This window comes from Pseudomonas sp. D3 (genome assembly GCF_029320995.1).
Taxonomy (GTDB): Bacteria; Pseudomonadota; Gammaproteobacteria; order Pseudomonadales; family Pseudomonadaceae; genus Aquipseudomonas; species Aquipseudomonas paraveronii.
The window spans coordinates 1604669-1660715 of sequence record NZ_CP119772.1 but is presented as its reverse complement, the minus strand read 5'-3'; the positions used below and the strand labels follow the sequence as shown (position 1 = coordinate 1660715).

Genomic DNA, 56047 nt, shown 5'->3' with positions numbered 1-56047 from the left:
GGCTCGCCTTGCCAGTTGAGCATCACCTCGATGGAATTGCCCTTGAGCAGCGTCATCCGCGCCACGATCGGTGCCACCTCAAAATCATCGGCAGCGCGCGCCAGGCCGTCCTCGAGCAACGCGCCGATCAGCGGCTGACGTTCGATCAGGCTCATCTCGCAGCCCAGGCTGGCCAGCACGAACGCGTCCTTGCCCAGCCCGGCCGTGGCGTCCAGCACCCGTGGGCGCACGCCTTGGGCGATGCCGACGGCCTTGGCGATCATCTGCCCGCTGCCGCCGCCGTACAAACGCCGGTGCGCCGCGCCGCCTTCGACAAAATCCACGCGCACCGGCCCTGGCGCGTCAGGCCCGAGCTGTTGCAACTGCAGGCCTTGTTCCCCGACTTGCAGGGAAAATTCCGCATCCGCCAGCTGTAACGGCAAGCCAAGCAGCGCAGCCCACTGTTCGGCACGGGCCTGGTAGCCGTCGGCCAAGGCCTCGACCTGGATGCGGCTGGCCGCTGGTTGTTCGCTCATGAATCGCTACGCTCAAAAATATTAAGGATCGACCAATAACGGCCGATAGAAACAAGGATCAGGTATTTTGCCAGAGCTGAGCGTCGACCGAGAAAAATGTCAGACATTCTTCCGCTAACCATCGGTGTACTGCCGACCCACAACAACTACGGCCTGCGCAATACTCAAGCGCTGGCCGGAGTCAGTCATGTGTGGCAGGACTTCTTCGCCCGCGCGCTGGCCGAGCAGCTCGGTGAAACGCCGGACGCGCTCGCCGCCAAGGCATCAGCGCCGCTGGACCCAGCAGTGGAGCCCAGCGCTGGCGCCGACCTGCTGTCGCAAATCCTCACCCAACGTGAATGCGACGTGAAAGACACCGAGATCGCCCCGCCTGAGCCGCTGTTCCTGCCGATCGCCGAATTCGAAACCGAGTTGTTGCCACCGGCCGCCACGCCGTTCCCGCAAGAAGAAATCGTTGCCCAGCAGCGCCAGCAGAGTTTTGAAAGCGGCTGGGTGCGCCCGATCGTACTGAGCGCCGGCCAACCTCTGCCGGAACCCGGCCCAGCGCCGCAACCGCGCCCACTGCACTTGCCGATCGCCGAATTCGAACTGGACCTGCTGCCACCGGCCGCCACACCGTTCCCGCAAGAAGAACTGGCCGCCCAACAAAAGGCTCTGGACTTCGACTACCACTGGGCCCGCCCGCTGGTCGTCAACAACCTGCGCCTGGCTGCTTAAGCCTCAACACAGCGCCCCATCGCCTTAAGAACACGCACCGCTTAATCCTTGAAGAATTGACTGGCCTGACTGTAGGGCATCGAGCGTTCGGTGAAGGTGAAGGTGCCAGACTCGTACACCTCCTGCGCCGCCCGGTAGAACTCGCCATACGCCGCCAGCGCCATGGCCGAGCCCACACTGATACGCTTGACGCCCATCGCGCTCAACTGCGCCACGCTGAGCTTCAGACCGCCGGACATCAGCACATTCACCGGCTTTGGCGCCACGGCCTTGACCAGCGCCAGCACCTCCTCGGCACTGCGCAGCCCTGGCGCATAGAGCACGTCCGCACCGGCTTCGGCGTAGGCCTGCAGCCGGCGAATAGTGTCAGGCAAATCCAGGCGACCATGCAGGAGGTTTTCTGCGCGGGCCGTCAGCATGAACCGGAATGGCAGGCTGCGCGCCGCAGCGACGGCGGCTTCCACACGCTCGACGGAGCGGTCAAAGGGATAGATCGGGTCGACGGCGATACCCGTGGCATCTTCGATGGAGCCGCCGACGATACCGCAGGCAGCGGCGCGCAAAATGGTCTGGGCGCAACCGTCGGGCGTGTCGCTGAAACCGTTCTCCAGGTCGGCGGCCACCGGCAACGCCGTGGCCTTGGCGATCATTGCGGCATTGACCAAGGTGTCTTCCAGGGACAACGCCCCTTCGGCATCCGGGCGCCCCAGGCTGAACGCGTAGCCTGCGCTGGTGGTGGCCAGGGCTTCAAAGCCGAGACTGGCGAGCATGATCGCTGAGCCGGCGTCCCACGGGTTGGGCATTACGAACGCACGATCGCGCTCATGCAGGGCCTTGAAGGTTTCGGCGCGAAGGGTTTGGGCATCCATGACTGACTCCTGGCGGGAAAAGAAGCCTTAGAGTAACCCCAGTTGCTCGGCTGCGGGTTCGCGGTGCAAGGTCGGCAACGCGGGTAGGCCGGGCAAACGTGCCATCAACTTGGCATGGAAACGCAGCGCCAGTTGCGCGGCGAGGCGGTTATCCGAGGTGTGCAGGAACACATAGGGCGTGCGCCCTTCTTCGATCCAACCGGCGATCTTTTCCACCCATGGGATCAGGAACGGGTCGTTGGCCTCAAGCTCGGGATGGCCGATAAACCGCACTTGGGGAAACAGGGTCAACGCCGCCGGGCGCGGTGGCACTTTGGGCTTTTTTGCTTGGGCATGCAGCACGGCCGCCGAGGTCGACGTGCAACTGAACAGGGCGCGAGGGTCGAGGCAGATCCGCTCGACGCCACGGTCGCGCAGCAGACGGTTGAGCATCCGCTCGGCATCACCCTTGGCGAAGAACTCCGGGTGACGCACTTCCACAGCCAAGGGGCGTTCCAGCCCGTCGATAAACCCGGCCAGTTCGCCGAGGCGCTGCGGCGAAAAACTCGCCGACAGTTGCAGCCACAGCGGTGAGACGCGCTCACCCAGCGGGCTCAGCAACCCGACGAAACTGTGCGCCGCCGGCAACTGCTCACGCAGGTCGCCGCCGTGGCTGATGTCACGGGGGAATTTGGCGGTGAAGCGAAAATCCTCGGGCATGATCTCGGCCCAGCGCTGCACGGTGGCAGCCGACGGGCGCGCATAAAAAGTGGTATTGCCTTCAACCGCATTGAAGACCTGCGAGTACAACGCGAGGTAGTCGCTGGAGCGGGCATCGACGGGGTACAGGTACTCGCGCCAGGCGTTTTCACTCCAGGACGGGCAACCGATAAAATAAGGCAGGCGCATCAGATGTGGATGTCGAGACCCAGCACTTCCATATCCCATTCGACAAAGCCGGCGGTGGTCAGGTAGCTGGCCAGGGCGGTGGCGACGCTTTTGCTCATGGAGCGCGGGAAGAGCATGTCTTGCTGACGGGCGGGAAGACCGCCGATACGTGCGTTTGCGGCGCCTTGGGGGCTGGACGACGCTTCGGACTGGACCTCGATGAAGTCCGGCGAATCCTCGACGGATTCGTCTACCGTGACGTTTGCCTTACGCGGCTTACGCTTGAGGGGGTAGGACTGTGAGGAAAATCCGTCTATACGCATCGATGCGAACTCGGTATCGGTGATGGCATTTTAGTGGCGCAATCCATAACGCGCAAATGCTCTGGTGATAACTAGAACACATAAATTGAAAAAGGTTTAAACACTGGAGCAAATTCTGACGATTGGCGCGTTTTTTGGTATGGCGCCCTTGGTGTGGCGAGGGCGCTTGCTCCCATTGGGCTGCGCAGCGGTCCCAGATTTTAGGGGCCGCTTCGCGCCCCAGCGGGAGCAAGCTCCCTCGCCACAGGTCAAAGGCCGCGCTCGGCCTTGGTCTGCGCGACTTTATCGCGCAGGTACACCGGCGCTGCGAGGTCGGCAGCAATCGCCTCGCCACGCTCGAACGCAAAGCGCGCCAGGGTCAGCAAGTCTTCGGCATGCGGCAACATTGCAGCGTCCTGGCCAACCAGCGACACGCCGATGCGTTCGCCATAGCCCCAGCCCGTGCCGGCACCGAACCAGTCACCGCTGGCATCGCTCGGCAACACCGCCGCTTCGGGCGGCAGCACGGCCTCAGCGCCTGCCAGCCGCATCTCGCCGTCGGTTTCGCGGTAGCAGCCCCAATAGACTTCATCCATCCGTGCATCGATCGCCGCCGCCACTTGCCGTGTACCGTGTTCGCGCAACGCCCGCTGTGCCAGCACGGCGAGGTTGGACACCGGCAACACCGGGCGCTCCAACGCAAAGGCCAGGCCCTGGACCACGCCGATGGCGATGCGCACACCGGTAAAGGCGCCCGGGCCACGGCCGAAGGCGATGGCGTCCACGGCGGACAGGCTCGTGCCGGCGTCCTCCAGCAGTTGCTTGATCATCGGCAACAGCTTCTGCGCGTGCAGGCGCGGGATCACCTCGTAGTGGCTCGTTACCTTGCCATCGTGCAGCAAGGCAACCGAGCAAGCTTCAGTCGCAGTGTCCAGGGCCAGCAGGGTGCTCATCGGTGTCGGTGTCCAAGTCGAAAAAAGTGCGCCAGTATAAACAACAACGGCCCGCAAGCGGGCCGTTGTGCGTAAAGCCGATCATTCGATCAGCTCAGCGCTTTTAGCACCTTGCCGGTGATCGCTTCCACCGAGCCGACGCCAGGGATGTGGCTGTACTTCGGCTTGCCGTGGGCAGCCGACAGCTTCTGGTAGAAGTCCACCAGCGGTTTGGTCTGGGAATGGTAGACCGACAGGCGATGACGCACGGTTTCTTCAGTGTCGTCTTTACGCTGCACCAGGTCTTCGCCGGTGACATCGTCCTTGCCTTCCACTTTCGGCGGGTTGTAGACGGTGTGGTACACGCGACCCGAGGCCTCGTGAACGCGACGACCGGCGATACGCTGGACGATCTCTTCATCTTCAACCGCGATTTCGACCACTGCGTCCAACTCGACACCCGCCGTCACCAGGGCTTCCGCCTGGGGAATGGTGCGTGGGAAGCCGTCGAACAAGAAGCCATTGGCGCAATCAGGTTGTGCGATACGGTCCTGGACCAGTGCGATGATCAGGTCATCGGAAACCAGGCCGCCGGCATCCATGATGCTCTTGGCTTGAATACCCAGCTCGGTGCCTGCTTTTACCGCAGCGCGCAGCATGTCACCGGTGGAGATTTGTGGAATGCCAAACTTTTCAGTGATGAACTTTGCCTGAGTACCTTTACCGGCCCCGGGAGCTCCCAGCAGAATGACGCGCATCGATGTGCTCCTCAATTTTTTATAGAGATGACGCTCGGATTCGCCGCGTGGGGCCAATCTCGTAAAAATGTGGGCCCAGGCCGCACAAACGGCCAAAGGCTGATCAAGATACACAGCAGGCCCTAACCACACAAGCCGCCAAAAGTAGGAAAAACCCGCACCACACGTGCGTCATAGGTGGGGTGTGCCTGGGTGCAACCCGACCCTCTAAACGCCGACCGCCTTTTTCAGGGCGGCCGTCGTGGGTTATCCGCAAGCCGTTGAGAACATGCAAAAAACCTCAGCCGGTGTTGCGCAAGCCGGCCGCGATACCGGCCACGGACACCAGCAGCGCCTGTTCCAGAGGGCTGTCTTGCGCCGCTTCCTGGCGACGCGAGCGCGCCAGTAATTCGGCCTGCAACAAGTGCAAGGGGTCGAGGTAGGTGTTACGCAGACGGATGAACTCCAGGGTATCCGGGCTATGGGCAAGCAGTTGCGACTGGCCGGTCAGGCCAAGCACCACCTGGCAAGCCTGCGACAATAGGTCGCGTAAATGCGCACCCAACGGCAACAGCTCCGGCTGCACCAAACGCTCGTCATAGAGCCGCGCGATATCGGCATCGGCCTTGGCCAGCACCATCTCGAGCATATCGATGCGGGTGCGAAAGAACGGCCATTGCTCGCGCATCTGCCCCAGCAACTCACCCTCCCCGCGCTCCAGGGCCTTGCTCAGCGCCGCTTCCCAGCCGAGCCAGGCGGGCAGCATCAGGCGGGTCTGGGTCCAGCCGAAGATCCACGGGATCGCCCGCAGGCTTTCAATACCGCCGGCACGGCGTTTGGCCGGGCGACTGCCCAAAGGTAGGCGCCCCAATTCCTGCTCCGGGGTGGACTGGCGGAAATACTCGACGAATTGCGGATTTTCCCGCACCACGGCGCGGTAGGCGCTGACACCGTCTGCTGCCAATTCATCCATCAAATGGCGCCAGGCCGGCTCCGGTGGCGGCGGTGGCAACAGCGTCGCTTCCAACACCGCCGCCAGGTACAGATTGAGGTTCTGCTCGGCGATGTCCGGCAGGCCGAATTTGAACCGGATCATTTCGCCTTGTTCGGTGGTGCGGAAACGCCCTGCCACCGAGCCCGGCGGCTGCGACAGAATCGCCGCGTGGGCCGGGCCGCCGCCTCGCCCAACGGTGCCGCCGCGGCCATGGAACAACAGCAGTTCCACCTGTTGCTCGCGGCAGATATCCACCAGGCGTTCCTGCGCTCGGTACTGCGCCCAGGCTGCGGCGGTGGTGCCAGCGTCCTTGGCCGAGTCCGAGTAGCCGATCATCACTTCCTGCGGGCCTTGCAGCCGTGCGCGGTAACCCGGCAGCAGCAACAGTTTTTCGATCACTGGGCCGGCGTTGTCGAGGTCGGCCAGGGTTTCGAACAGCGGCACCACACGCATCGGCCGTTGCACGCCCGACTCTTTGAGCAGCAGTTGCACCGCGAGCACATCCGACGCGGCACCGGCCATCGAGATGACATACGAACCCAGGGACGCGGCCGGTGCGGCGGCGATTTCCCTACAGGTGTTCAATACTTCAGCGGTATCGGCCGACGGTTTGAAATAGCCCGGCAGCAGCGGTCGACGATTGGCCAGTTCCTTCATCAGGAAGCTGATGCGCATCTCTTCGTTCCAGTCTTCGTAACGACCCAGACCGAGATAATCGGTGATTTCGGTCATCGCCGCCGTGTGGCGGCTGGCGTCCTGGCGCACATCCAGCCGCACCAGGAACAGGCCAAAGGTGACCGCACGGCGCAGGCAATCGAGCAACGGGCCATCGGCGATCACGCCCATGCCGCACTCATGCAGCGACTGGTAGCACAGCTCCAGCGGGTCCAGCAGGTCGCGGTTGCTTTGCAACACATCCGCCGGCGCCGGGATGCCCGCGCTCAACGACGCGTGGGCCCATTGGCGAGTCGCACGCAGGCGATCACGCAGTTGCTTGAGCAGCGCGCGATATGGCTCGACGCTGTCGCCAACCTTGGCTTGCAACGCCGGGCTGGCCTGCTGCATCGACAGCTCCGAGGCCAGGTGATCGATATCGCGCAGGTACAGATCGGCCGCCATCCAGCGCGCCAGCAGCAAGACTTCGCGGGTGACCGGCGCGGTGACATTCGGGTTGCCGTCACGGTCGCCGCCCATCCACGAGGCGAAGCGAATCGGCGCCGCCTCCAAAGGCAGGTGCAGGCCGGTCGCGGCGTACAGCGCATGGTCGGCCTTGCGCAAGTAATTCGGGATCGCCTGCCATAACGAGTGCTCGATCACTGCGAAGCCCCATTTGGCTTCGTCCACAGGCGTAGGCCGGGTACGGCGGATTTCTTCGGTGTGCCAGGCTTCGGCGATCAGCCGTTGCAGGCGCTCGCGGATCTGCTCGCGCTCGGCCGTGGTGAGGTCACGGTGATCCTTCAGTGCCAACTGCGCAGCAATCGCATCGTATTTCTGGATCAGGGTGCGACGGGCCACTTCAGTGGGGTGGGCAGTGAGGACCAGCTCGATCTCCAGGCGCCCCAACTGACGGGCCAGGGATTCATTGCTGTGGCCTTCGCGTTGCAGGCGGGCCAACAACTCCGGCAACACCCGCGATTCGAAGGGCGCCGGTTGCGACTCATCGCGCCGATGAATCAACTGATACTGCTCGGCGATGTTGGCCAGATTGAGGAACTGGTTGAAGGCCCGGGCGACGGGCAGCAGTTCGTTTTCCTGCAACTGGTTCAGACTGGCGCTGAGTTCCTCGCCCGCCGCCTGCTCGGCCGCCGCGCCACGGCGGTCAGCCTTGGCGCCTTTGCGAATTTGCTCGATCTTGTCGAGAAAATCATCGCCGTACTGCTCTCGAATCGTGTTGCCCAACAGTTCACCCAGCAGGTGAACATCCTCACGCAAACGTGCATCGATATCACTCATCAGCCAATCTCCAGGCAGAAATCCGGGACGCGCAGTCCTTCAGAGTGCCGCTCGCGTCACTGTCTGACAAGGCCAACCACAAACGACGTTAAACCTTGTGGCTTACAGCTAGTCTGAATATTGAGCCGCCGTGTTTATCCACGTAGGCGGCTGGTCACTCATCACCGCCCATTACCTTGGGTTTTATTGAGGTTGCCATGAAAATTCGAGAACTGGCCCAGCATTGGGAAGAAAACGCCAAGGGTCACCTGACCAAGACGGAGTACGCGATCCATCTGGACGTGGAATCCGCCGCCAGGCTGGCGGCCATTGCAGATATGTACCCCAAGCGCCATCCACAAGAGTTGCTCGGCGAGCTGATCGGCGCCGCCCTTGAAGAGCTGGAAGCCAGCTTTCCGTACATCAAGGGCCAGCATGTGATTGCCACCGACGAAGAGGGCGATCCGCTGTATGAAGACGTTGGCCCTACGCCGCGCTTTCTGACGTTGTCGCGCCGCTATCTGCACGACATGTCGGCCAGTGCCGACGAACCGAAGCACTGACAAACCGTCCTTAAACACTCTTCATCCCACGTATTTCCGGGCCTCACAAGGGCCCGGAGTACCTCTGCGCGCGGCGAAAGTTCAAGCCAAAAAGTACTGACCATTTAGTCAGGTATTTTTTTTGGCAAATCGCCATCTTCACTGAACTTTTGAAAAAATCCCCAGGTCACAGCCAGTAAGCCATCACTTGGAACGGCCGTTTGAATAGGCGTTTCGCGCTTTACCGCCGGGCCCGCAGCCGCTGACCAGTGAGATGGACTTTGATGTTTTTGAGGCGTTATCCAATGGAGTTGAAAACGATGAAGACCAGCACTGCCAAATCCACGTTTAACCACCTGCGCGGGCTCAAACTGGCCGCGCTGGCGATCGGCACCAGCTTCGTCCTCGCGGGCTGCGCCGGGAACCCACCAACCGAGCAATACGCCGTGACCCAGTCTGCGGTCAACAGCGCCGTCAGCGCCGGCGGCACCGAGTTTGCCGCCGTGGAAATGAAGTCGGCCCAGGACAAGCTCAAGCAAGCCGAAATCGCCATGCACGACAAGAACTATGACGAAGCCCGTCGCCTGGCCGAGCAAGCCGAGTGGGACGCCCGCGTCGCTGAGCGTAAGGCCCAGGCCGCCAAGGCCGAACTGGCGGTGAAGGACTCCCAGAAAGCGGTTGACGAGCTGCGCAAGGAAGGCATGCGCCCGGCCGCTATCCAGCAGAAATAAGGCGCCGCCCCTTGGCTGCATCGCACCTGATATCGAATTGAAAGGACGACACGACTATGCGCAAACAATTGATGATCCCTGCCCTGCTGGCGATGAGCGTTGCTCTGGCGGCTTGCTCCACCCCGCCGAACGCGAACCTGGAAAATGCACGGACCAACTTCTCGGCCCTGCAAGCCAACCCGCAAGCCACCAAGATAGCGGCCCTGGAAACCAAGGACGCCAGCGAATGGCTGGACAAGGCGGACAAGGCTTACCGCGACAAGGAAGACCAGAAGAAAGTCGACCAGTTGGCGTACCTGACCAACCAGCGCGTTGAACTGGCCAAAGACACCATCGCGCTGCGCGAATCCGAAGCCAAGTTGAAAAACGCCGGTGACGAGCGCGCCCGCGCCCTGCTCGATGCCCGTGATGCGCAGATCAAGCAACTGCAAGACAGCCTGAACGCCAAGCAGACCGAGCGCGGCACCCTGGTGACCTTTGGTGACGTGCTGTTTGCCACCAACAAGTCCGACCTGAACCCCAACGGCATGGTCAATATCGCCAAGCTGGCGCAGTTCCTGCGCGATAATCCGGACCGTAAAGTGATCGTCGAAGGCTACACCGACAGCACCGGTTCCGATTCGTACAACCAGAGCCTGTCCGAGCGCCGTGCGGCCTCCGTACAGCGCGCACTGGCCCAGCAAGGCGTGGACATTTCACGCATCGTGACCCAGGGCTATGGCAAGGAATACCCGGTTGCCGATAACGGCAGCGTGTCGGGCCGCGCCATGAACCGCCGCGTAGAAGTGACCATTTCCAACGACAACCAGCCAGTCAAGCCACGTTCGTCCGTCGCTTACTGATTGATGGATGCTGGAAACAAGAGCCCCACCTGAACGGTGGGGTTTTTTTGCCTATCAACCGCCGATCTTACGACCGTTATCACTGTCCGGCATCATCGCTTGCATGCCTTGGCGACCGCCCATCATCTTGTTCAGTTGCTCCATATCCGGCTGTCCGCCGGAACCGCCAGCGCCCTGAGAACCGCCGGCACCAGCACCTGCCAACATGTCCAGAAGCTTCTTGATCAGCTCAGGTTCCATCTTCCCCTGCTGCTGACCAGCCTCTTGCGAGCCACCCTGATCAAGGCGGTTCTGCCCATTGACCATGCCCATCGCTCTATCGATTGCACTGATAGCCATTGCGCTCTCCCGGATTTTTTCGTAAGGATTGTTATCAGCAACGCTGACAAGCCAATCAGTGGCGTCTTACGCAAAACGGTTCCAGGAATTTCAAGCCGGACGGTACTGCCCGCAACTGGCTACTGCTGCAACTGCGGGGTTTCCTGGCCCACGCAACGCACGGCCTGCTTTTTGTTGTTCACCAGCACACCGCTGAGGCCTTTTTGCTCGGTATCGAACATCACCAGCACGCCATCGACGCATTGCGCCACTTGCGCCGCCGGGGTCAGGGAGATCTTGTAGTCCTCGCCAGGCACGGTCTTGAGCATGGTGAAGTCGCTGAGCAGCAACGCATCGTCCGGTTTGGCGAAATGCAGGTAGCCATAAAACCACAGGCAACCGACGGTGCCGATGATGGTGCCGATGCCGGTGAGGATCAGCGGGATCATGTTGCGTTCTTCGCTCATTGCGGGCTCTCTGATGAGTCAACTTTAGGAATAGGGTAATTCGGAATTTCGCCCAGGCGGCGCAGGCCGTTGAAATGCAGCGGGTCATCCAGATAACGCAGCATCACAGTTTGCCAGGTCTTGTCGGCAAAGGTCTGCACATGGCCGCCACGGGTCAGTTGCAACACCCTGGGTGCAGGCGCGGCCTGATACAAACGAATGCCATTGGACAGCGGCACGATGGGGTCATCCAGGCTGTGGAACAGCAGTTTCGGCACCCCGGTCAACTGGGGCATGGCATTGATCGCACTGTCGGCGTCGGGCACCAGCCAAGACAAGGGCACTTGAAACGGCCATGTTAACCAGGAGGTGCTCAGGGCGAATTGTCCTACGTCACGATAACTGGCGGGCACGCCGTCCAGCACCAGGGCCTTGAGTTGGGTCTGCCGCTCCGGGTGGGCTGCCAGGTAATGCACGGCCAGCGCGCCGCCCAGGCTTTGGCCGAGGACGATCAACGGCTGGCCCTGGGTTTCAGGCGCCTGGTCGAGCCAACTGAAAGCCGCGTCGACGTCCTGATAGATCGCCGGTAACGATGGCTTGCCTTGCGACAGCCCATAGCCGCGATAATCCAGCAACAGGACTTGATAGCCTTGCTCCGGCAACCACCAACTGCCGCCCAGGTGCCAGGCCAGGTTGCCACCGTTACCGTGCAGGTGCAGCACCGTGCCCTTGAGCGGCACCCCGGGTTTGGCCGGCAACCACCAGGCATGCAGCTTGACGCCGTCGGCAGTGGTGAGCGTGACGTCGCGATATTCCAGGTGCGCCTTTTGCGGCGTGAACGGCAAGCCGGGCTCCGGGTAGAACAGCAGGGAACTGCAACCGTTCAGTGTGAGTAGCAGGCAAAGAATGCCGAGGATTCTCATCCGTTGAAGCCTCGCTGATCGTCGAAATGTTCAGGCGCGTGCAGGTCCAACTGTGGAAGGGGGCTTGGCCCCGATGGCGGTGGGTCAGTCACAGTTGCATTTACTGACACCGTTATCGGGAGCAAGCCCCCTCCCACCTTGTTGAACCGGTTGGGTCAGTTCAGCCTTTACAGGATGTTGGAGTAATCCGCCTCGATCCGATCCAGGCTCAAATGGTTGAGGAAGTTGGAGAAGCACATCCACGCCGCCAGTGCGTTCATGTCCCGGAACTGCTCCGGAAGGTACTTGGGCGGCACCACCAGGCCTTCGTCGACCAACTGACGCAGGGTGCGCATGTCTTCCAGGGTGGTCTTGCCGCAGAACAGCAACGGCACTTGTTCCAGCTTGCCTTTGCGCACGGCCAGCTGGATGTAGTTGTAGACCATGATAAAGCCCTTGAGGTAGGACAAATCCTTGGTAAACGGCAGACCATTCGGCACCGAGCCGCGAAACACCCGGCTGGCGTTACCGTAGCTTTCGGCCATTTCAAAGCCTTGTTCACGGAAGAAGTCGAACACCTGCAGGAAGTCGGCGCCCTCTTCCACCATGTGGATCGCGCGGGTGCGGTTGGTCAGCTTGCGCAAGCGACTCGGGTAGGAGGCAAAGGTGATGATTTCCATCAGGATCGCCAGGCCTTCCTGGGTCACGGTGGACGATGGCGGGCCCTTGGACAGGAAGGTGCAGATCGGCTGGTTCTGGCCGTTGAGGGTGGTGCCCACATGCACCAGGCCTTCATGCACTTCGAGGGCGCGCACGTCGCGGTCGTTGAACATCGCATCGGCGCGGATCTTGATGTAGTCGGCACCCGCCGCAGCGTCGGCGACGATCCCGTCGGACTCGAACACGCGGATGGTTTCTTCGGCCTCGCCAAACACCTTGTTCAGGCGGGTTTGCAGCAGGCTGACCGCGTCCTTGGCGGTGAGGGTCTTGGCCTCGTCCTTCAGGTCGCCACGGCCGTCGATATTGTTCAAGTAGTCGGACAGCATCAGGCCGAGGTCCGCCAGGGTCGGATCGCCAGCGTGGAAGGCATCGGAGGCGGCGCCGTACAGCTCCTGGGAAATCAGGCCGAAATCCTCGGTACCACGTGCTTCGAGCATGCGCACCACCATGCGGTACTCCCGGCACATGCGGCGCATGATCTGGCCCACGGGACTGAACTGGCCGAGGCGGCGGGTGATGTCGCGCTCGATGTTCTGAAACTCCAGCTTTACCGCGCTCGAATCGAACGACAGTGGCCGGTTCAGGTAGTAATCGCGGTCCACCGCCGGCATTACCTTGCCCTTGCCCTTGAGGAAACCCTGGCGAATGTTCTCGTCCCATTTCACCGCATCGAGGACGCGGATCGGTGTTTGCGCCAGCACAATGCGATCGGACAAGCTGCGTATCGTCTGCTGGTAATCGTCCACCCGGTACTTCCTCTTTAAACGTTATTTGTCCGCACGCCGGTAGCGCACGGCTTCAACGAACACATCGGCATTGGCCGGGTCATCCAGGTAGGCAAACACCTGGTTCATGGGGCTGTCGACCAGTACGCCGGCACCTTCCACGGTGTCTACGGTGCTGCCGTGCAACGCCTGCTGCCCGATGGCCTGGTGGATTTGCTCAAGGTCGAGGTTATAGACCACCAATTCGTGCGTTTCGTCGAGCTCGAACCCCGCCAGGACGTAATGCCCGCCGAACTTGCCCGGCAACGGCGCCGACAGATACCAGCGATTGCCATGGCGCGAGACGCTGAACACGTACTCATCACGCTGGCCAGGCTTGGCCTGAGGGTAGCTCACGGCTTTGTAGCGGTGTTCGCCGACGCGGCTGATCCGCAGGTTGAGCGGCTCGCCCCAGGCATTCTTGCTCGTCCATTGGCCCAACAGCGCAGCAGGCGCCGCCTCACTGGCCGGCAGCGGCTCCTTGAAGGTCACCAGGCAACCGCTGAGTAAAAGGAACGACAAGGCGATGACCGCGACACGCCAGGCTTTCATTGGACACTCCCGGTGTCAGACCGAGGCCAACACCAAATGCATGTAACGCTTGAGGATCTCAAGCATTTCGTCAGCGCTCAGCGGCTCCGCGCCGTCCAGCAGGCCCTGATATTCCATCCGACCGATAATCGCCGTCAACACTTTGGCATCCTGTTGCGGCTCGCGCGAGCCCAATACCTGGAAAAACTGCCCGGTGCCCTGCAGCAGGATCTGCTGGTGGGAACGCACCAGCTCGGCCAGGCGCGGGTTGAGCAAGGCTTCCTGGCGAAAGGCCTGTTCGGCCATCAGGTACTCGCGACGATTGCTCAATTGGCGCTGCACGTAATCGGCGGTCAGCCGCGCAATGTCATCGGCCAGTTGCGAACGCGACCGCGGGCTGCCGTCGCCATACGCGACCATCTCGCGCAGCAAGCCTTCGTTACGCACCCACAGCTTGCCCATGAACGCGGCGCTGCGCTCGACGTATTGGGCGAAGGTATCGGTGAGCAGGTCATCGATGTCCTTGAAGTAATAGGTGGTCGCCGACAAGGGCACCCCAGCCTCCGCCGCCACTGCGCGGTGGCGCACGGCCCGCACGCCGTCACGCACCACGATGCGCATGGCGGCATCGAGAATGTCCTGCCTGCGTTGCTCGCTGCCCCGACGACTGGCCTTACGGCCCTGGTACTGGACGCTTTCAACCACGGCAGCGGCAATGCCGGCGGCGCCTTCTTGAGCAATTACGCGGTTCACGACACACATCCTTGAAAAGATCAAAACCTGGCGCTGTTTGCTTGACGCTTATTTACGCCGCATAAAAAAGCCGCCTTATAAAAGGCGGCTTCGGATTTCGCTTCGCTTACGCTTGTGGCCGCATATGCGGGAACAAGATCACATCGCGAATCGACGGCGAGTTGGTCAACAACATCACCAGGCGGTCGATGCCGATACCTTCACCTGCGGTCGGCGGCATGCCGTATTCCAGGGCGCGCACGAAGTCAGCGTCGTAGTGCATGGCTTCGTCGTCGCCGGCGTCTTTGTCGGCCACCTGGGCCATGAAGCGCTCGGCCTGGTCTTCCGCGTCGTTCAGCTCGGAGTAGGCGTTGGCGATTTCGCGGCCGCCGATGAACAGTTCGAAACGGTCGGTGACGTTCGGGTTGTCATCGTTGCGACGGGCCAGCGGCGACACTTCGAACGGGTACTGGGTAATGAAGTGCGGCTGTTCCAGCTTGTGCTCCACCAGCTCTTCGAAAATCATCACCTGCAGCTTGCCCAGGCCTTCGAAGCCCAGCACCTTGGCGCCGGCTTTCTTGGCGATGGCGCGAGCCTTGTCGATGTCGGTCAGGTCGTCGGCGGTCAGCTCAGGGTTGTACTTGAGGATCGAGTCGAAGACCGACAGACGCACGAACGGCTCGCCGAAGTGGAACACCTTGTCGCCATACGGCACGTCGGTAGTCCCCAGAACAAGCTGCGCGAGTTCGCGGAACAGTTCTTCGGTCAGGTCCATGTTGTCTTCGTAGTCGGCGTAGGCCTGGTAGAACTCCAACATGGTGAACTCTGGGTTGTGCCGGGTCGAGACGCCTTCGTTACGGAAGTTGCGGTTGATCTCGAACACTTTCTCAAAGCCGCCGACAACAAGGCGCTTGAGGTACAGCTCAGGCGCGATACGCAGGTACATGCCCATGTCCAGCGCGTTGTGGTGGGTTTCGAACGGCTTGGCTGCGGCACCACCGGGGATGGTCTGCAGCATCGGCGTTTCCACTTCCAGGAAGTCACGCTTCATCAGGAAGGCGCGGGTGTGGGCAATCACTTGCGAACGCACGCGGAAGGTGTGGCGCACGTCTTCGTTGACGATCAGGTCAACGTAGCGCTGGCGATAGCGCTGCTCGGTGTCGGACAGGCCGTGGTGCTTGTCCGGCAGCGGGCGCAGGGATTTGGTCAGCAGGCGCACGCTGGTCATTTCAACGTACAGGTCGCCTTTGCCAGAACGGGCCAGGGTGCCTTCGGCGGCGATGATGTCGCCCAGGTCCCAGGTTTTCACGGCGGCCAGGGTTTCTTCCGACAGGGTCTTGCGGTTGACGTAGACCTGGATGCGCCCGGACATGTCCTGGATCACCATGAACGAGCCACGGTTGAGCATGATGCGACCCGCCACCTTGACCGGGATCGCAGCCTCTGCCAGCTCTTCCTTGGTCTTGTCCGCGTACTGTTTCTGCAAGTCTTCGCAGTAGGCATCGCGGCGGAAGTCGTTGGGGAAGGCATTGCCCTTGGCGCGCTCGGCAGCAAGCTTTTCCTTGCGCAGGGCGATCAGGGAGTTTTCTTCCTGTTGCAGGGCTTGCGGGTCGAGTTGTTGGTCGCTCATGTCTTTAAATTTTCCATCACAGGTTCGTTGCCCCCGCCACTGACGGGGGACTTGAGGTCGGGCTGGCGGTTTACAGCCCCGATTTGAGGCTGGCTTCCAGGTATTCGTCGATATCGCCGTCGAGCACCTTGTCGCAGTCGCTGCGCTCGATGTTAGTACGCAGATCCTTGATCCGCGACGCATCCAGAACATAAGAACGGATCTGGTGACCCCAGCCGATATCCGACTTGGTGTCTTCCAACGCCTGGGAAGCGGCGTTACGTTTCTGCATTTCCTGCTCGTACAACCTGGCCCGCAGCATTTTCATGGCGGTGTCCTTGTTCGCGTGCTGGGAACGCTCGTTCTGGCAACAGACCACGGTGTTGGTCGGCACGTGGGTAATACGTACAGCCGAGTCGGTGGTGTTGACGTGCTGACCACCGGCACCGGAGGAGCGATAGGTGTCGATCCGCAGGTCGGACGGGTTGATCTCGATTTCAACCTTGTCGTCGATCTCTGGCGAGACGAACACCGCGCTGAACGAGGTGTGGCGACGGTTGCCGGAGTCGAACGGGCTCTTGCGCACCAGACGATGCACGCCGATCTCGGTACGCAGCCAGCCGAAGGCGTATTCACCCTTGATGTGCACGGTCGCGCCTTTGATGCCGGCGACTTCACCGGCCGACAGTTCCATGATGGTTGCGTCGAAACCGCGTTTGTCGGCCCAGCGCAGGTACATGCGCAGCAGGATGTTGGCCCAGTCCTGTGCTTCGGTGCCGCCGGAACCGGCCTGAATGTCCAGGTAGGCGTTGTTCGGGTCCATTTCGTGGCTGAACATGCGGCGGAATTCAAGTTTGGCGAGGTTTTCCTCGAGACGGGCCAGCTCGGCGACGACATCGCCTACTGCACCTTCGTCGTTTTCTTCGACAGCCATGTCCAGCAGGTCGCGGCAATCGGCCAGACCGGTGTTCAACTCGTCAAGGGTGTCGACGATCTGCGCCAGCGCCGCGCGCTCGCGGCCCAGTTCCTGGGCGTATTCAGGGTTGTTCCAGACACTCGGATCTTCAAGCTCGCGATTGACTTCGGTCAGACGCTCATGCTTTTGATCGTAGTCAAAGATACCCCCGAATAGTTTCGGAGCGCTCGGACAGGTCCTTGATGGTGTTAAGGATCGGGTTGATTTCCATGGCGGGCAGCACTCGTTGGCGAACTTTTGAAAGCCGACGAGTATAACGACAAACCGGCGCAAACGGCAGTCCGCTTGGCGAAAAGGCAGGTTCAAGAACAGTGAATATCCACTGTGAGAGGGGGCTTGCCCCCGATGGCGGTGTGTCACACCTACACTAGGTGACTGTCACACCGCCATCGGGGGGCAAGTCGAGTCGTCGCACCGCCCCTCCCACATTTGGATCTGCACGGGCCTCAAATTACTCGATACCCACTTGATTGCGCCCATTGTTCTTGGCCGTATACAACCCCTTGTCCGCCGCCATGATCAGTTGCCGGCAATCGGTGCCCTGCACCGGCGTCATGGTCGACAGGCCGATGCTGATGGTCAGGCTCGCCCCCTCAGCCGGGGCGATGTGCGGGATTTTCAGGGCTTCGACGGCCATGCGCAGTTTTTCGGCGACCAGGCGCGCGCCGCCCGGCGAGGTGTTTGGCAGTACCAAGGCGAATTCTTCGCCGCCGTAGCGCGCCGGCAGGTCCGAAGGGCGGCTGCTGGCTTCGCGGATGGCGGCCGCGACTTTGCGCAGGGCTTCATCGCCTTCGACGTGGCCGAAGCTATCGTTGTAGGTCTTGAAGAAGTCCACGTCGATCATCAGCAACGACAGTTGGGCCTGGTCACGCATGGCCCGGCGCCATTCCAGCTCCAGGTATTCGTCGAAGTGACGGCGGTTGGACAGCCCGGTGAGGCCGTCGGAGTTCATCAGGCGTTGCAACACCAGATTGGTGTCCAACAGTTGCTGCTGGCTGACGCGCAGCGCGCGATAGGCCGCATCACGCTGCAACAGGGTCATGTAGGAGCGTGAGTGATAGCGGATACGCGCCACCAGCTCGATGTTGTCCGGCAGCTTGACCAGATAGTCGTTGGCCCCCGCCGAGAACGCCGCGCTTTTGATCAGCGGGTCCTCCTTGGTGGAGAGCACGATGATCGGGATGTTCTGCGTGGCCGGGTGATTGCGGTATTCGCGCACCAGCGTCAGGCCGTCCAGGCCGGGCATCACCAGGTCCTGCAGGATCACTGTAGGTTTAATGCGGATCGCCTGCGCGATGGCCTGGTGCGGGTCGGCGCAAAAGTGGAAGTCGATGTTTTCTTCATGGGCCAGGCCGCGCCGCACGGCTTCGCCGATCATGGCCTGGTCGTCCACCAATAACACCATGGCGGCATTTTCGTCGGTCTTGATGCCGTCGATCTGTAAATCACTCATGTGCAGTCACCTGAATTACCACCTGCAAGCCAGCATCGCCGAGGGTATCGATCATTTTGAAAATACCTCCAGCAACCGGGGCGCAATTCTGTCCAGTGGGCGAATTTCAACAGCAGCATCAATCGCCGCCGCCGCTTTGGGCATGCCATACACCGCCGAACTCTGCTGGTCCTGGGCGATGGTCAGATATCCTTGTTCTCGCATTAATTTGAGCCCCTGGGCTCCGTCGCGGCCCATGCCGGTCAGCAGTACGCCGACGGCATCACCATTCCAGTGGCTGGCCACACTTTCGAAAAATACGTCGATGGACGGCCGGTAAATCTCGTTAACCGGCTCGGCGGTATAGGCTAGCGTGCCATTTTTCAACAGGCGGATGTGATGATTGGTACCGGCCAGCAGCACCACCCCGCTTTGTGGTGGCTCACCTTCGCGGGCCAGGCGCACCGGCAGGCCGGAAGCGCTGCTCAGCCACTCGGCCATGCCGGCGGCGAACACCTGGTCCACATGTTGGACCAGCACAATGGCGGCGGGAAAGTCCCGGGGCAAGCCCTTGAGCAGGATTTCCAGGGCCGCCGGACCGCCGGCCGAAGAACCGATCGCCACCAGGCTCTGGCGTTTGCCGGTGTTGCGCGGCGGCGCGGTTTCGGCGCGCACACGGCTGCCGCGCTGGCCGATCAGCCAGCCAATATTGAGGATCTTGCGCAACAACGGCGCGGCGGCGTCCTTGGGATTACCGACGCCCAGGGCCGGCGTATCCACCACATCCAGAGCGCCGTGCCCCATGGCTTCGAACACTCGGCTGACATTGGCCTGGCGGTCGACGGTGACGATCACAATCGCGCACGGGGTCTGGGCCATGATCTGCCGAGTGGCTTCCACGCCGTCCATCACCGGCATAATCAGGTCCATCAGGATCAGGTCCGGGGTCAATTCGGCGCAGCGCTGCACCGCTTCCAGGCCATTACTGGCCACCCACACCACCTGGTGCGCGGGTTCAAAGCTCACGGCGCGGCGTAACGCCTCCACCGCCATGGGCAGGTCATTGACGATCGCAATCCTCATGCCCGCGCGTCTCCGATCAGTTCCACCACGGCGTCAAGCAGGGCGTCATCGTGAAAACTGGCTTTGGCTAAATAGTAGTCGGCGCCGGCGTCGAGTCCACGGCGTCGGTCTTCTTCGCGATCCTTGTAGGACACCACCATCACCGGCAACGATTGCAGGCGAGTATCACGGCGCAAGAGTGTGACCAATTCGATCCCGTCCATACGAGGCATATCAATGTCAGTGATGAGCAGGTCGAAGTCTTCGGAGCGCAAGGCGTTCCAGCCGTCCATGCCATCGACGGCGACGGCCACTTCATAACCCCGATTAAGCAGCAATTTACGTTGCAACTCACGCACGGTGAGCGAGTCATCCACCACCAGCACCCGTTTACGCGGGGCTTCGACGGCCTGCTGGCTGCGCCGGGTTATACGCTCCAGCCGACCGGTGTTGAGCAGTTTGTCCACCGAACGCAGCATGTCCTCGACGTCGACGATCAACACCACCGAGCCATCGTCCAGCAGCGCGCCGGCGGAAATATCCTGGACCTTGCCCAACCGATCATCCAGCGGCAGCACCACCAGCGTGCGCTCGCCGATAAAACGCTCCACGGCAATGCCATACACCGCATCGCGTTCGCGGATCACCACCACCTTCAACGTCTCTTCATTTCCTTGCCCCGGCGGGCGCTGCAACAACTGGCTGGCGGCGACCAGGCCGACATGCCGGCCTTCATGCCAGAAATGCTGGCGGCCTTCGAGCTGCACAATGTCGTCGGGCGCCAGGTCGCACATCCGCTCGATATGCGCCAGCGGGAAGGCATAGGCTTCTTCGCCGACTTCCACCACCAGGCTGCGCACCACCGACAGGGTCAACGGCACTTCCAAATGGAAGCGACTGCCCTGCCCCGGCGCTTGCTCCAGCACCACCGCGCCGCGCAGTTGGCGGACCATATGCTGCACCGCATCCAGGCCGACGCCGCGCCCGGACACTTCGGTGACCTTGTCGCGCAGGCTGAAGCCCGGCAGGAACAGGAACGTCAGCAACTCCTCCTCGCTGAGGTGCAAAGCGGTTTCCTGGGTCGACAGGTGCCGATCAACGATCGTGCCACGCAGGCGTTCGAGGTCGACGCCGTGACCGTCATCGCTCAGCTCCAGCACCAGCAAACCCGCCTGGTGGGAGGCTCTCAGGCGGATCAAGCCTTCGGCCGGTTTGCCCGCCAGCAGGCGCTGCTCGGGCGCTTCAATGCCGTGGTCGACGGCATTGCGCAATAAGTGGGTGAGCGGCGCTTCGAGTTTCTCCAGCACGTCGCGGTCGACCTGGGTCTTTTCGCCCTCGATCTCCAGGCGTACCTGCTTGCCCAGGCTGCGGCCGAGGTCGCGCACCATGCGCGCCTGGCCGGCGAGCACATCGGCAAACGGGCGCATGCGGCAGGCCAGCGCGGTGTCGTAAAGCACCTGGGCGCGCTGACCTGCCTGCCAGGCGAACTCATCGAGCTCGACGGTTTTTTCCGCCAGCAGGGCCTGGGCTTCGCTCAGCAGGCGGCGGGCATCGGCCAAGGCCTCCTGGGCCTCCAGGCTCAAGCCGGCGGTCTTGAGGTGGCCGTCGAGGTGGTCAAGCGCACGCACACCGTTGCCCTGGATACGTTTAAGGCGTTGCAGGCTGGCCAGGTAAGGCTTGAGCCGCTGGGTTTCCACCAGGGATTTGCTCGACAGGTCCAGCAGGCTGTTCAAGCGCTCGGCGGTCACACGCAGGACGCGCTCGCCACCTTCGGTCATGCGTTTGTTCTGGCGCGGCGGCTCGCTACCGAGGGGCGGCGCAGGCTCGGGTTCGGCGGGCAGCGCTTCGATCACCGGGGCGGGCGCAGGCGTAGGGGCAGGCGCGGACTGCGGCGCAACCTTGGCGGTTGGCTGCGACGGGTCGAGCAGGCGCTCCATCAATGCCACATACGCTTCGACATCCGCCGGCCCCACGGTATTGCCAGGCGTGGCGATGCGCATCAACAGGTCGGTGCCTTGCAGCAACGCGTCGATATGCTCCGGTTGCAGATACAGGCGACCTTCCTGGGCGCTGACCAGGCAATCTTCCATGACATGCGACACGCTAACCCCGGCGTCCACCCCGACAATCCGCGCCGCGCCTTTGAGCGAGTGCGCAGCGCGCATGCAGGCTTCGAGCTGGTCAGCCTGAGTCGGGTTACGCTCCAGGGCTAGCAGGCCCGCGCTCAGTACCTGGGTCTGGGCATCGGCTTCCAGGCTGAACAACTCCAGCAGCGAGGCATCGCGCATCTGGTCGGGGGTCATGTGAGGCTCCGGGTCACGGCAGACAGCAACTGAGCCTCGTCCAGCCAACGCAGGCTGCGGCCCTTCCACTGCAACACACCCTGGGTGAAGCGGCCGCTGGCCTGGGTGCCGGAGGCTGACGCCGCCGTCAACGTCCGCTCGTCGATGGCATGGATACCTTCGACTTCGTCCACCGGCACCACCACCGGGCCGTCCTGCGCGGCGATGATCAACATGCGCGGCATGATACGCCCGCCGGGGGGCCCGTGGCCGGTGGTGTCCAGGCCCAACAGCTCCACCAGCGACAGGCACGCCACCAGCGCACCGCGCACGTTCGCCACGCCAAGCAATGCGCGGGAACGTTGGTGTGGCAGGGAATGAATCGGTTGCAGCGGCGCCACTTCCACCAGGCAGCGGGTGGCGATCCCCAGCCATTCTTCGCCGAGGCGGAATATCAGTAGGGAACGGGTAAGGATGTCTTCGCCCGCTTCGGCAGCGGCGACCGGGCGCCGATCGTCGTGCTGCAACGCATAGCGATCCAGCAAGCGGGTGGCGGCGGCAGAGTACACCGAGCAGTTGCGGCAGTGGATATGGTCCGCCAGCAACGGGCAGGACTTATCACCGTGAATACCGATACGGTTCCAGCAATCGTCGATGGCCTGGGCGTCGGCTATCGTCAGGTCCAGGCCTGCAGTGTCGAGCGCGTTGGGGCTACTCATGGTTTTTGCTCACTGTCAGCTCGCTACGCGCGGCTCGCGCCTGCAAACGGCGCGCCCCCGCAGTGTCGCCCTGGGCTTCGAGCAGCCCGGCCAGTTGCATCAGGGCCTGCGGGTGCTGCGGTTCCAGGTACAAGGCTTTTCGGTAAAACCCCTGGGCGTCCAGGGCGCTGCCGGCCACATCGCTGAGCAGCCCCAACCAGTAAAACACCTGGGCGGCCGGCGGATGTTGGCTTAAATAGCGTTCGCAGGCGGCACGGGCTTCGGCGCTTTTGCCTTCGTTGGCCAGGATCGCGATCTGGCTGAGCAGGTCGCTAGCATCCGACGGCGGCGCGCTGATCGGCACCACCTGCGCGCTGAGCGTACTGAACGGGCGCGGCTTGGGCGGGATCGGTGCGACGCTGTGCCGAGGCGGGGGCACGGGCATCGGCACAAAGACCGGCTCAGGCTTGACCGGCTCGGTGTGTCGGCTGAATGCAAACGACTGCGGCACGCCGATCGAGCGCATGCCATGCCGCCCCAACAGGCTGCCTTCGGCCGGGCCGATAAATAGCACGCCGTCCACGTGAGTCAGGTTCTTGAGCACGTCGAACACTTGTTTTTGTGTCGGCTGGTCGAAATAGATCAGCAGGTTGCGGCAAAACACAAAATCGTAGCTCGGCTCATTGGCGAGCAACCCTGGGTCGAGCAGGTTGCCGACTTGCAGGCGCACCTGTTCGCGCACCCGGTCGTCGATGCGATAGCCATCGACCTGCTCGGTGAAGTGGCGGTCGCGAAACCCAAGGTCGCCGCCGCGAAACGAGTTGCGGCCATACACGCCACGCAGGGCACGCTCCACCGACAACGGGCTGACGTCCATGCCCTGCACCTTGAACTGGTGCGGCGCCAGGCCAGCATCGAGCAAGGCCATGGCGATCGAATAGGGTTCTTCGCCGGTGGAACAGGGCAGGCTGAGAATGCGCAGCGCGCGCAACTGGTTGATCTCGGCCAGACGCGCCTTGGCCAGGCGGGCCAGGGTCGCGAAGGATTCGGGGTAACGAAAAAACCAGGTCTCGGGCACGATCACCGCTTCGATCAGCGCTTGCTGTTCGTCGTGGGAGCGCTGCAGATGGTGCCAGTACTCATCCGCCGTCTGGGCCTCTACGGCGTGACTGCGCTGGCGCACGGCGCGTTCGATGATGGCTTCGCCCACCGAGGCCACATCCAGGCCGATGCGTTCTTTCAAGAAGGCAAAGAAGCGCGGGTCGTTGCTCATAGGCTCGGCTCGGCAGAAAACAGCAAGGCGCGCACTTCGTTGGTGAGCAGATCCGCGACGCCGATCCATTGCATCAAACCCAAGGCATCTTCGCGCACCGGCCCCAGGTAGGGCGTCTGGGGATTGTCCAGACCGTATGGCTTGAATTGCGCCGGGTCGCAACGCAGGGTTTCGGTGGCCTGCTCCAGAATCAGCCCCAGCCAACGCGCCTCGAGCCAGGGCTCAGGTTTGTAGTTGACCAACACCAGCCGCGTACTGGTCCGCGCCTGGGCCGGCTTGCCGAAGGTCAAGGCACTGAGGTCGATAACCGGCACCATCGCGCCGCGATGGGCAAAGATGCCCGCCACCCACAGCGGTGCATGGGCGAGGGGTTTGAGCGGCAGGCGCGGCAGTACCTCGGCCACTTCCGTGGCCTTGAGGGCATAACGTTGGTCGCCGATGTGGAACACCAGGAACAACGCCTTTTTCGCTGCCGGGACGGCGCCGTGTTTAGCCGCGAGGTCGCTCATCAGACTTTGAAGCGCGACACGCCGCCGCGCAGACCGACCGCAACCTGGCTCAGTTCATCAATGGCAAAGCTGGCCTGGCGCAAGGACTCGACCGTCTGACTGCTGGCATCGCCCAATTGCACCAGCGCGTGGTTGATCTGCTCGGCACCGGTGGCCTGGGCCTGCATGCCTTCGTTGACCATCAACACCCGCGGCGCCAGGGCCTGGACCTGATGGATGATCTGCGACAGTTGCTCGCCCACTTGCTGCACTTCGAACATGCCCCGGCGCACTTCTTCGGAGAACTTGTCCATGCCCATCACCCCGGCAGACACCGCCGACTGGATCTCGCGCACCATCTGCTCGATGTCGTAGGTGGCGACGGCGGTCTGGTCGGCCAGGCGGCGCACTTCGGTGGCCACCACGGCAAAGCCGCGGCCGTACTCACCGGCTTTCTCGGCCTCGATGGCGGCGTTGAGGGACAACAGGTTGGTCTGGTCGGCGACCTTGACGATGGTGACCACCACCTGGTTGATGTTGCCGGCCTTCTCGTTAAGGATCGCCAGCTTGGCGTTGACCAATTCGGCAGCGCCCATCACCGAGTGCATGGTTTCTTCCATGCGCGCCAAGCCTTGCTGGCCGGAACCGGCGGCGACCGAGGCCTGGTCAGCGGCGGTGGAGACTTCGGTCATGGTACGGACCAAATCTTTGGAAGTGGCAGCGATCTCCCGCGAAGTGGCGCCGATCTCGGTGGTAGTTGCGGCGGTTTCCGTGGCCGTGGCCTGTTGTTGCTTAGAAGTGGCGGCAATCTCGGTGACCGAGGTCGTGACCTGCACAGACGAACGCTGGGCCTGGGACACCAGGGCCGTCAGTTCGGTCATCATGTCGTTGAAGCCGGTTTCGACAGCGCCGAATTCGTCCTTGCGCGCAAGGTTCAAGCGCTTGCTCAGGTCACCGGTACGCATGGTGTCGAGGATCTCGACGATGCGCTTCATCGGCGCGATGATTGTGCGCATCAACAGCAGGCCGCACAGGCCGGCGGCGAAGATGGCGATGATCAGCGACACCGCCATGCTGATCTTGGCCGACAGCACCGACTCGTCGATGGCCGCCGTGGCGAGGTCAGACACTCCCTTGTTTTCGGTGATGATGTCATTGAGCTTCATGCGCCCTTCGATCCAGATCGGCGTCAATTGCTCTTCGAGCAAGACGTTCGCACCCGGCAGGTCATTGGCTTCGATGCGCGCCAGCACCTCGACGAGGGCCTTGTTGTAGTTGATATGCGCCGCCTTGAAGTTATCGAACTCCATGCGATCAGCCTGGCTGTTGACGGTTTTTTCGTAGTTGGCCATCTGCTGTTCAATACGCGCTTCGAAGGACTTGAAGTCGGTCTTATCGGCACTGGTAAGGGTTTTATCTGCGCGCAGACCAATGATATCGATGGTCAGCAAATAGCTGTCGACCCATGCGCTGCGGATCATCGAACTGAGGTAAACCCCCGGCACCGCATCGTCACGGACCGATTCCTGGCTGGCTTCGATCTTCAGCAACCGTGAGTAGGACACCACAACCATCAGCAGCATGATCGCGATAATGACCGCAAAGCTCGCCATAATCCGCTGGCGCAAGGTCCAATTCTTCACAGTGTTTCCTCGAGGGGCCATTCAAATGAGGGGGAGTATAGCTGAGCAGAAGCCCTCATTTATCAATGGGTTTCGATGTGGCGTACATAGAATGCAAAAACAGCCTCTAGGGATTAAAGAACCACCCTACATCAGACCAAGAAGCATCTGACTTCTCGCCTTTTCTCACCTCATCTAGCGTGCTCCTTCCTAAAGATTACAAAAGGATACATCTAGGATGGAGCGTTACCACATCACCGTAGGTGCTAAAACCACCGCCAACGGCACAGTGCGCACCGGCTGTACGAATTGCAGCATTAACGGAATGGACCAGGCACGCGAAGGCGATGAGGTTTATTGCCCGACCTGCGAGACCATTGGGGTGATCGTCTGCGACGGCCCCCGCCTGGTAGACACAACAAATGGACTTAACTTCGCGCTGGAAGGCGACCTCTGTTACTGCAAGTGCACCCCCCGTCCGCGACTGATTGCCAATCAGACGCTCAGCTCGCAGATTATCGAAGACACGCCTCAACCCCAAGCCAGAGCCGCCACGCAAGCCACCACCCAATACACTGAATCCAGTACGCCCTCCTCTACCCACTTCACACCTACGCCCCGTCAGTTCACGCCAAGTCTCAACGAAGCACGGGGACCAACCTGCGAGAACATCTGGCGTGAGTATCAGAACCGAGCCGAAGCCATCGTGGCACCGGGTGGCGTGATGATTACCGATCCCAAAGCGCGTAACCGTGCCATCAATGCTGCCTACGCCCAGCTATGGGCCTGGATCAGCGTTTCCAGTGGGCCGGTCTTGCGGCGTTTGCGTCCAAGCAAGTGGGCTGTGGCCTGCTGCACGCGGCGCAATCCATCGAGAGGATTCAGGCGGAATATGAAGCTGCGGAGCAATTGCGAAGAAGTGCCCGGAAAGGGGTTTGGGGGTTGTTCAGCGCCGAGGAACGTGAACGGCAGGCAAAGCTGCGGGAGTATGAGCGGCGCCTGCGGGACCATGAACAAGCCAGCCGCAATAACCCAATGCCTGATGTTGATTGGCGGCGCGAGGGTGAACTGTTATCGAGCGTGCAGCAGCTTTATCAACATGTGTACGAGATGATGGCGATGGGAAATACCACGCTGTTTTTGGATGTGTTTCCGTTGCATGCGTTTTATAAGGAGCAGGGGTTGGGGTTGCTTGAGACCTGCCTGTCCGCGCGCCAGAACATTTTTGAGGATGGGCTACAGCGGGTGTTGTGGCCGGTGGGGCAGGATAAGTTGAGGTTTGGGGGGGATTACCCGGAAATATTGCATGCATTCAAGGCTATTGACGATGGAGACATTGCTAAAAGTGTTGAGTATCTGGCTGACCACGAACAACGAAACATTCTTCAACCGACCATGTACGGTGATCCAAAACTAGTGGCTCTGCTACGTAGCAACCATCTTTCATACGTCACGGGTATACCGTCCGGGATCGCTCAAGCCATTGAACTGACACTGGCAAACCAATGCAGCACCGCTGATGACGGTCGGACCATTGATTTCAGCAACAACCCCTTCGCCAATCTAGCCGATATCGACCAGCGTATGGCATTCGTGCTCAAGGCTGCAGCGCGGTTTCACACACTACTAAATAGCACTGAGCGGTATCGAATCGAACTCGAGCTAGAAGACATCGCTGAAAGCCGGGGGGGCCGATGAATCGGATCGCGAAGCTAGGTTGGCGACGTGGCGGAACGGGACTGGTCGTTGCAGCATCACTCATATGGGTAGCGATACGCCTGAGCGCGGAAGATCCGGAAATAGCACTGATGCTTGGCGAGCCCTGGGAAGACATGCGTCAGCGCTCCAGCGCAAGCATTGGGCCGGCGATTCCCGGACACCACTGGTTCAGAATGCCGAAATCCGATGCTCGACTTCGCTACACAGATCCAAAATACGGATTCGTAACCCCTTTGGCCCGCTTCTTCACGATAGGCTTCGATGATGAGCGAGTTGGCAGTATTCGTATGTCACCTCAAATCGAGCCACTATTGCTCGACGACACCCTCAAAGTCGTACTGGATTTGCAGGAGCAATGGCGCAAGGCGGGTTGGGCGCCCATCCGTGTCGCGTCCAACCCCCCATTCGCCGACACCCCGGAATGGCGTGCCCGACTACGAAATGTGAACCGAGGCGGCACAGCCTATTGGCGAGCAAGTGACCAGTATCAAGTGATGCTGGTGGTTGGACGATTCAAGGACGATAGACGCCCCACAGAGGAGCGTTACCTCATGACGCTGCAACTGGCCACGCCATGGGGTCCTCCTTAACCGCACCCGATAGACCCATCACTACCTGATCGCGCCCATCCGTGGGAACGATCCCTAAAGCGTCGCCTGGCGCACCTGTTTCTCCAGCTCAACCTTCAAACCGGGCTCCAACTTAAGCTGCCGCGCCAGCTCATCCAGATACGCCTTCTCCATAAAGTTCTCCTCATCCACCAGCATCACACTGGCGATGTACATCTCGGCGGCCATTTCCGGGGTGCTGGCCGCCCGCGCCACGTCGGCCGGGTCGAGGGGTTTGTTCAGCTCGCCATGCAGCCAGCTTTGCAATTGGCGGTCGTTATCCAGCTTGGTGAATTCACCTTCAATCAGCGCGCGCTCGCGCTCATCCACATGCCCGTCGGCCTTGGCCGCCGCCACCAATGCCTTGAGGATGCCTTGGCTGTGTTGCTCGACCTGGGCCGGCGGCAGGCGGTCGATGGTTTGCGGCTCGCCTTGGGGCGCGCCGGCCTGTTGCGCCTGCCAGTTACCGTAGGCTTTGTAGGCGATCACGCCCAATGCCGCCAACCCGCCATAGGTCAGGGCCTTGCCGCCAAACTTGCGGGCTTTTTTATTGCCCAGCAGCAGGCCCATGGCCCCGGCCGCCAGGGCTCCACCACCGGCGCCGCCGAGCAAGCTGCCGAGCCCGCCACTGCCGAGCAACCCGCCGAGGGCACCTTGGTCGTCGGATTTGCGCTGGCCACCGGCCTTGTTCTGCAACATGTCCTGACCAGACTTGAGCAGTTGATCGAGTAATCCACGGGTATTCATGCGTAGCCTCCAGACACCAGGGTTCGTAGGACCAATAGCCTCCCAGCGTAAAACTAAGCGCCAAAAAACCCCGATCTAGAGTGCTTCCAGATGTAACGCGGCTATCCTTCGGTTAAATCGATATACACTCGAGTCAGTCGATAAAAACACCCCACTGGTAATTCCAGCATGATGACCTTGCGTCAAATCCGGCACTTCATCGCCGTGGCCGAGACCGGCTCGATCTCCGCGGCGGCGCAAACCGCGTTTATTTCGCAGTCGACCCTGACCCTGGCGATCCAGCAACTGGAGCAGGAAATCGGCGTCAACCTGTTCAACCGCCACGCCAAGGGCATGACCCTGACCCACCAGGGCCATCAGTTTTTGCGCCAGGCGCACTTGATCCTGGCCACCGTCGACAACGCCAAGCGCAGCCTGCAGCAGAGCACCGATCAGGTGGCCGGGCAGTTGATCATCGGCGTAACCAGCCTGGTGGCCGGTTATTACCTGGCCGACCTGCTCACCCGTTTCCAGCGCGCCTACCCCAATGTGGAAATCCGCGTGATGGAAGATGAGCGCCCGTACATCGAGCATTTGCTGGTCAGCGGCGAGATCGATGTGGGCGTGTTGATCCTCTCCAACCTCGAAGACCGACACGCGCTGCAGACCGAAGTACTCACCCACTCGCCCCACCGCCTGTGGCTGCCGGCACAACATCCACTGCTGGAGCACGACAGCATCAACCTGGCCGATGTGGCGCGTGAGCCGTTGATTCAACTGAACGTCGACGAAATGGGCGACAACGCCCAACGCATGTGGGCCGCAGCCGGCCTGCAACCACGCGTCACCTTGCGCACCGCCTCCACCGAAGCCGTGCGCAGCCTGGTGGCCGCGGGCCTGGGCGTATCGATACAGCCGGACATGACCTACCGCCCGTGGTCCCTGGAAGGCGACATTATTGAAGCGCGCCCCCTCGCCGACCTCAGCCAGACCCTCGACGTCGGCCTCGCCTGGCGCCGTGGCACCGCACGGCCGGCGCTGGTCGACCCGTTCCTGACCGTGGCACGGGAACAGCCCCATCCACGCAAGCCATCTATTTAATCGAATGCTGCATTCAGTATTTAGTATTTGTTGGCCTCGCGTCTGACCTCTAGTCTCGGTACATCCATGAGAGACGGTCGGGCGCCCTGTAAGAGAACGCCCATGACCACACAAGAAAAGAGATCGCGAAAAATGTCCGCTGCGCCCACACCGCTGCTCACTGCGTTGCTGATCGACGGCGAACTGGTCCAGGGCCAGGGCGTTGTCGAACCGATTCTCAACCCAGCCACGGGTGAAGTGCTGACCCAGATCGCCGAAGCCAGCACCGAACAGGTTGAAACCGCCATCCTCGCGGCCCACCGCGCATTTGCCGGCTGGTCACGCACCACGCCGCAGCAACGTTCAAACATTCTGCTGGGCATCGCCGACGCCATCGAGCACCAAGCCGACTACCTGGCCCGCCTCGAATCCCTGAACTGCGGCAAGCCGTTGCACCTGGCGCGCCAGGATGACTTGAGCGCCACCGTCGATGTGTTCCGCTTCTTTGCCGGCGCCGTGCGCTGCCAGACGGGCCAGCTCAGCGGCGAATACCTGCCGGGCTACACCAGCATGGTGCGGCGTGATCCGATTGGCGTGGTGGCCTCGATTGCACCGTGGAATTACCCGCTGATGATGGCCGCGTGGAAGATCGCCCCGGCCCTGGCCGCCGGTAATACCCTGGTGTTCAAGCCGTCGGAACACACGCCACTGTCGATCCTCGCCCTGGCCCCGGCCCTCAGCCAATTGTTGCCACGTGGGGTGATCAACATTCTGTGTGGCGGCGGCGAAGGCGTCGGCAGCCATCTGGTCAGCCACCCGAAGGTGCGCATGGTGTCGTTGACCGGCGATATCGTCACCGGGCAAAAAATCCTGCAAGCCGCGTCGAAAACCCTTAAACGCACGCACCTGGAACTGGGCGGCAAGGCGCCGGTGATCGTGTGTAACGACGCCGACCTGCAAGCCGTGGTCGAAGGCGTGCGCACCTACGGTTACTACAACGCCGGCCAGGACTGCACTGCCGCGTGCCGCATCTACGCCCAGGCGGGGATTCACGACAAATTGGTCGCCGACCTGGGTGCGGCGGTCAGCAGCCTGCGCTTTGCCGGCAAGCGCGACGCCGACAATGAGCTTGGCCCGTTGATCAGCACGCGCCAGCGCGACCGCGTCGCCAGTTTTGTCGAACGCGCCCTCGGCCAGCCGCATATCGAGCGAGTCACCGGCGCCGCCGTGCATTCCGGCGCGGGTTTCTTTTATCAGCCGACCTTGCTCGCTGGCTGCAAACAAAGTGATGAAATCGTCCAGCGCGAAGTGTTCGGCCCGGTGGTCACCGTGACCCGCTTCGACGAACTGGAACAGGCGGTGGACTGGGCCAACGACTCCGAATACGGCCTGGCCTCGTCGGTGTGGACCGAGAACCTGGACAAGGCGATGCAGGTGGCGGCGCGCCTGCAATACGGCTGCACCTGGATCAACAGCCATTTCATGCTGGTCAGCGAAATGCCCCACGGCGGCTTGAAGCGCTCCGGGTATGGCAAAGATCTGTCCAGCGATTCGCTACAGGACTACAGCGTGGTGCGGCACATCATGGCCCGCCACGGCCAGCACCTTTAAAACAACAACTAAGCTCATGCGTCACCGGCTGCAAAAAACTGCCCCGACCATAATTAAAGAAGAGGGATTCCCCATGTCCGCGCATAAGACCGCACTGCTCAGTGCCCTGACCACCGCGCTGCTGGCCAGCGCCAGCCTGCAGGCCGCCGAACCGCTCAAGGCGGTAGGTGCCGGCGAAGGCCAGTTGGATATCGTCGCCTGGCCCGGCTATATCGAACGTGGCGAAAGCGACAAAGCCTACGACTGGGTCACAGGTTTCGAGAAGGAAACCGGCTGCAAGGTCAATGTGAAAACAGCCGCCACCTCTGACGAAATGGTCAGTTTGATGGCCAAGGGCGGTTACGACCTAGTCACCGCGTCAGGCGATGCCTCGCTGCGCTTGATCGGCGGCAAGCGGGTGCAGCCGATCAACACCGCGTTGATCCCCAACTGGAAGAACATCGACCCGCGCCTGAAAGATGCGCCGTGGTACGTGGTCGGCCAACAAACCTACGGCACCCCGTACCAGTGGGGGCCAAACGTGCTGATGTACAACACCAACGTGTTCAAGACCGCGCCCACCAGTTGGAACGTGCTGTTCGAGGCGCAGAACCTGCCGGACGGCAAGCCGAACAAAGGCCGCGTGCAAGCCTATGACGGCCCGATCTACATCGCCGATGCGGCGCTGTACCTCAAGTCGACCAAACCGGAACTGGGCATCCAGAGCCCCTATGAACTGACCGAAACCCAGTACAAAGCCGTGCTCGAAGTGCTGCGTGCGCAGCAACCGTTGATCCACCGCTACTGGCACGACACCACCGTGCAGATGAGTGACTTCAAGAACGAAGGCGTGGTCGCCTCCAGCGCCTGGCCGTATCAGGTCAACGGCCTGATCAACGAGAAACAGCCGATTGCCTCGACCATTCCCAAGGAAGGCGCCACCGGCTGGGCCGACACCACCATGCTGCACAGCGAGGCCAAGCACCCGAACTGCGCCTACAAGTGGATGGACTGGTCGCTGCAGCCGAAGGTCCAGGGCGATGTCGCCGCCTGGTTTGGCTCCCTGCCGGCGGTGCCGGCGGCCTGCACCGGCAGCGAATTGCTCGGCGCCGAGGGCTGCAAGACCAACGGTTTCGACCAGTTCGACAAGATCGCCTTCTGGAAAACCCCGCAGGCTGAAGGCGGCAAGTTCGTGCCGTACAGCCGCTGGACCCAGGATTACATCGCGATCATGGGCGGGCGCTAAGGCCCTTACAGTCGACGCCGGCCCCTGTGGGAGGGGGCTTGCCCCCGATAGCGGTGTGTCAGTCGACAGATGTGTGTCTGATGTACGGCTATCGGGAGCAAGCCCCCTCCCACAGGGTTGACCGCATTCACAGATGTTCTGTTTTTTCAGAAGTCCAGGCCGGGCCGCTGCGACGACCCGCGCCTTTTGGGAGCACCGCACCATGACGCTTGCAGTCCAATTCACCCACGTTTCCCGTCAGTTCGGCGAAGTGAAAGCCGTTGACCGGGTTTCCATCGATATCCAGGACGGCGAGTTCTTTTCCATGCTCGGCCCTTCCGGCTCGGGCAAGACCACCTGCCTGCGCCTGATCGCCGGGTTCGAGCAGCCGAGCGCCGGCTCGATCCGGATTCATGGCGAGGAAGCCGCCGGCTTGCCGCCGTATCAGCGTGACGTCAACACTGTGTTCCAGGATTACGCGCTGTTCCCCCACATGAATGTGCGCGACAACGTGGCCTACGGCCTGAAAGTCAAAGGCGTGGGCAAGACCGAGCGCCTCAACCGCGCTGAAGAAGCCCTGGCCATGGTCGCCCTCGGCGGCTACGGCGAGCGCAAGCCGGTGCAGCTTTCTGGCGGCCAGCGCCAACGGGTGGCCCTGGCCCGCGCGCTGGTCAATCGCCCGCGCGTATTGCTGCTGGATGAACCGCTGGGCGCCCTCGACCTCAAGCTGCGCGAACAGATGCAAAGCGAGCTGAAAAAGCTGCAACGCCAGCTCGGCATCACGTTTATCTTCGTGACTCACGACCAGACCGAAGCGCTGTCGATGTCTGACCGCGTGGCCGTGTTCAACAAGGGCCGCATCGAACAGGTCGACACCCCGCGCAACCTCTATATGAAGCCGGCTACCGCGTTCGTCGCCGAATTCGTCGGCACCTCCAACGTGATTCGCGGCGAGTTGGCCCAGCGCCTCAGCGGCAGCCCGCAGCCGTTCTCGATCCGCCCCGAGCACGTGCGCTTCGCCGAAGGCCCGCTGGCGGCCGGCGAAGTGGAAATCAGCGGCCTGCTGCATGACATCCAGTACCAGGGCAGCGCCACCCGCTATGAACTGAAACTGGCGAACGGCCAGGCCTTGAACATCAGCCAGGCGAATAACCAGTGGCTGGACACCAGCAACGGCTATCAGGTCGGCCAGCCCATCAGCGTGCGCTGGGCGCGGGCAGCCATGACCACCCTGGCCGACCACGCAGGCGAGGTGTGACATGAGCCTGGCCCTGACCCAACCGCCGATGCGCAGGTTTTCCAACCTGCTGTACCGCAAGCCCAACCTCTACCTGGCGATGCTGCTGATACCGCCGCTGATCTGGTTCGGCGCGATCTACCTGGGCTCGTTGCTGACCCTGCTGTGGCAAGGCTTCTACACCTTCGACGACTTCACCATGGCGGTCACGCCGGACCTGACCCTGGCCAACTTCGCCGCGCTGTTCCAGCCGTCGAACTTCGACATCATCCTGCGCACCCTGAGCATGGCGATTGAGGTGTCGATCGCCAGTGCCGTCGTCGCCTTCCCGATCGCCTATTACATGGCGCGCTACACCACGGGCAAGACCAAGGCGTTTTTCTATATCGCGGTGATGATGCCAATGTGGGCCAGCTATATCGTCAAGGCCTATGCCTGGACCTTGCTGCTGGCCAAGGGCGGCGTGGCGCAATGGTTTGTGCAGCACCTGGGCCTGGAGCCGGTGTTGCAGTTCGTGCTGGGGATTCCCGGCGTGGGCGGCAGCACCTTGAGCACCTCGCACTTGGGGCGGTTCATGGTGTTCGTCTATATCTGGCTGCCGTTCATGATCCTGCCGATCCAGGCATCGCTGGAGCGTTTGCCGCCGTCGTTACTGCAGGCCTCGGCAGACCTGGGCGCCAAGCCGCGCCAGACCTTTATGCAGGTGATCCTGCCGCTGTCGGTGCCGGGGATTGCGGCCGGTTCGATCTTCACGTTTTCGCTGACCCTGGGCGACTTCATCGTGCCGCAACTGGTCGGCCCGCCGGGTTACTTCGTCGGCGGCATGGTGTACGCCCAGCAAGGCGCCATCGGCAATATGCCCATGGCCGCGGCGTTCACCCTGGTGCCGATCGTGCTGATCGCGGTGTACCTGTCCATCGTCAAACGCCTGGGGGCCTTCGATGCACTCTGAGAAATCATCACTGGGCTTGAAGATGGCGGCCTGGGGCGGCTTGGTGTTTTTGCACTTCCCGATCCTGATCATCTTTCTCTATGCCTTTAACACCGAGGAAGCCGCGTTCAGCTTTCCACCCCAGGGCTTCACTCTGAGGTGGTTCAGCGTGGCCTTCGCGCGCCCCGACGTACTCGAAGCGATCAAGCTGTCGCTGCAGATCGCGGCGATCGCTACCCTGATCGCCATGGTCCTCGGCACCCTCGCTTCAGCCGCGCTGTATCGCCGCGAGTTCTTCGGCAAGCAAGGCGTGTCGCTGATGCTGATCCTGCCGATCGCGCTGCCGGGGATCATCACCGGGATCGCCCTGCTGGCGACCTTCAAGACGCTGGGCATCGAGCCTGGGATGTTCACCATCATCGTCGGCCACGCGACCTTCTGCGTGGTGATCGTCTACAACAACGTGATCGCCCGCTTGCGCCGCACCTCCCACAGCCTGATCGAAGCCTCGATGGACCTGGGCGCCGACGGCTGGCAGACCTTCCGCTACATCATCATGCCCAACCTGGGCTCGGCGCTGCTGGCCGGCGGCATGCTCGCGTTTGCACTGTCGTTCGACGAAATCATCGTCACCACCTTCACCGCCGGGCATGAGCGCACCTTGCCGCTGTGGCTGCTCAACCAGTTGAGTCGCCCGCGGGATGTGCCGGTGACCAACGTGGTGGCGATGCTGGTGATGATCGTGACGATGTTCCCGATTCTGGGTGCCTATTACCTGACCCGCGGCGGTGAAAGCGTGGCAGGCAGTGGCGGTAAATAACTTTTCCATTGAAGGAACCGGGTTCAACTGTGGGAGGGAGCTTGCTCCCGATAGCAGTACATCAGACACACCTGTATTGACTGGCACACCGCTATCGGGAGCAAGCCCCCTCCCACATTCAGACCCGGTTGCTTCAGGGCAATAACAATAGATTTTTTGGAGGCGTGAACCATGCAAACCAAACTCTTGATCAACGGCCAACTGGTCGAAGGCGAAGGCCCGGCACAAGCGGTGTTCAACCCGGCGTTGGGCCGTGTGCTGGTGGAAATCAAGGAAGCCAGCGAAGCCCAGGTCGACGCCGCCGTGCGTGCCGCCGATGCGGCGTTTGAAAGCTGGTCGCAAACCGCGCCCAAGGATCGCTCGCTGCTGCTGTTGAAACTGGCGGACGTGATCGAAGCCCACGGCGAAGAGCTCGCCAAGCTGGAGTCGGACAACTGCGGCAAACCCTACAGCGCTGCGCTGAATGACGAGATCCCGGCGATTGCCGATGTGTTCCGCTTCTTCGCCGGCGCCAGCCGCTGCATGAGCGGCTCGGCCGGCGGTGAATACCTGCCGGGCCACACCTCGATGATCCGCCGCGATCCGGTGGGGGTGATCGCCTCCATCGCCCCGTGGAACTACCCATTGATGATGGTCGCCTGGAAAATCGCTCCGGCCCTGGCCGCCGGTAATACCGTGGTGCTCAAGCCGTCGGAACAAACTCCGCTGACCGCGCTACGCATGGTTGAACTGGCGTCGGAGATTTTCCCGGCCGGCGTACTCAACCTGGTCTTCGGCCGTGGGCCTACCGTGGGCAGCCCGTTGGTGAACCACCCGAAAGTGCGCATGGTGTCGCTGACCGGCTCCATCGCCACGGGCGCCAACATCATCTCCAGCACCGCCGACAGCGTGAAGCGCATGCACATGGAGCTGGGCGGCAAGGCGCCGGTGATCATTTTCAACGACGCAGACATCGAGGCGGCGGTGGAAGGCATTCGCACCTTCGGTTTCTACAACGCCGGCCAGGATTGCACCGCTGCCTGCCGCATCTATGCCCAAGCGGAGATCTACGACACGTTCGTCGAGAAGCTCGGCGCCGCAGTCGCCAGCATCAAGTACGGCTTGCAGGATGACCCGACCACCGAGCTCGGCCCGCTGATCACCGCGCAACACCGCGACCGCGTGGCCGGTTTCGTCGAACGTGCGGTGGCGCAGCCGCACATCCGCCTGGTGACCGGCGGCAAAGCGGTGGAAGGCAACGGTTTCTTCTTTGAACCGACGGTTTTGGCCGATGCGCAGCAGGACGACGAGATCGTGCGCCGCGAGGTGTTCGGGCCGGTAGTGTCGGTGACGAAGTTCAGTGATGAAGCACAGGTACTCGGCTGGGCCAACGATTCGGACTACGGCTTGGCATCGTCTGTGTGGACCGCTGATGTCGGACGTGCCCACCGCTTGGCCGCACGCTTGCAATACGGCTGCACGTGGGTGAACACCCACTTCATGCTCGTCAGCGAAATGCCTCACGGCGGTCAGAAACTGTCGGGGTATGGCAAAGACATGTCCATGTATGGGCTGGAGGACTACACCACCGTTCGCCATGTGATGTTCAAGCACTGAACCTCGCCCTGATGCCTTGACTGTAAGACATGTGAGCATCGCCAACCTGGATGCGGCGTATCGGGCAGTAGGGGAAGTGGGCTGGAATACAGTCTCGATGTGGGAGGGAGCAAGCCCCTCCCACATTGGATCTTCATAATTCCTGGGTAATGTGCTCAGTCACAGCCCGGAAATGTCTTGTCGCATTTGCCAAGCCATCATCCCGCTATCAATCATTTTTCCTACGTCATCGAACCGCTTAAGCTATCCGGCGTCTGTTTAATGTCCGTTGCGTTTGGCCGAAGGCATGTCCGAACCGAAATTTCTGATCCAGCACGTGCCAGGGCCGGCGCGGGATTTGCTCACGACAGGTTGTCTCTATGCACCGCAGGAATTTGCTCAAAGCGTCCATGGCCATTGCGGCTTACACCGGTTTATCGGCCAGCGGCCTATTGGCCGCGCAGGCCTGGGCCGGGAACCGCGCCGCCGACGGCAAGGCCGTGGCGTTCGATTTCGAAACGCTGAAGGCCCAGGCCAAGCAACTCGCCGGGACCGCGTATAAAGACACCAAACAGGTGCTGCCGCCCACCCTCGCGACAATGACCCCGCAAAATTTCAATGCCATCGGCTACGACGGCAACCATTCGCTGTGGAAAGAATTGAACGGCCAGTTGGACGTGCAGTTTTTCCACGTCGGCATGGGCTTCAAGACGCCCGTGCGCATGCACAGCGTCGACCCCAAGACCCGTGAAGCGCGCGAAGTGCATTTCCGCCCTTCGCTGTTCAACTATGAAAAATCCACGGTCGACACCCAACAACTGACCGGCGACCTGGGTTTCTCCGGCTTCAAGCTGTTCAAGGCGCCGGAGTTGGATCGCCATGACGTGTTGTCGTTTCTCGGCGCCAGTTACTTCCGCGCGGTGGATTCCACCGGGCAGTACGGACTTTCCGCACGGGGCCTGGCGATTGACACCTACGCGAAAAAGCGCGAGGAATTCCCCGACTTCACGCAGTTCTGGTTCGAAACCCCAGACAAAAACGCCACGCGCTTTGTGGTCTACGCCCTGCTCGATTCGCCGAGCGCCACCGGCGCCTACCGTTTCGATATCGACTGCCAGGCCAACCAGGTGGTGATGGCCATCGACGCGAACATCAATGCGCGCACCGCCATCGAACAACTGGGCATTGCCGCGATGACCAGCATGTTCAGCTGTGGTACCCACGAACGACGCATGTGCGACACCCTCCACCCGCAAATCCATGACTCGGACCGCCTGGCGATGTGGCGCGGCAACGGCGAGTGGATCTGCCGTCCGCTGAACAACCCGGCCAAGCTGCAATTCAATGCGTTCGCCGACACCGACCCGAAAGGCTTCGGCCTGGTGCAGACCGACCATGAATTTGCCAGCTACCAGGACACCGTCGACTGGTACAGCAAGCGCCCAAGCCTGTGGGTCGAACCGACCACCGCGTGGGGCGAAGGCTCGATCGACCTGCTGGAGATCCCGACCACCGGCGAAACCCTGGACAACATCGTGGCCTTCTGGACCCCGAAAAAACCCGTGGCCGCCGGTGACTCGCTCAACTATGGCTACAAATTGTACTGGAGCGCCCTGCCGCCGGTGAGCACACCGTTGGCGCAAGTCGATGCCACGCGTTCAGGCATGGGCGGTTTCACCGAGGGCTGGGCACCGGGCGAGCATTACCCACTAGTCTGGGCGCGCCGGTTTGCTGTGGACTTCAAGGGCGGCGGCCTGGATCGCCTGCCACCTGGCACCGGCATCGAGCCGGTGGTGACCTGCTCCCACGGTGAAGTGAAAGACTTCAGCGTGCTGGTGCTGGACAACATCAAGGGCTATCGCATCCTCTTCGATTGGTACCCGACCAGCGACAGCGTGGAGCCGGTGGAGCTGCGCCTGTTTATCCGCACCCAGGACCGCACCTTGAGTGAAACCTGGTTGTATCAATACTTCCCGCCGGCGCCAGAGCAGCGTAAGTACACCTGATTCGACGATAAACCGCTCCAAAGCCGTCCGATTGTTTCCAAGGTATGGAACGATCGGACACGCCAGACACCCGCCTCATCCGTCGATGTATAGACACAGCTACGGCGCATGCTAGGATTTTTGCCACACGCGCCCGACTGCCGAGTGATGCCCATGTCTACTGATTCAAACGTCTCGCAGCTGACTATTTCGGCAAAAACCACGCCCAAACTCTCTGCTGCACAGCGTAAATTCAATGCCCTGTTGAAAAAAATCGACAAGCAACGTCTAACGCTCCAAGCCTGGGAAGCAGCCCTGCCCCTATACCATCAACGCTGGCATGAAGAATTCATGCCGCTAAAAGTCCAGTACGCTGAGCGCCAGGCTGCTCTATTGAGTGCGCTCGATAGAGCCAGTGATCGTATCAAGCTGGCAAAGGCTGACCGACAGACCTTACAGGCGGTTATCTGTGAATTGGCCACCTCGCTGATGGATGACACCCATCGTGAGCAGATGAAGGCGCTGTATAACAAGCACAGTCAAGGTGACTTCGATGACGACGAACGCCAGGAAAACCTGATTATCAAAGAAGCCATGGAGCAAGCCTATGGCATAAAGCTGGGCGAAGATTTCGACTTCAGTTCTCCCGAAGCCCTTGCGCAACACCTGCAAGAGCACCTGATGGAGGAGAAAAAACAGCAGGATGAGCGTTCACCAAAAACCTCTACCGCTCGTGAAAAGCGCTTTGAAGAGCAGGCCAGACAAGCCAGTCAGTCAATGCGCGAGGTGTACCGCAAACTGGCCAGCGCACTGCATCCCGACCGGGAAACCGACGATGCTGAACGCCAGCGCAAAACCGTCCTGATGCAGCGCGCCAATCAGGCCTATGCAGAACGTAACCTACTGGCACTGCTGGAGTTGCAACTGGAGGCGGAGCATCTTGATGCGACAACCCTGCAGAATATGTCGGATGAGCGACTGCTCCACTACAACCATGTGCTGAGCGAGCAGTACGACGAACTGGTCATGGAAATCAGTGCCATTGCCTTTGATTTTGTCCGCCAGTTCGATGTCCAACCTTTTGCCGAGGTGACGCTGGCTAACAGCCGCACGCACGTCAATCGCGCGCTCAAAGACCTCCAGCATCAACTGGGCGACTTGGAACAACTAATGGTTGAAATCGAGAGTCCGAAAGGCCTGAAGCACTGGCTCAAAGCAGAACGCGCCGCAATGGAAGACGATCTGCTTTCAGCCTTTGGCGAATTCGATTTCTACGACGATCCAGACTTTTCGGACAATCGAGACTTCCCTGATGATTCAAACCGTTTCAAGTAGCGGCCCTCGCTTTCAGAACCGCGACACACTCTTCATCGCTCCAATCAGATAGCGCATAGCCACCTGATCGTTCTCGGTCAGGGCGCGATACTGCGCCAGCAATTCAGCTTCATCGGAACTCAACCTTCGGGCGCGCAAGGACACCCCGCAGTTCAGAAAAGACGCCACCACACCCGCTACACCATAGGACTTGGCCATGGACTGTTTCTCCTGATATCGATCAAAAACTCCGTGTGCCCATTACCCGCCTGCCGTGAAGCACAATGCCTCGGTAGACAAACCGACTGACTCCCTGGGCCAGAAATCAGACTTACCCTAAGCGTAGAAACAATCTCGTGCCGTGTGGGATTTTTTTAGAGTATTCACTTAAATAATTGGCTCAGGAATAAATACCTACAGCCATATCCCACAGCTCCCGGCAAAAAAACCCACCGGGTCAGGGTGGGTTTTGTTGGAGCCGATGAAGGATCAATCCCTGAGATCAGACTCATGAATCGGCTGATCCCGATGGGTCGCCCGCTGGTACTGGGCCGGCCAGGTCGCCAGGCGTCCGCCCAGGTCATCGTCGGCATGCAACGGCCAGTAAGGGTCACGCAGCAGTTCTCGGGCGAGGAAGATGATGTCGGCCTGGCAGGTGCGCAGGATATGTTCGGCCTGGGCCGGCTCGGTAATCATGCCCACGGTGCCGGTGGCGATACCCGACTCTTTGCGCACACGCTCGGCAAACCGCGTCTGGTAGCCGGGGCCGATGGGTATCTCGGCGTTGGCGGCGGTGCCGCCGGAGGACACGTCGATCAAGTCGACGCCCAAGTCTTTCAGGCGGCGCGCCAGCTCCACGGTTTCATCGGGGTTCCAGCCGTCTTCCACCCAGTCGGTGGCCGACACCCGCACAAACAGCGGCAGGTCTTGCGGCCAGACTTCGCGCACCGCTTCGGTGACTTGCAGTACCAGGCGGATACGGTTTTCAAAGGTTCCGCCGTACTGGTCCTGACGCTGATTGCTGATGGGCGAGAGGAATTGATGCAACAGGTAACCGTGAGCGGCGTGGATCTCCACCACTTCAAAACCGGCGGTCAACGCGCGCTTGGCAGCGGCGACAAAGTCAGCGATCACTTGCTCGATCCCCGCGTCGTCCAGTGGACGGGGCTGCGTGTGGTTCGGGTCAAAGGCAATCGGCGACGGCCCCACCGGCACCCAGCCGCCGTCTTCCGGCTTGACGCTGCCGTGCTTGCCGATCCACGGCCGATGGGTGCTGGCCTTACGCCCGGCGTGGGCCAGTTGAATCCCGGCCACCGCGCCCTGGGCCGCGATAAAGCGCGTGATGCGTTGCAGCGGGGCGATCTGTGCGTCGTTCCACAGGCCCAGGTCTTCGGCGGTGATACGGCCATCGGCGGTGACGGCGGTGGCTTCGGTGAAAATCAGCCCGGCCCCGCCGACGGCGCGACTGCCGAGGTGGACCAGGTGCCAGTCGTTGGCCAGGCCATCGACGCTGGAGTATTGGCACATCGGCGACACGGCAATGCGATTGAGCAGGGTCAATTGGCGCAGGGTGTAGGGTTCGAGCAACTGACTCATGGCGCACCTCTTCTGGGCTTTTTGGGTACTTCTGTAGGAGCGAGCTTGCTCGCGAAAGCCTCATGGGCGCCGCGTTTATCCAGGATCGACGCGTTACTATTAAGGTTTTTCGCGGGCAAGCCCGCTCCTACACAACAGTGCTTAGAGCCTAGTCGACAACAAGGGATCGCACAGGGTTCAGAAGGTAAAACGGGAGCCGATTGCCGGCTCCCGTTCAACTTCTGCTTACATTTCGACCTGGGTGCCCAGCTCGATCACCCGGTTGACCGGGAGTTTGAAGAAACGCAGGTTGCCGTTGGCGTTCTTCAACATGAACGCAAACAAACCTTCGCGCCAGCGGGCCATGCCTTTGATACGCGAGGCGATCACCGTTTCGCGGCTGAGGAAGTACGTGGTGCGCATCGGGCTGAAATCCAGATCATCCAGGTGGCACAGCTTCAGCGCTTCAGGCACGTCCGGCTCATCGATAAAGCCAAAGTGCAGGATCACGCGGAAGAACCCTTCGCCGTAGGCATCCACCTCGAAGCGCCGTGCGGCGGGAACGCGGGGAATATCTTCGTAGACCACCGTCAGCAACACCACTTGCTCGTGCAGCACCTGGTTATGCAGCAGGTTGTGCAACAGCGCATGCGGCACCGCGTCGGGCCGTGCGGTGAGGAACACTGCGGTGCCCTGCACGCGATGGGGCGGCTGCACGCGGATACTGCTGATAAAGATCGGCAACGGCAGGCCGCCTTCGTCGAGGCGGTCCATCAGCAGTTCCTTGCCGCGTTTCCACGTTGTCATCAGGATAAACAGCACGATCCCCGCCAATACCGGGAACGCACCACCCTGGACGATTTTCGGCACGTTGGCGGCGAAGAACAGCCCGTCGACCAAAAGGAAACCGATCAACACCGGAATCGCCAGCACTGGTGGCCATTTCCACAGCAACAGCATCACTGCCGACACCAGGATGCTGGTGATCAGCATAGTGCCGGTCACCGCCACGCCGTAGGCTGAAGCCAGTGCGGTGGACGACTCGAAGCCCAGCACCAGCAGGATCACGCCGACCATCAGCGACCAATTCACCGCGCCGATATAGATCTGGCCTTGCTCGGCGCTGGACGTATGCTGAATGTGCATGCGCGGGATGTAACCCAGCTGGATCGCCTGACGGGTCAGGGAGAACGCGCCGGAAATCACCGCCTGGGACGCAATCACCGTGGCCAGGGTGGACAACACCACCAACGGAATCAGCGCCCAGCTCGGTGCGAGCAGGTAGAACGGGTTACGCGCCGCTTCGGGGTTTTCGAGCAGCAGCGCACCTTGGCCGAAATAGTTGAGCACCAGCGCTGGCAGCACCAGGGCGAACCACGCACGGGCGATAGGCTTGCGCCCGAAGTGGCCCATGTCGGCGTACAGCGCTTCGGCACCGGTCAGCGCCAGCACCACGGCGCCGAGAATCGCCACACCCATGCCAGGGTGGACCATGAAGAAACGCACACCCCACACCGGGTTCAACGCGTTGAGCACTTCCGGATGCTGGCTGATGCCATTCACCCCCAAGCCCGCCAGCACCAGGAACCACAACACCATGACCGGCCCGAACAGCTTGCCGATGCGGTCGGTGCCATGTTTCTGGATCAGAAACAGGCCCACCAGCACCACCAGCGACAACGGCACGACCCAGCGTTCCAGCCCATCAAAGGCCAGTTCCAGGCCTTCTACCGCCGAGAGCACCGAGATTGCCGGGGTGATCATGCTGTCGCCGTAAAACAGCGCCGCACCAATTAAACCGAGAATCACCAGCACCGAGCGCAGTTTCGGATACGGCGACGCCGCCCGCCGCGCCAACGCGGTAAGGGCCATGATGCCGCCCTCGCCCTGGTTGTCGGCGCGCAGGATGAACAACACATACTTGATCGAAACGACCCAGATCAGCGACCAGAAGATCAGCGCCAGGATCCCGAAGACTCCGTCATGGTTGACCTGAACCCCATAACCACCGCTGAACACTTCTTTAAGGGTGTAGAGCGGGCTGGTCCCGATATCGCCGTAAACCACCCCGACCGCTGCCACCAGCATGCCAATCGGCTTGGCGTTGGAATGCTCGGCACCCGCTGCCTGACTACTTGCCTGACCCATCAACCACTCCTGCCCTATGACCTGAGGTCTCTTATAAACAATGCATCTAAGCTGACCTTAGCATGCGCTGTTTTACTTCTCGTAACAGACGTTTAATTGACCCAGGGATTTCACCCGTGAGCAACGGCGCGAAGCATAGCGCAGCACTCGTCGTATTTCCCTGCATAAAGCTGGTCAAGTGCGTTGCCCATCGCTAGAATTGCGCACTTTTTGATCAGAGGCACAAAAGCACCCTCTCTCACGAGAGCGCTAAGTGCCCGTCTACCGCCTTGTCGTGCCCGACTGGCGGCGTCATTCAATACCGAGGTTAGACATGTCCACCACCATCGCAAAAGCCAACCCCAAGGTCGGCTTTGTTTCCCTGGGCTGCCCAAAGGCTCTGGTCGACTCCGAACGCATCCTGACGCAACTGCGCATGGAAGGTTATGACGTCGTGTCCACCTACCAGGACGCGGACGTGGTGGTGGTCAACACCTGCGGCTTCATCGACTCGGCCAAGGCAGAGTCCCTGGAAGTGATCGGCGAGGCCATCAAGGAAAACGGCAAGGTCATCGTCACCGGCTGCATGGGTGTCGAAGAAGGCAATATCCGCAAGGTACACCCGAGCGTGTTGGCCGTGACCGGCCCGCAGCAGTACGAGCAGGTGGTCAACGCCGTGCATCAAGTGGTGCCGCCGCGCCAGGACCACAACCCGCTGATCGACCTGGTGCCGCCGCAAGGCATCAAGTTGACCCCGCGCCACTACGCATACCTGAAGATTTCCGAAGGCTGCAACCATAGCTGCAGCTTCTGCATCATCCCGTCGATGCGCGGCAAGCTGGTCAGCCGCCCGGTGGGTGACGTGCTGGACGAAGCCCAGCGCCTGGTCAAATCCGGCGTGAAAGAGCTATTGGTGATCTCCCAGGACACCAGCGCCTACGGCGTCGACGTGAAATACCGCACCGGCTTCTGGAACGGCGCGCCGGTGAAAACCCGCATGACCGAACTGTGCGAAGCCCTCAGCAGCCTGGGCGTGTGGGTGCGCCTGCATTACGTGTACCCGTACCCGCACGTAGACGAGCTGATCCCGTTGATGGCCGCCGGCAAGATCCTGCCGTACCTGGACATCCCGTTCCAGCACGCCAGCCCGAAAGTGCTCAAAGCCATGAAACGCCCGGCCTTAGAAGACAAGACCCTGGCGCGTATCAAGAACTGGCGCGAGATCTGCCCGGATCTGATCATCCGTTCGACCTTCATCGTTGGCTTCCCTGGCGAAACCGAGGAAGACTTCCAGTACCTGCTCGACTGGCTGACCGAAGCCCAGTTGGACCGCGTCGGCTGCTTCCAGTACTCGCCGGTGGAAGGCGCTCCGGCCAACCTGCTGGACCTGGCCGTGGTGCCGGATGACATCAAGCAGGACCGTTGGGAGCGCTTCATGGCGCACCAGCAGGCAATCAGCTCGGCGCGCCTGCAACTGCGCATCGGCAAGGAAATCGAAGTACTGATCGACGAAGTCGACGAGCAAGGCGCCGTGGGCCGCTGCTTCTTCGACGCACCGGAAATCGACGGTAACGTATTTATCGACGATGCCAGCGGTTTGAAACCGGGTGACAAGGTCTGGTGCACCGTGACCGATGCCGACGAATACGACCTGTGGGCTGAAAAGCGCGACTGATAGCATCAGGCACCGGTAAAAAAACTCGAAAAGCCCTGCCTCTGGACAAGATGCGGGGCTTTTTTAGGTCTATCGTCTTGCCCATCGGTACCGATCATCTACAAAAGGGCAGCGGGCATGCGTCAGCATTCGGTTATCCACACCCCAAAAACCAGCGACTTCACGGAATTGGCGCGTATTTGGGAGGCTTCGGTGCGTGCCACCCATGATTTTCTGCCGGACAGCTACATCATGTTGCTGAAAAACCTGGTGCTGACCCGCTACCTGGATGCGGTCATGCTGATCTGCACCAAGGACACACACCAACGCATCACCGGGTTCGCCGGGGTGGCCGCGGGCAAGGTCGAGATGCTGTTTATCGACCCACAGCACCGTGGCCAGGGCCTGGGCCGACAATTGCTGCGTTATGCAATCGAGCGCATGAACGCCGATGAGCTGGACGTCAACGAACAGAACCCGCAGGCGCTGGGTTTTTACTTCAAGCAAGGCTTCGAGGTCATCGGCCGCACGGAGCACGATGGCCTTGGGCAACCTTATCCGCTGCTACACATGCGTTTGCGCCAGGTGCAGCAAGAGGCGCGTCGGGGCTAAATGAAATGGGGCCGGGATTAACCGCGTCCACACAGGTACAATAGCGGCCCCCTTTTGCTACGGCCTTTGTCATGACTGACCCCATACGCCTCTCCAAACGCCTTATCGAACTGGTCGGTTGCTCCCGTCGGGAGGCTGAGCTGTTTATCGAAGGCGGCTGGGTCTCGGTGGACGGTGAAGTGATTGACGAACCGCAGTTCAAGGTCACCACCCAGAAGGTCGAACTGGACCCCGAGGCCAAGGCCACCGCGCCAGAGCCGGTGACCATCCTGCTGCACGCGCCTGTCGGCATGAATGCCGAGACGGCGATGGCTTCGATCAGCGCCGAAACGCTGTCGGAAGAACACCGCTTCAGCAAGCGCCCACTCAAGGGCCACTTCCTGCGCCTGACCGCCAGCGCCGACCTGCAAGCCAAGGCCAGCGGCCTGTTGGTGTTTACCCAGGATTGGAAGATTCTGCGCAAGTTGACCGCCGATGCCGCCAAGATCGAGCAGGAATACGTGGTGGAGGTCGAAGGTGACATGGTTGCTCACGGCCTGAACCGCCTCAACCACGGCCTGACCTACAAAGGCAAAGAGCTGCCGGCGGTGAAAGCCAGTTGGCAGAACGAAAACCGCCTGCGCTTTGCGATGAAAAACCCGCAACCTGGGGTGATTGCCTTGTTCTGCGAAGCCGTCGGCTTGAAAGTCATCGCCATCCGTCGCATCCGCATCGGTGGTGTGTCCATCGGCAAGGTGCCGGTGGGCCAATGGCGCTACCTGTCTGGCAAAGAGAAGTTCTAAGCCACTCCCCTTTTTTTGACACCGCCTACGTGGGCGGTGTCCACCGTTGAAAACCAGGATTGCCCACCATGATTCACAACGACGTACTGCGCAGCGTGCGCTACATGCTCGACATCAGTGACAACAAGATGGTCGAACTCATCAAACTCGGCGGCATGGACGTGACCAAGGAAGACCTGCTGACTTACCTCAAGAAAGACGAGGAAGAAGGCTTTGTATTCTGCCCGGATGAGGTCATGGCGCACTTCCTTGACGGCCTGGTGGTTTTCAAGCGCGGCAAGGACGACAGCCGTGCGCCGCAGCCGATCGAAACCCCGGTGACCAACAACATCATCCTCAAGAAGCTGCGCGTGGCCTTCGAACTGAAGGAAGACGACATGCACGCCATCCTCAAGGCCGCCGAGTTCCCGGTGTCCAAGCCTGAGCTGAGCGCGCTGTTCCGCAAGTTCGGCCATACCAATTACCGCACCTGCGGCGACCAGTTGCTGCGCAACTTCCTCAAGGGCCTGACCCTGCGGGTTCGCGCGTAAGCCATGAGTTACCAGGTCTCGCCCGTTGGCTTCGTGCGCTCCTGCTTCAAGGAGAAGTTCGCCATCCCGCGCCAACCGCAACTGGCGCCTGCCGCCCGCGGCGTGCTGGAGCTGGTCGCGCCGTTCGACCACGGCGAGGCGGTGCAGGGCCTGGAGCAGGTCAGCCATGTGTGGCTGCTGTTTCTGTTCCACCAGGCCCTCGAAGACAAGCCCCGCCTGAAAGTGCGCCCGCCACGCCTGGGCGGCAACACGTCCATGGGCGTGTTTGCCACCCGTGCGACCCACCGGCCCAACGGGATTGGCCAGTCGGTGGTGAAGCTGGACAAGGTCGAACCGGGCCGGCTGTGGATCTCCGGGATCGATCTGCTCGACGGCACGCCAGTGTTGGATATCAAGCCATATGTGCCGTATGCCGACATCATCGACAGCGCCACCAACGGCATCGCCAGTAACGCGCCGCAACTGATTCCCGTGCAGTGGCTGAAGACGGCTCTGCACCAGGCACAAGGCCACGCTCAGCGCCTTGCTGAACCGCTGGTGGAGTTGATCGAACAGTGTTTGGCACAAGACCCGCGGCCGGCCTATCAAACGCCTGGGCCTGAGCGTGAATACGGGGCGCGGTTCTGGGACGTGGATGTGCGTTGGCACTATCCCGAGGCGGGCGTCATCTGTGTGCTGGAAGTGATTGCAGCTGAATAAACCGAAAACAAATGTGGGAGGGGGCTTGCCCCCGATGGCGGTCTGTCAGTTGCTACAACTAGCACTGAATCACCGCCATCGGGAGCAACCCCCCTCCCACATTTTTTTTGACCGCGTTTACTTCTCGACGAAGGCGCGTTCGATCAGATAGTCACCCGGTTCACGCATCCGTGGCGAAACTTTCAGGCCGAAGCTGTTCAACACTTCGCTGGTCTCGTCCAACATGCTTGGGCTGCCGCACAGCATGGCGCGGTCGTCCTCGGGGTTGATCGGTGGCAGGCCGATATCGCGGAACAGCTTGCCACTGCGCATCAGGTCGGTCAGGCGACCTTGGTTTTCGAACGGCTCGCGGGTCACGGTGGGGTAGTAGATCAACTTTTCACGCAGGGCTTCGCCGAAGAATTCATTCTGCGGCAGGTGCTCGGTGATGAATTCGCGGTAGGCGACTTCGTTGACGTAACGCACGCCGTGGCACAGGATCACTTTTTCGAAACGCTCATAGGTTTCCGGGTCCTGGATCACGCTCATGAACGGCGCGAGGCCCGTACCGGTGCTGAGCAGGTACAAGTGCTTGCCCGGCTTCAAATCGTCAAGCACCAGGGTGCCTGTCGGCTTTTTGCTGATGATGATCTCATCGCCTTCCTTCAAGTGCTGCAACTGGGAAGTCAGCGGGCCATCGGGCACCTTGATGCTGAAGAACTCCAGATGCTCTTCCCAGTTCGGGCTGGCGATCGAATAAGCGCGCATGAGCGGGCGGCCGTTGGGCTGTTGCAGGCCGATCATCACGAACTGACCGTTCTCGAAGCGCAAGCCCGGATCGCGGGTGCACTTGAAGCTGAACAGAGTGTCGTTCCAGTGATGAACACTGAGGACACGCTCGTGGTTCATGTTGCTCATGTACGGGGGACTCCTGGAGATGGGTCTGCGCCAAATGATAAGTGCGCAATTGCACAGCATTCTAATCGCGGCGACAATATCTGTTAACTGGATTATTAAGATAAGGGTTATCGGTTATATCGATATGCGATTTACTCTCCGTCAACTGCAAGTCTTCGTCGCCGTCGCCCAGCAGGAAAGCGTCTCACGCGCTGCTGGCCTTCTGGCCTTATCTCAATCCGCCGCCAGCACCTCAATCACCGAGCTGGAGCGTCAATCCAGCTGCCAATTGTTCGATCGGGCGGGTAAACGCCTGAGCCTCAACGCCCTCGGCCGTCAGTTGTTGCCCCAGGCGGTCGCCCTGCTGGACCAGTCCAAGGAGATCGAAGACCTGCTCAACGGCAAGTCCGGTTTCGGCTCGCTGGCCGTCGGCGCCACGCTGACCATCGGCAATTACCTGGCCACGCTGCTGATTGGCAGCTTCATGCAGCAGCACCCCGAGAGCCAGGTGAAGCTGCATGTGCAGAACACTGCGCACATCGTGCACCAGGTCGCGCATTACGAAATTGACCTGGGTCTAATCGAAGGCGACTGCAGCCACCCGGATATCGAAGTGCAAACCTGGGTGGAAGATGAACTGGTGGTGTTTTGCGCGCCTCAGCATCACCTGGCCCAGCGCGGCGTAGCCACCATGGAAGAATTGACCCATGAAGCGTGGATTCTGCGCGAACAAGGCTCGGGCACGCGGCTGACCTTTGATCAGGCCATGCGTCATCATCGCAGCGCACTGAATATTCGCCTGGAGCTGGAACACACCGAAGCGATCAAACGTGCGGTGGAGTCGGGGCTGGGGATTGGCTGCATTTCCCGGCTGGCGCTGCGCGATGCCTTCCGCCGTGGCAGCCTGGTGCCGGTAGAAACCCCGGACCTGGACCTGGCCCGGCAGTTCTACTTCATCTGGCACAAGCAGAAGTACCAGACCTCGGCGATGCGCGAGTTTTTGGAACTGTGCCGCGCCTTTACCGCCGGGGTTCAGCGCAGCGACGAAATCGTGCTGCCGAGCATTGCCTGAGGCTTAGATCAGGATCACGGCCCACACCAGGGCGATCATGGTCAGTGCCACGAATTGCGCGGCGCTGCCCATGTCCTTGGCGTTTTTCGACAGCGGGTGGCGGTCCAGGGAAATGCGGTCGATGGCCGCCTCCACCGCTGAGTTGAGCAACTCGACGATCAATGCCAGCAGGCACACCGCAATCAACAGCGCCCGTTCGACGCGGCTGACATGCAGGAAAAAACTCAGTGGGATCAGGATGACGTTCAGCAACACCAACTGACGGAATGCCGCCTCACCGGTGAAGGCGGCGCGCAGGCCGTCCAGGGAATAGCCCCCTGCGTTAAAGATACGTTTGATACCGGTTTGACCCTTGAAAGGCGACATAGATGTAGGCAACTGAACCAAAGAAGTGGGAAAACTAGATCACGCAAAGTCAAAAAAGCGTGAATCGGCAACAGCTTAATGCTGCGAAATTGACTCAAGTTGTTGCAAGAGCAACGCCGCCTGGGTTCGCGTGCGCACCCCCAGCTTGCGAAAGATCGCGGTGACGTGGGCCTTGATGGTCGCTTCCGACACGCTCAACTCGTAGGCGATCTGCTTGTTCAACAAACCTTCGCACACCATGGTGAGTACCCGAAACTGCTGAGGCGTCAGGCTGGCCAGGCCATCACGGGCAGCCTTGGCTTCGTCGGACACATTGATTTCTTCAAACGCCTGCGGCGGCCAGGACACATCGCCATCCAGCACCGTGCGCACGGCTTTCTGGATATCTTCCATGGAGCTCGACTTGGGAATGAAACCGCTGGCGCCAAACTCCTTGGAGCGCACCACCACATCGGCTTCTTCCTGGGCCGAGACCATCACCACGGGGATCTGCGGGTATTGCCCGCGTAACAACACCAGCCCTGAAAATCCGTAGGCCCCGGGCATGTTCAGGTCGAGCAGCACCAGGTCCCAGTCGGATTTTTCGGTGAGGCGGGTTTCCAGCTCGGCAATGCTGGCCACTTCAACCAGACGTACATCCGGGCCCAGGCCCAGCGTTACTGCCTGATGCAGCGCACTGCGAAACAGCGGGTGGTCATCAGCTATCAGGATTTCGTATGTGGCCATTGATTAAATGATCCTGTTTTTTTTGGCAGCCCTGATGGGTTCAGGGTTCGCCAATACACAAGGCAACGGCCAGGCAGCCATCACCACAGGGCATGCTCAACGTCAAAAGCACCTGAAACGACGTTGGAAATTCACGGTTGCGCCCTGATCGGCGCCCAGCATGCCCAGCGTAGCCTGGGTGGTCAAGCACTACGCCAATGGGCAGTTTAGCGGCGGTTGGATTCACAGTGCCATCATGCAAACGTCGTCTGGTTATACCGCCGGGATGTAGGGCGCTAGACGAGTATGGACGATATCCGTCAAGTCCAGCGGTAACTGGAACTTGGCGGCCAGATAATGGGTGCTGAACACGTCGAGGTAAGCGTCCAGCACTTCGCTGGCCGCGCAGTCGTCGGCCAGCTCCAGGCACAGCGCGGCGACTTCGGCGGTGCAGAAATGATCATCACGCTTGGAACGACGCAGTTTGTAGCGCGACAGCTGTTCCGGAGCCAGGCTGAGGACCGGCAAATGCTCCAAATAGGGACTTTTGCGGAACATCTTGCGCGCCTCGCTCCACGTGCCGTCCAACAGGATAAACAGCGGGCGCTTGCCCTCCCCTACCCTGACCTCACTGACCACCCGTTCCGGCGTCACGAATTCGCCGGGGAACACGATGTAGGGTTGCCACTGCGGGTCAGCCAGCAGGGTGAGCAATTCGGGATCAACCTCGGTGCGCGACCAGGCGAACGCGCTGGTGTCATCGATCACATCGGCGATCAGCCAGCCGGTATTGCTGGGCTTCATCGGTTCGACGTCGTGCATCAACAGGCACATCGCAGACTGGGCCTGGACCTTGGGCCGCCAGGCACACAAGCAATACGCGGGGATCACCCGGCAGCCGGGGCAGCGCTCGGCACGCGAACCCCGATTGACGAAAGGCCTGATGGCGCGCGCCAGGCGCTGGGTACGCAGACGAGAGACGGCGTGGCTCATCGGATGCGCCGCACGGAAGGGAAAATCGACACTGAGGGAACTCGAGGAAGGCTTAAGTGGCCGCAGTTTACCAGAGCCACACTCACTTCCCAGCAATACGCCTGGCTGTACTGGCCGGGGCTCACCTATAATTGCGCGCCACTGAACGCACAGCCCAGTGGCTGGTCTATGCACCAGTAACCGAATCAGGAGAGTTTCATGCTGCGTTCCATGCTGCGTTCCATGCTGCGTCTTGTCGCCCCATCCGTCGCCCTTGCGCTGGTCTTGCCTGTTGGCGCCCAGGCGGCCTCGCTGCTGGAGGCCCAAATGAACAAGAAGCTGCAAAGCGTCGCGGCTGAAAGCAACAAGGACCTGCCCCGGGAAATCGATGAAAAAACCCTGGAAATGGCCTACACCGTTGAAGGCCTGCAGTTGATCGATCACCTCAGCGTGCAGCCTGATCGTGCCGAACAGATGCGCGCCAACCCCAAGGCGGTGTATTTCCAATTGGGGCAAAGCGTGTGCCTGAACAAGGGTTACCGTGAGCTGATGGCCAAGGGCGCGGTGATGCGCTACGAGATCACCGAAAACAAGACCAACCGCCCGGTGGCATCGGTGAAATTTGTCGAAGCGGACTGCCCGGCACCGGCGGCGGCGAAGAAGAAAAAGTAAGTCGCACATGCCCCTCGCGCGCTGCTGTCCAGTGGCGCGCGCTTCCCTCGTTTGCGTTTTCCACCAAGCGCTGCACGTTGTGACGTGAGACCAATAAGCGGTTGCCAGCCAAGGGTTTTTCGGCCCATGATCGACTCATCCTGACAGCCCGCCAGCCCCAATTCCCACGCTGTTCTGTAACACTTTCAGGGCAAAACAGAGTTGTCCTCCTGCCACGTGCAGTACAAAGGTTTTTAAATCACAAGGAACATACAGAGCCGCGCTTTGCCGCTTGGCGAACACTGTGCAATGCCTTGGCACGCTGCGACACATGCCGTGTCGTGGCCACGGACGAATCTCGCCGCCAGCCCAGGCTCTGTGAAGAAGGAGAAGTTGAATGCCTTACGAACCGAATGAGCGCCTGCTCCAGCATTTTGAAGCGAATGGGGTCGACCTCACGCAGCAGGTCGAAGCTCAACTCCAGTTGATCGCCCCCGACAGCCCGAATATTCCTCTTTATCGCGACATGATCCTCACCGCGCTGCGCATGGCCCAAGACGACCGCAGCCGCTGGAACGCCAAAATCACCTTGCAAGCTATCCGCGAACTGGACCACGCCTTCCGCGTGCTGGAACAGTTCAAGGGGCGCCGCAAGGTTACCGTGTTCGGCTCGGCGCGCACGCCGGTGGAAAGCCCGCTCTACGCCCTGGCCCGAGAAGTGGGCGCGGCGCTGGCGCGCTCCGATCTGATGGTGATCACCGGCGGCGGTGGCGGCATCATGGCTGCCGCCCACGAAGGTGCGGGCCTGGAGCACAGCCTGGGCTTCAACATTACCTTGCCGTTCGAGCAACATGCCAACCCGACCATCGATGGCACCGAGAACCTGCTGTCCTTCCACTTCTTCTTTACGCGCAAGCTGTTCTTCGTCAAAGAGGCCAATGCGCTGGTGCTGTGCCCGGGTGGTTTCGGCACCCTGGATGAAGCGCTTGAAGTGCTGACGCTGATCCAGACCGGCAAGAGCCCGCTGGTGCCGGTGGTGTTACTCGATGCACCAGGCGGCGGTTTCTGGCAAGGCGCCCTGGACTTTATCCGCAGCCAACTGGAAGCCAATCGCTATATCCTGCCCACTGACCTGAAGCTGGTGCGCCTGGTGTACAGCGCCGAAGCAGCGGTGGACGAGATCAACCAGTTCTACGCCAACTTCCACTCTACCCGCTGGCTGAAGCGCGAGTTTGTGATGCGCATGCATCATCCGCTCAGTGATCGGGCGCTGGCTCATGTGCAAAAAGAGTTCGCCAGCCTGCGGCTGAGCGGAGACTTCCAGCAGCTCGCCTATACCGGAGAAGAGCATGATGAGCCGCAGTTCAGTCATCTGACGCGACTGGTGTTCAACTTCAACGGGCGTGATCAGGGCCGGTTGCGGGAATTGGTGGATTACATCAACTTGCCGGAGAACTGGGCGCAGGCTCAAGGTAAGACGCAACAACGGGCGGCGCCGGAGCCCGCGTGATTTTTGAACAAAAAAAAGGCCCGCTATTTTCATAGCGGGCCTTTTGCTTTTTGCTCTGTTCAGTCGTCCATGTCCCGACCGCTGAAGAGGCGGCTGATCATTTCCATCGAAAACCCGCGATAACTCAGGAAGCGCCCTTGTTTCGCGCGCTCTCTGGCATCAATCGGAAGATGCCCAGAGAACTTGCGACGCCAGGTATCTTCCAGTTGCGACTGCCAACTGATACCGCACTCGCGCAGGGCGAGGTCGATGTCGGCGCGTTGCAGGCCGCGCTGGCTCAGTTCTTCACGAATGCGCGCAGGACCATAACCAGAGCGCGCTCGGTAGGACACAAAACTTTCGAGGTAACGGGCTTCCGACAGCAACCCTTCTTCCGTCAAGCGGTCGAGGGCACTGTCGATCATCTCGGCAGACGCACCGCGCTGACGCAGTTTACGCGTCAGTTCGACTCGACCATGCTCGCGGCGCGCGAGTAGGTCCATCGCAGTGCGCCGAACGGCGACGAGTGTATCCAGCACAACGGTCATCGTTTGGTTCAGACGTCAGTGTCGACTTCTTCCATTTCGTCAACCGGCGCACGGTTGGCAGCAGCTTTCACGTCCGGCGCAGGAGTCAGCAGCTTGTCGCGGATCTGCTTCTCAAGCGTGGCGGCGATATCCGGGTTGTCCGCCAGGAACTTGGCCGAGTTGGCCTTGCCCTGACCGATTTTGCTGCCGTTGTAGGCATACCAGGCACCGGATTTCTCGACAAAACCGTGCAGCACGCCCAGGTCGATCATCTCGCCGTTCAGGTAGATGCCTTTGCCGTAGAGAATCTGGAACTCAGCCTGACGGAATGGCGGGGCCACTTTGTTCTTCACGACCTTGACGCGGGTTTCGCTACCAACAACCTCGTCACCTTCTTTCACCGCGCCAGTACGGCGGATGTCCAGACGAACCGAAGCATAGAACTTCAGCGCGTTACCACCCGTGGTGGTTTCCGGGCTGCCGAACATGACGCCGATTTTCATCCGGATCTGGTTGATGAAGATCACCAGGCAGTTGGCGTTCTTGATGTTACCGGTGATTTTACGCAGCGCCTGGGACATCAGACGGGCTTGCAGGCCCACGTGCATGTCACCCATTTCGCCTTCGATTTCAGCTTTCGGCACCAGGGCCGCCACGGAGTCGACCACGATCACGTCGATGGCGTTGGAGCGCACCAGCATGTCGGTGATTTCCAGGGCTTGCTCACCGGTGTCCGGCTGGGAAACCAGCAGGTCGTCGACATTG

The 56047-nt window shown here is 61.0% G+C and carries 55 protein-coding genes and 1 pseudogene (2 of these 56 cut by a window edge); 24 read left to right on the top strand and 32 right to left on the bottom strand.

Going from position 1 to position 56047, the window contains the following annotated elements:
* Positions 1–515 carry the 5' portion of a class I SAM-dependent methyltransferase gene (locus tag P3S72_RS07495; protein WP_276196827.1) on the bottom strand. Its footprint begins 268 nt before the window's first position, so 515 of the gene's 783 nt are visible here — the first part of the coding sequence; the start codon lies at positions 513–515; the stop codon falls past the left edge of the window.
* A gap of 96 nt (positions 516–611) precedes the next feature.
* Here P3S72_RS07495 and P3S72_RS07490 point away from each other — a divergent pair, with 96 nt between their 5' ends.
* Positions 612–1232, top strand: coding sequence for an energy transducer TonB (locus tag P3S72_RS07490; RefSeq protein WP_276196826.1), 621 nt, complete (start codon positions 612–614; stop codon positions 1230–1232).
* A 41-nt stretch (positions 1233–1273) separates the two neighbouring features.
* Here P3S72_RS07490 and P3S72_RS07485 read toward each other — a convergent pair whose 3' ends face one another.
* From P3S72_RS07485 to ppc, 6 genes are all read right to left on the bottom strand, one after another.
* Positions 1274–2101 carry an isocitrate lyase/phosphoenolpyruvate mutase family protein gene (locus P3S72_RS07485; protein WP_276196825.1) on the bottom strand — a complete coding sequence of 276 codons (828 nt, stop codon included), beginning with the start codon at positions 2099–2101 and terminating at the stop codon, positions 1274–1276.
* Positions 2102–2128: 27 nt separating this feature from the next.
* Positions 2129–2989 carry a DUF72 domain-containing protein gene (locus P3S72_RS07480; RefSeq protein WP_276196824.1) on the bottom strand — a complete coding sequence of 287 codons (861 nt, stop codon included), beginning with the start codon at positions 2987–2989 and terminating at the stop codon, positions 2129–2131.
* Positions 2989–3291 carry a hypothetical protein gene (locus P3S72_RS07475; RefSeq protein ID WP_247407821.1) on the bottom strand — a complete coding sequence of 101 codons (303 nt, stop codon included), beginning with the start codon at positions 3289–3291 and terminating at the stop codon, positions 2989–2991. The genes P3S72_RS07480 and P3S72_RS07475 overlap by 1 nt, the downstream gene beginning before the upstream one ends.
* A 248-nt stretch (positions 3292–3539) precedes the next feature.
* Positions 3540–4223, bottom strand: coding sequence for a tRNA (adenosine(37)-N6)-threonylcarbamoyltransferase complex dimerization subunit type 1 TsaB (tsaB, locus tag P3S72_RS07470; RefSeq protein ID WP_276196823.1), 684 nt, complete (start codon positions 4221–4223; stop codon positions 3540–3542).
* Between the two features lie 89 nt (positions 4224–4312).
* Positions 4313–4960, bottom strand: a complete 648-nt coding sequence (gene adk, locus P3S72_RS07465) for an adenylate kinase (RefSeq protein ID WP_276196822.1) — start codon at positions 4958–4960, stop codon at positions 4313–4315.
* 280 nt (positions 4961–5240) lie between these two features.
* Entirely contained in the window at positions 5241–7886 is a 2646-nt protein-coding gene (ppc, locus tag P3S72_RS07460; RefSeq protein ID WP_276196821.1) for a phosphoenolpyruvate carboxylase, read from the bottom strand.
* 197 nt (positions 7887–8083) lie between these two features.
* Here ppc and P3S72_RS07455 point away from each other — a divergent pair, with 197 nt between their 5' ends.
* The 3 genes from P3S72_RS07455 (at position 8084) to P3S72_RS07445 (ending at position 9980) form a co-directional block, all read left to right on the top strand.
* On the top strand, positions 8084–8428 hold the full coding sequence (locus tag P3S72_RS07455; protein ID WP_276196820.1) for a pilin assembly protein: 345 nt from the start codon (positions 8084–8086) through the stop codon (positions 8426–8428).
* A gap of 284 nt (positions 8429–8712) precedes the next feature.
* Positions 8713–9138 (top strand): DUF4398 domain-containing protein, encoded by a 426-nt coding sequence (locus P3S72_RS07450; protein ID WP_247402785.1) that lies wholly within the window; start codon positions 8713–8715, stop codon positions 9136–9138.
* Positions 9139–9194: 56 nt separating this feature from the next.
* Positions 9195–9980, top strand: coding sequence for an OmpA family protein (locus P3S72_RS07445; protein WP_276196819.1), 786 nt, complete (start codon positions 9195–9197; stop codon positions 9978–9980).
* 54 nt (positions 9981–10034) lie between these two features.
* On the opposite strand, the gene P3S72_RS07440 is transcribed toward P3S72_RS07445, so the two are convergent.
* The 15 genes from P3S72_RS07440 to P3S72_RS07370 form a co-directional block, all read right to left on the bottom strand.
* A complete protein-coding gene (locus P3S72_RS07440; RefSeq protein ID WP_247402790.1) occupies positions 10035–10319 on the bottom strand; it encodes a hypothetical protein in 285 nt (94 codons plus the stop codon).
* 119 nt (positions 10320–10438) lie between these two features.
* Complete coding sequence (locus P3S72_RS07435) at positions 10439–10765, bottom strand: hypothetical protein (protein ID WP_247402792.1); 327 nt, start codon at positions 10763–10765, stop codon at positions 10439–10441.
* Positions 10762–11667 (bottom strand): alpha/beta hydrolase, encoded by a 906-nt coding sequence (locus P3S72_RS07430; protein ID WP_247402794.1) that lies wholly within the window; start codon positions 11665–11667, stop codon positions 10762–10764. Before P3S72_RS07430 ends, P3S72_RS07435 begins: the two co-directional genes overlap by 4 nt.
* A 167-nt stretch (positions 11668–11834) precedes the next feature.
* Positions 11835–13112: a flavohemoglobin expression-modulating QEGLA motif protein gene (locus P3S72_RS07425; RefSeq protein ID WP_276196818.1), complete on the bottom strand. Its 1278-nt coding sequence runs from the start codon at positions 13110–13112 to the stop codon at positions 11835–11837.
* Positions 13113–13133: 21 nt separating this feature from the next.
* Positions 13134–13682 carry a hypothetical protein gene (locus tag P3S72_RS07420; RefSeq protein ID WP_276196817.1) on the bottom strand — a complete coding sequence of 183 codons (549 nt, stop codon included), beginning with the start codon at positions 13680–13682 and terminating at the stop codon, positions 13134–13136.
* Positions 13683–13697: 15 nt separating this feature from the next.
* Complete coding sequence (locus P3S72_RS07415) at positions 13698–14414, bottom strand: TetR family transcriptional regulator (RefSeq protein ID WP_276196816.1); 717 nt, start codon at positions 14412–14414, stop codon at positions 13698–13700.
* 106 nt (positions 14415–14520) lie between these two features.
* Complete coding sequence (lysS, locus tag P3S72_RS07410) at positions 14521–16023, bottom strand: lysine--tRNA ligase (protein ID WP_247402801.1); 1503 nt, start codon at positions 16021–16023, stop codon at positions 14521–14523.
* 70 nt (positions 16024–16093) lie between these two features.
* A protein-coding gene (gene prfB / locus P3S72_RS07405; protein ID WP_247402803.1) for a peptide chain release factor 2 occupies positions 16094–17189 on the bottom strand; the annotation gives its coding sequence in 2 pieces (ribosomal slippage) (positions 16094–17116 and positions 17118–17189; 1095 coding nt in all).
* Positions 17190–17429: 240 nt separating this feature from the next.
* On the bottom strand, positions 17430–18431 hold the full coding sequence (locus tag P3S72_RS07400; RefSeq protein ID WP_247402806.1) for a PleD family two-component system response regulator: 1002 nt from the start codon (positions 18429–18431) through the stop codon (positions 17430–17432).
* Positions 18432–18482: 51 nt separating this feature from the next.
* Positions 18483–19493 (bottom strand): chemotaxis response regulator protein-glutamate methylesterase, encoded by a 1011-nt coding sequence (locus P3S72_RS07395; RefSeq protein WP_276196815.1) that lies wholly within the window; start codon positions 19491–19493, stop codon positions 18483–18485.
* Positions 19490–21775 (bottom strand): hybrid sensor histidine kinase/response regulator, encoded by a 2286-nt coding sequence (locus P3S72_RS07390; RefSeq protein WP_276196814.1) that lies wholly within the window; start codon positions 21773–21775, stop codon positions 19490–19492. The genes P3S72_RS07395 and P3S72_RS07390 overlap by 4 nt, the downstream gene beginning before the upstream one ends.
* Positions 21772–22473, bottom strand: coding sequence for a chemotaxis protein CheW (locus P3S72_RS07385; protein ID WP_276196813.1), 702 nt, complete (start codon positions 22471–22473; stop codon positions 21772–21774). The genes P3S72_RS07390 and P3S72_RS07385 overlap by 4 nt, the downstream gene beginning before the upstream one ends.
* Positions 22466–23725 carry a CheR family methyltransferase gene (locus P3S72_RS07380; RefSeq protein ID WP_276196812.1) on the bottom strand — a complete coding sequence of 420 codons (1260 nt, stop codon included), beginning with the start codon at positions 23723–23725 and terminating at the stop codon, positions 22466–22468. Before P3S72_RS07380 ends, P3S72_RS07385 begins: the two co-directional genes overlap by 8 nt.
* Positions 23722–24234 (bottom strand): chemotaxis protein CheW, encoded by a 513-nt coding sequence (locus P3S72_RS07375; protein WP_276196811.1) that lies wholly within the window; start codon positions 24232–24234, stop codon positions 23722–23724. The genes P3S72_RS07380 and P3S72_RS07375 overlap by 4 nt, the downstream gene beginning before the upstream one ends.
* Positions 24234–25856 carry a methyl-accepting chemotaxis protein gene (locus P3S72_RS07370; protein ID WP_276196810.1) on the bottom strand — a complete coding sequence of 541 codons (1623 nt, stop codon included), beginning with the start codon at positions 25854–25856 and terminating at the stop codon, positions 24234–24236. Before P3S72_RS07370 ends, P3S72_RS07375 begins: the two co-directional genes overlap by 1 nt.
* Positions 25857–26073: 217 nt before the next feature.
* Here P3S72_RS07370 and P3S72_RS07365 point away from each other — a divergent pair.
* The 3 genes and pseudogenes from P3S72_RS07365 to P3S72_RS07355 all read left to right on the top strand — a co-directional run.
* Positions 26074–26295, top strand: a pseudogene (locus tag P3S72_RS07365) (PAAR domain-containing protein); the annotation flags it as partial.
* 320 nt (positions 26296–26615) lie between these two features.
* Positions 26616–27533: a hypothetical protein gene (locus P3S72_RS07360; protein WP_346429969.1), complete on the top strand. Its 918-nt coding sequence runs from the start codon at positions 26616–26618 to the stop codon at positions 27531–27533.
* Positions 27530–28144, top strand: a complete 615-nt coding sequence (locus P3S72_RS07355; protein ID WP_276196809.1) for a hypothetical protein — start codon at positions 27530–27532, stop codon at positions 28142–28144. Before P3S72_RS07360 ends, P3S72_RS07355 begins: the two co-directional genes overlap by 4 nt.
* A 54-nt stretch (positions 28145–28198) precedes the next feature.
* Here P3S72_RS07355 and P3S72_RS07350 read toward each other — a convergent pair whose 3' ends face one another.
* Positions 28199–28909: a tellurite resistance TerB family protein gene (locus P3S72_RS07350; RefSeq protein WP_276196808.1), complete on the bottom strand. Its 711-nt coding sequence runs from the start codon at positions 28907–28909 to the stop codon at positions 28199–28201.
* Positions 28910–29077: 168 nt separating this feature from the next.
* Between P3S72_RS07350 and P3S72_RS07345 the strand changes: the two genes are divergently transcribed.
* The 9 genes from P3S72_RS07345 (at position 29078) to P3S72_RS07305 (ending at position 40666) form a co-directional block, all read left to right on the top strand.
* A complete protein-coding gene (locus tag P3S72_RS07345; protein ID WP_276196807.1) occupies positions 29078–29989 on the top strand; it encodes a LysR family transcriptional regulator in 912 nt (303 codons plus the stop codon).
* A 132-nt stretch (positions 29990–30121) separates the two neighbouring features.
* On the top strand, positions 30122–31579 hold the full coding sequence (locus P3S72_RS07340; RefSeq protein WP_276196806.1) for a gamma-aminobutyraldehyde dehydrogenase: 1458 nt from the start codon (positions 30122–30124) through the stop codon (positions 31577–31579).
* 73 nt (positions 31580–31652) lie between these two features.
* A complete protein-coding gene (gene ydcS / locus P3S72_RS07335) occupies positions 31653–32804 on the top strand; it encodes a putative ABC transporter substrate-binding protein YdcS (RefSeq protein ID WP_247407787.1) in 1152 nt (383 codons plus the stop codon).
* A 202-nt stretch (positions 32805–33006) separates the two neighbouring features.
* Positions 33007–34041 (top strand): ABC transporter ATP-binding protein, encoded by a 1035-nt coding sequence (locus tag P3S72_RS07330; RefSeq protein ID WP_276196805.1) that lies wholly within the window; start codon positions 33007–33009, stop codon positions 34039–34041.
* A gap of 1 nt (position 34042) precedes the next feature.
* Positions 34043–34972 carry an ABC transporter permease gene (locus tag P3S72_RS07325; protein ID WP_276196804.1) on the top strand — a complete coding sequence of 310 codons (930 nt, stop codon included), beginning with the start codon at positions 34043–34045 and terminating at the stop codon, positions 34970–34972.
* Positions 34962–35771 carry an ABC transporter permease gene (locus P3S72_RS07320; protein WP_276196803.1) on the top strand — a complete coding sequence of 270 codons (810 nt, stop codon included), beginning with the start codon at positions 34962–34964 and terminating at the stop codon, positions 35769–35771. Before P3S72_RS07325 ends, P3S72_RS07320 begins: the two co-directional genes overlap by 11 nt.
* A 171-nt stretch (positions 35772–35942) precedes the next feature.
* Positions 35943–37367, top strand: coding sequence for a gamma-aminobutyraldehyde dehydrogenase (locus P3S72_RS07315; RefSeq protein WP_276196802.1), 1425 nt, complete (start codon positions 35943–35945; stop codon positions 37365–37367).
* Positions 37368–37726: 359 nt separating this feature from the next.
* A complete protein-coding gene (locus tag P3S72_RS07310) occupies positions 37727–39352 on the top strand; it encodes a glucan biosynthesis protein D (protein ID WP_276196801.1) in 1626 nt (541 codons plus the stop codon).
* A gap of 153 nt (positions 39353–39505) precedes the next feature.
* On the top strand, positions 39506–40666 hold the full coding sequence (locus P3S72_RS07305; RefSeq protein ID WP_276196800.1) for a J domain-containing protein: 1161 nt from the start codon (positions 39506–39508) through the stop codon (positions 40664–40666).
* 12 nt (positions 40667–40678) lie between these two features.
* Here P3S72_RS07305 and P3S72_RS07300 read toward each other — a convergent pair whose 3' ends face one another.
* From P3S72_RS07300 to P3S72_RS07290, 3 genes are all read right to left on the bottom strand, one after another.
* Entirely contained in the window at positions 40679–40864 is a 186-nt protein-coding gene (locus P3S72_RS07300) for a hypothetical protein (protein ID WP_276196799.1), read from the bottom strand.
* Between the two features lie 270 nt (positions 40865–41134).
* Positions 41135–42241, bottom strand: a complete 1107-nt coding sequence (locus P3S72_RS07295; protein WP_276196798.1) for an NADH:flavin oxidoreductase/NADH oxidase — start codon at positions 42239–42241, stop codon at positions 41135–41137.
* Between the two features lie 225 nt (positions 42242–42466).
* Positions 42467–44368, bottom strand: a complete 1902-nt coding sequence (locus tag P3S72_RS07290; protein WP_276196797.1) for a potassium transporter Kup — start codon at positions 44366–44368, stop codon at positions 42467–42469.
* Between the two features lie 325 nt (positions 44369–44693).
* Here P3S72_RS07290 and rimO point away from each other — a divergent pair, with 325 nt between their 5' ends.
* The 5 genes from rimO (at position 44694) to tsaA (ending at position 48624) form a co-directional block, all read left to right on the top strand.
* Positions 44694–46022: a 30S ribosomal protein S12 methylthiotransferase RimO gene (gene rimO / locus P3S72_RS07285; RefSeq protein ID WP_276197906.1), complete on the top strand. Its 1329-nt coding sequence runs from the start codon at positions 44694–44696 to the stop codon at positions 46020–46022.
* A 117-nt stretch (positions 46023–46139) separates the two neighbouring features.
* Positions 46140–46613 (top strand): GNAT family N-acetyltransferase, encoded by a 474-nt coding sequence (locus P3S72_RS07280; protein WP_276196796.1) that lies wholly within the window; start codon positions 46140–46142, stop codon positions 46611–46613.
* Positions 46614–46684: 71 nt separating this feature from the next.
* Positions 46685–47395 carry an rRNA pseudouridine synthase gene (locus P3S72_RS07275; protein WP_276196795.1) on the top strand — a complete coding sequence of 237 codons (711 nt, stop codon included), beginning with the start codon at positions 46685–46687 and terminating at the stop codon, positions 47393–47395.
* A gap of 68 nt (positions 47396–47463) precedes the next feature.
* A complete protein-coding gene (locus P3S72_RS07270; RefSeq protein ID WP_247402920.1) occupies positions 47464–47925 on the top strand; it encodes a DUF1456 family protein in 462 nt (153 codons plus the stop codon).
* A 3-nt stretch (positions 47926–47928) separates the two neighbouring features.
* Complete coding sequence (tsaA, locus tag P3S72_RS07265) at positions 47929–48624, top strand: tRNA (N6-threonylcarbamoyladenosine(37)-N6)-methyltransferase TrmO (RefSeq protein WP_276196794.1); 696 nt, start codon at positions 47929–47931, stop codon at positions 48622–48624.
* Positions 48625–48741: 117 nt separating this feature from the next.
* Here the strand turns inward: tsaA and fpr are convergent, their stop codons facing one another.
* Positions 48742–49521 carry a ferredoxin-NADP reductase gene (gene fpr / locus P3S72_RS07260; RefSeq protein WP_010563456.1) on the bottom strand — a complete coding sequence of 260 codons (780 nt, stop codon included), beginning with the start codon at positions 49519–49521 and terminating at the stop codon, positions 48742–48744.
* Between the two features lie 124 nt (positions 49522–49645).
* On the opposite strand from fpr, the gene P3S72_RS07255 reads away from it, so the two are divergent.
* Entirely contained in the window at positions 49646–50572 is a 927-nt protein-coding gene (locus tag P3S72_RS07255; RefSeq protein ID WP_247402911.1) for a LysR family transcriptional regulator, read from the top strand.
* 3 nt (positions 50573–50575) lie between these two features.
* On the opposite strand, the gene P3S72_RS07250 is transcribed toward P3S72_RS07255, so the two are convergent.
* From P3S72_RS07250 to P3S72_RS07240, 3 genes are all read right to left on the bottom strand, one after another.
* Complete coding sequence (locus tag P3S72_RS07250) at positions 50576–50938, bottom strand: diacylglycerol kinase (RefSeq protein WP_247402908.1); 363 nt, start codon at positions 50936–50938, stop codon at positions 50576–50578.
* A gap of 75 nt (positions 50939–51013) precedes the next feature.
* The gene (gene erdR, locus P3S72_RS07245; RefSeq protein WP_247402905.1) at positions 51014–51664 is read right to left on the bottom strand and encodes a response regulator transcription factor ErdR; all 651 of its coding nucleotides are present in this window, start codon (positions 51662–51664) and stop codon (positions 51014–51016) included.
* 252 nt (positions 51665–51916) lie between these two features.
* A complete protein-coding gene (locus P3S72_RS07240) occupies positions 51917–52636 on the bottom strand; it encodes a tRNA-uridine aminocarboxypropyltransferase (protein ID WP_276196793.1) in 720 nt (239 codons plus the stop codon).
* 210 nt (positions 52637–52846) lie between these two features.
* Here P3S72_RS07240 and P3S72_RS07235 point away from each other — a divergent pair, with 210 nt between their 5' ends.
* Positions 52847–53287, top strand: a complete 441-nt coding sequence (locus P3S72_RS07235) for a PA3611 family quorum-sensing-regulated virulence factor (RefSeq protein ID WP_276197905.1) — start codon at positions 52847–52849, stop codon at positions 53285–53287.
* Between the two features lie 376 nt (positions 53288–53663).
* Positions 53664–54776 carry a TIGR00730 family Rossman fold protein gene (locus P3S72_RS07230; protein ID WP_276196792.1) on the top strand — a complete coding sequence of 371 codons (1113 nt, stop codon included), beginning with the start codon at positions 53664–53666 and terminating at the stop codon, positions 54774–54776.
* Positions 54777–54835: 59 nt separating this feature from the next.
* Here the strand turns inward: P3S72_RS07230 and recX are convergent, their stop codons facing one another.
* Positions 54836–55303, bottom strand: a complete 468-nt coding sequence (gene recX, locus P3S72_RS07225; protein ID WP_276196791.1) for a recombination regulator RecX — start codon at positions 55301–55303, stop codon at positions 54836–54838.
* Positions 55304–55311: 8 nt separating this feature from the next.
* Positions 55312–56047, bottom strand: partial view of a recombinase RecA gene (gene recA, locus P3S72_RS07220; protein ID WP_247408227.1) — the 3' portion only. Its footprint extends 323 nt past the window's final position; 736 of the gene's 1059 nt are visible here — the last part of the coding sequence; its start codon lies beyond the right edge, outside the window; its stop codon occupies positions 55312–55314.

What these genes read in the sequence shown, in the direction of transcription:
- P3S72_RS07380 (WP_276196812.1), bottom strand. Translation starts at nt 23,725, where the DNA reads ATGAGCAACGACCCGCGCTTCTTTGCCTTCTTGAAAGAACGCATCGGC.
- P3S72_RS07300 (WP_276196799.1), bottom strand. Translation starts at nt 40,864, where the DNA reads ATGGCCAAGTCCTATGGTGTAGCGGGTGTGGTGGCGTCTTTTCTGAAC.
- P3S72_RS07440 (WP_247402790.1), bottom strand. Translation starts at nt 10,319, where the DNA reads ATGGCTATCAGTGCAATCGATAGAGCGATGGGCATGGTCAATGGGCAG.
- P3S72_RS07340 (WP_276196806.1), top strand. Translation starts at nt 30,122, where the DNA reads ATGTCCGCTGCGCCCACACCGCTGCTCACTGCGTTGCTGATCGACGGC.
- tsaA (WP_276196794.1), top strand. Translation starts at nt 47,929, where the DNA reads ATGAGTTACCAGGTCTCGCCCGTTGGCTTCGTGCGCTCCTGCTTCAAG.
- P3S72_RS07280 (WP_276196796.1), top strand. Translation starts at nt 46,140, where the DNA reads ATGCGTCAGCATTCGGTTATCCACACCCCAAAAACCAGCGACTTCACG.
- P3S72_RS07250 (WP_247402908.1), bottom strand. Translation starts at nt 50,938, where the DNA reads ATGTCGCCTTTCAAGGGTCAAACCGGTATCAAACGTATCTTTAACGCA.
- P3S72_RS07230 (WP_276196792.1), top strand. Translation starts at nt 53,664, where the DNA reads ATGCCTTACGAACCGAATGAGCGCCTGCTCCAGCATTTTGAAGCGAAT.
- P3S72_RS07305 (WP_276196800.1), top strand. Translation starts at nt 39,506, where the DNA reads ATGTCTACTGATTCAAACGTCTCGCAGCTGACTATTTCGGCAAAAACC.
- P3S72_RS07345 (WP_276196807.1), top strand. Translation starts at nt 29,078, where the DNA reads ATGATGACCTTGCGTCAAATCCGGCACTTCATCGCCGTGGCCGAGACC.
- P3S72_RS07270 (WP_247402920.1), top strand. Translation starts at nt 47,464, where the DNA reads ATGATTCACAACGACGTACTGCGCAGCGTGCGCTACATGCTCGACATC.
- P3S72_RS07490 (WP_276196826.1), top strand. Translation starts at nt 612, where the DNA reads ATGTCAGACATTCTTCCGCTAACCATCGGTGTACTGCCGACCCACAAC.
- P3S72_RS07290 (WP_276196797.1), bottom strand. Translation starts at nt 44,368, where the DNA reads ATGGGTCAGGCAAGTAGTCAGGCAGCGGGTGCCGAGCATTCCAACGCC.
- P3S72_RS07375 (WP_276196811.1), bottom strand. Translation starts at nt 24,234, where the DNA reads ATGAGCGACCTCGCGGCTAAACACGGCGCCGTCCCGGCAGCGAAAAAG.
- P3S72_RS07435 (WP_247402792.1), bottom strand. Translation starts at nt 10,765, where the DNA reads ATGAGCGAAGAACGCAACATGATCCCGCTGATCCTCACCGGCATCGGC.
- P3S72_RS07475 (WP_247407821.1), bottom strand. Translation starts at nt 3,291, where the DNA reads ATGCGTATAGACGGATTTTCCTCACAGTCCTACCCCCTCAAGCGTAAG.
- P3S72_RS07235 (WP_276197905.1), top strand. Translation starts at nt 52,847, where the DNA reads ATGCTGCGTTCCATGCTGCGTCTTGTCGCCCCATCCGTCGCCCTTGCG.
- P3S72_RS07480 (WP_276196824.1), bottom strand. Translation starts at nt 2,989, where the DNA reads ATGCGCCTGCCTTATTTTATCGGTTGCCCGTCCTGGAGTGAAAACGCC.
- P3S72_RS07360 (WP_346429969.1), top strand. Translation starts at nt 26,616, where the DNA reads ATGGGCCTGGATCAGCGTTTCCAGTGGGCCGGTCTTGCGGCGTTTGCG.
- P3S72_RS07455 (WP_276196820.1), top strand. Translation starts at nt 8,084, where the DNA reads ATGAAAATTCGAGAACTGGCCCAGCATTGGGAAGAAAACGCCAAGGGT.
- P3S72_RS07330 (WP_276196805.1), top strand. Translation starts at nt 33,007, where the DNA reads ATGACGCTTGCAGTCCAATTCACCCACGTTTCCCGTCAGTTCGGCGAA.
- P3S72_RS07430 (WP_247402794.1), bottom strand. Translation starts at nt 11,667, where the DNA reads ATGAGAATCCTCGGCATTCTTTGCCTGCTACTCACACTGAACGGTTGC.
- P3S72_RS07320 (WP_276196803.1), top strand. Translation starts at nt 34,962, where the DNA reads ATGCACTCTGAGAAATCATCACTGGGCTTGAAGATGGCGGCCTGGGGC.
- P3S72_RS07255 (WP_247402911.1), top strand. Translation starts at nt 49,646, where the DNA reads ATGCGATTTACTCTCCGTCAACTGCAAGTCTTCGTCGCCGTCGCCCAG.
- P3S72_RS07295 (WP_276196798.1), bottom strand. Translation starts at nt 42,241, where the DNA reads ATGAGTCAGTTGCTCGAACCCTACACCCTGCGCCAATTGACCCTGCTC.
- lysS (WP_247402801.1), bottom strand. Translation starts at nt 16,023, where the DNA reads ATGAGCGACCAACAACTCGACCCGCAAGCCCTGCAACAGGAAGAAAAC.
- P3S72_RS07240 (WP_276196793.1), bottom strand. Translation starts at nt 52,636, where the DNA reads ATGAGCCACGCCGTCTCTCGTCTGCGTACCCAGCGCCTGGCGCGCGCC.
- fpr (WP_010563456.1), bottom strand. Translation starts at nt 49,521, where the DNA reads ATGAGCAACATGAACCACGAGCGTGTCCTCAGTGTTCATCACTGGAAC.
- ydcS (WP_247407787.1), top strand. Translation starts at nt 31,653, where the DNA reads ATGTCCGCGCATAAGACCGCACTGCTCAGTGCCCTGACCACCGCGCTG.
- erdR (WP_247402905.1), bottom strand. Translation starts at nt 51,664, where the DNA reads ATGGCCACATACGAAATCCTGATAGCTGATGACCACCCGCTGTTTCGC.
- P3S72_RS07350 (WP_276196808.1), bottom strand. Translation starts at nt 28,909, where the DNA reads ATGAATACCCGTGGATTACTCGATCAACTGCTCAAGTCTGGTCAGGAC.
- P3S72_RS07355 (WP_276196809.1), top strand. Translation starts at nt 27,530, where the DNA reads ATGAATCGGATCGCGAAGCTAGGTTGGCGACGTGGCGGAACGGGACTG.
- P3S72_RS07310 (WP_276196801.1), top strand. Translation starts at nt 37,727, where the DNA reads ATGCACCGCAGGAATTTGCTCAAAGCGTCCATGGCCATTGCGGCTTAC.
- P3S72_RS07325 (WP_276196804.1), top strand. Translation starts at nt 34,043, where the DNA reads ATGAGCCTGGCCCTGACCCAACCGCCGATGCGCAGGTTTTCCAACCTG.
- recX (WP_276196791.1), bottom strand. Translation starts at nt 55,303, where the DNA reads ATGACCGTTGTGCTGGATACACTCGTCGCCGTTCGGCGCACTGCGATG.
- P3S72_RS07395 (WP_276196815.1), bottom strand. Translation starts at nt 19,493, where the DNA reads ATGAGGATTGCGATCGTCAATGACCTGCCCATGGCGGTGGAGGCGTTA.
- P3S72_RS07420 (WP_276196817.1), bottom strand. Translation starts at nt 13,682, where the DNA reads ATGAAAGCCTGGCGTGTCGCGGTCATCGCCTTGTCGTTCCTTTTACTC.
- P3S72_RS07275 (WP_276196795.1), top strand. Translation starts at nt 46,685, where the DNA reads ATGACTGACCCCATACGCCTCTCCAAACGCCTTATCGAACTGGTCGGT.
- P3S72_RS07400 (WP_247402806.1), bottom strand. Translation starts at nt 18,431, where the DNA reads ATGAGTGATTTACAGATCGACGGCATCAAGACCGACGAAAATGCCGCC.
- P3S72_RS07445 (WP_276196819.1), top strand. Translation starts at nt 9,195, where the DNA reads ATGCGCAAACAATTGATGATCCCTGCCCTGCTGGCGATGAGCGTTGCT.
- tsaB (WP_276196823.1), bottom strand. Translation starts at nt 4,223, where the DNA reads ATGAGCACCCTGCTGGCCCTGGACACTGCGACTGAAGCTTGCTCGGTT.
- ppc (WP_276196821.1), bottom strand. Translation starts at nt 7,886, where the DNA reads ATGAGTGATATCGATGCACGTTTGCGTGAGGATGTTCACCTGCTGGGT.
- adk (WP_276196822.1), bottom strand. Translation starts at nt 4,960, where the DNA reads ATGCGCGTCATTCTGCTGGGAGCTCCCGGGGCCGGTAAAGGTACTCAG.
- P3S72_RS07385 (WP_276196813.1), bottom strand. Translation starts at nt 22,473, where the DNA reads ATGAGTAGCCCCAACGCGCTCGACACTGCAGGCCTGGACCTGACGATA.
- P3S72_RS07450 (WP_247402785.1), top strand. Translation starts at nt 8,713, where the DNA reads ATGGAGTTGAAAACGATGAAGACCAGCACTGCCAAATCCACGTTTAAC.
- P3S72_RS07315 (WP_276196802.1), top strand. Translation starts at nt 35,943, where the DNA reads ATGCAAACCAAACTCTTGATCAACGGCCAACTGGTCGAAGGCGAAGGC.
- P3S72_RS07390 (WP_276196814.1), bottom strand. Translation starts at nt 21,775, where the DNA reads ATGACCCCCGACCAGATGCGCGATGCCTCGCTGCTGGAGTTGTTCAGC.
- P3S72_RS07485 (WP_276196825.1), bottom strand. Translation starts at nt 2,101, where the DNA reads ATGGATGCCCAAACCCTTCGCGCCGAAACCTTCAAGGCCCTGCATGAG.